Here is a 56,601-nt window from a genome sequence, read left to right on the forward strand (position 1 = left end):
GCTCATGCACCGCCGCGACGAGTTCCGCGCCGCGCCCCACTCCGTCGAGCGGATGCGCGCGCTCGTCGCGGACGGCGAAATGGAATTGCGCTTCGGCCAGGTCGCCGGGCTCGAGGGCGACGGGACGACCCTCTCGGCCGCGACCTGCCGCGACAATGCCGGCGCGACCTTCGCCGTCGCCTGCGACACGCTGCTGCCGTTCTTCGGCCTGACCATGAAGCTCGGCCCGATCGCGAACTGGGGCCTGAACCTCAACGAGAACCTGATCCCGGCCGACACCGAGAAGTTCGAGACCAGCGTGCCGGGCATCTTCGCCATCGGCGACATCAACACCTATCCCGGCAAGCTCAAGCTCATCCTCTCGGGCTTCCACGAGGCCGCCCTCGCCGCCCAGAAGGTCCACCGCTACGTCTATCCCGACAGGCGCCTCACCTTCCAGTACACCACATCATCGACAGCCCTCCAGAAAAAGCTCGGCGTGGCGTGATGCATGTGCGCGTGACCGACCGCGACGGGCAGGAGCGCGAGCTGGAGGCGCTCGAAGGCTGGCGGCTGATGGAGATCATCCGCGACTGGGGTCTGCCGATCAAGGCCGAGTGCGGCGGCGCCTGCGCCTGCGCCACCTGCCATGTCTATGTCCGCCCGGACTGGATCGACAGGCTGCACCCGCCGCGAGAGGACGAGCTGGAGCGCCTCGACGAGGCCTTCGACGTCCGCCCGAATTCCCGCCTCGCCTGCCAGATCCTGTTTTCGCCCGAGCTCGACGGGCTGACCGTCGCGCTCGCGCCGGAACTCGACTGACGCCGCCGACAGCATCGCCATGAACTCGCCGGGGCTCGCATCATGACGCGCTACCACAGACCGACCAGCCTCAACGAGGCGCTGACGCTGAGGGCCGAAAGCGCCGCCGCCGCCCCGCCGACCGTGCTGGCCGGCGGCACCGACGTCTACCCGGTGCGCACCCAGCGCGCCGCCTGGTTCGAGCCTTACCCAAGCGACATGCTCGACATCAGCGCCGTCCCCGAACTCGGCGGCATCGACCATGGCCCGCGGGGCACGCGGATCGGCGCGCTGGCGAGCTGGAGCGCGGTCATGGCGGCGGATCTGCCGCGGGCATTCGACGCTCTGAAGCGGGCCTCCGCCCAGGTCGGCGGCGTCCAGATCCAGAATCGCGGCACGATCGCCGGAAATCTCTGCAACGCCTCGCCGGCCGCCGACGGCGTGCCGCCGCTGCTGGCGCTCGATGCGGAGGTCGAACTGGCGAGCCCGCGCGGCAGGCGGCGGCTGCCGCTCTCGGCCTTCATCTTCGGAAACCGCCGGACCGCGCTCTCGCCCGACGAATTGCTGGTCGCGATCCATGTCCCGCCGCAGCCGGAGGCGATGCGCTCGACCTTCCAGAAACTCGGCGCGCGCAGCTATCTCGTGATCTCGATCGCCTCGGTCGCGGCCAATGTCGCACTCGATCGAACCGGCCGCATCGCGGCGCTGCGGATCGCGGTCGGGGCCTGCTCGGCCGCGCCGCGGCGGCTGACCGGACTGGAACTGAGGCTGCTGGGCCAGGCGGCGTCGCCCGCACTCGCGGGCGCGGTCACGCCGGCCGATCTCGCGACGCTTTCGCCGATCGCGGATGTCCGCGCCAGCGCCGCCTATCGCGCCAGTTCGGCGCTGGTGCTGGTGCGCCGGGCGCTGGCCGGCCTGCTCGCCGCCCCAATGGAGGTCGCCGCGTGAACGTCCATGACCGCTCCACCGTGCCGGCGGCACGCGACGAGACGATCCGCTTCCGTCTCAACGGCGATGCCGTCGCGCTCGCCGAGCCGCCCGATACCCGCCTGAGCGAGGCGCTGCGCGCGAGCCTCGGCGCGACCGGAACGAAAATCGGCTGCGACGCCGGCGATTGCGGCGCCTGCACCATCCTGCTCGACGGCGCGCAGGCCTGCGCCTGCCTGATCCCGCTCGGACAGGTCGAAGGCCGCGGCGTCGCCACCGTCGAGGGCCTGGCCGGCGACCCGCTCGGCCGCGCGCTGCAGGCCTCGTTCCACGCCCATGGCGCGGCCCAGTGCGGCATCTGCACGCCGGGCATGCTGATGGCGGCCTACGACCTGCTCGCGCGCGATCCGCGGCCGACCGAGCCCGCGACGCTGGACGCGCTCGGTGGCGTGCTCTGCCGCTGCACGGGTTACATCAAGATCGTCGAGGCTGTGCGCGCGGCGCACGGGTTCGTGTCCGACGCTTCGCCGGCCGACCCTGCTACAGGTCCCCTTCCCCCCGCTTGCGGTGGGGAAGGGCCAGGGATGGGGGGGCGTGCAGGACGTGGCTCCTCCTCCGATCGCGGCGAACCGGCGTGGACTCTCCCCCCCGCCCCGGCCCTCCCCACCGCAAGCGGGGGGAGGGAGACCAGCGCCTCGATCGGGACGCGCATCGCCCGACTCGACGGCGAGCCGAAGGTCGCCGGCACGGAGATCTACGGCGCGGACCGCGTGCCGGACGGCGCGCTCTGGCTGCGCGCCTTGCGCTCGCCGCACCCGCGCGCCCGCTTCACGCTGGGCGATCTCGACGCTTTCGTCGCGAGCCGGCCGGGGCTGGTGAGGATCTTCACGCCCGCCGACGTGCCGGGCGAAAATTCCTTCGGCATCTATCCGCATCTCAAGGACCAGCCGGTCTTCTCCACCGGCGAGACGCGCTATCGCGGCGAATGCGTGCTCGCCATCGTCGGCGAGAAGGCGGCGGTCGAGGCGGTGCGGATGAGCGAGTTTCCCATCGCATGGGAGCCGCTGCCGGCGATGATCGGCAGCCAGGCCGCGCTGGCCGAGGACGCCTTCTCGCTTCACGATTTCGCGCCCGACAACGTGCTGACGCGCGGCCGCGTCGTCAGCGGCGATGTCGAGGGAGGCTTCGCGGCGGCCGTCCACACGGCGTCCGGTTCGTTCGAGACCGGCTTCGTCGAGCACGCCTATATCGAACCCGAAGCCGGCTATGCACGGCGCATCGGCGACGCGATCGAGGTCTTCGCCTGCACGCAGGCCCCTTACATGGACCGCGACGAGGTCGCCCGCGTGCTCGGCATCGCGCTCGACGCCGTGCGGATCATCCCCTCGGCCTGCGGCGGCGGTTTCGGCGGCAAGCTCGACGTCTCGCTGCAGCCGATGCTGGCGGTCGCGGCCTGGGTGCTGAGGCGGCCGGTCGCCTGCGTCTTCGGTCGGATCGAATCGATGGTCTCCTCGACCAAGCGCCACCCCTCGCAGATCACGGCGAAAGCCGCCTGCGACGCGGACGGCAAGCTCGTCGCCTTCGCCATGGACGGCGATTTCGACACGGGGGCCTATTCCTCCTGGGGGCCGACCGTCGCCGGCCGCGTGCCGGTCCATGCGACCGGACCCTACAAGGTGCCCAACGTCCGCAACCTCTCGCGCGCCATCTTCACCAACGGCCCGCCCTCCGGCGCATTCCGGGGCTTCGGCGTGCCGCAGGCGGCGATCGCGCAGGAGAGCCTGTTCGACGATCTGGCGGCCGCGGCCGGCATCGACCGGCTGGAGTTCCGCCTGATCAACGCGATCCGCGCCGGCGACGCCACCGCCTGCGGACAGGTGCTGGAAGCTAGCGCTGGCCTGGCCGAATGCCTCGAGGCGTTGAAGCCGGATTGGCAGGCGCTGCTCGCGGACGCCGCCGCCTTCAACGCGAAGGAAGGCCGCTCGCGCCGCGGCGTCGGCATTGGCTGCATGTGGTACGGCATCGGCAACACCGGGATGTCGAACCCCTCGACGATGCGGATCACGCTCGATCGGGACGGCGCCCTCACCTTCTGGAACGGCGCAGTCGATATCGGCCAGGGTTCGACGACCGTGCTGACCCAGATCGCGGCCGACGCGCTCGGCCTGCCGGTTTCCGCCTTCAGGCTCGTCATCGGCGACAGCGCGCTCACGCTCGACGCAGGCAAGACCTCGGCCTCGCGCCAGACCTTCGTCTCGGGCCGGGCCTCGCAGGCCGCGGCCAGGGATTTGCGGGCCGCGATCCTGCGGCTGACCAACGCCGGCGAAGGCGCGAGCCTGCATCTCGACGAGGCGAGCCTGAGCGTCACCGAGAACGGCGTCTGCGCCCGGATCGACCTCGCCGCCCTCCCCGCCGATGCCGAAGGCATCGTGCTGGAAGGTCTCGGCTCATTCGACCCGCCGACCATCCCGCTCGACGCCGATGGCCAGGGCATTCCCTATGCGACCTACGGCTTCGCCGCGCAGATCGCCTCGCTCGACGTCGATCTCGATCTCGGCACGGTGAAGCTGAACCGCATCGTCGCGGCCCATGACGTCGGCAAGGCGATCAACCCGATGCTGGTCGAGGGCCAGATCCATGGCGGCATCGCCCAGGGCATCGGGCTCGCGCTGATGGAAGAATATCTGCCCGGCCGCACCGAGAACCTGCACGACTACCTGATCCCGACCGTCGGCGACGTGCCGCCGATCGATATCGTCCTGATCGAGGACCCCGAGCCGCTGGGACCGTCCGGCGCGAAGGGCATCGGCGAGCCGGCGCTTGTCCCGACCGCGCCGGCGATCTTGGGCGCGATCCGCCACGCGACGGGGGTGACTCCGAGGCAGATCCCGGTGCTGCCGCATCGCCTGTGGGAAATGCTGCGGGAGAAGGAATCGAAGGCCGACCACAACCCTCATCCTGGGGAGCCGCGAAGCGGCGTCTCGAAGGATCGTCCAGCGCGCTCCGGAGCATCCTTCGTGACGCAGGCTCCGCCTGCTCCTCAGGATGAAGGCTCGCTTGCAATCACGAACGCGGCCCGCGCCGGACGCTCGCGCAAGTTCGGGGCGGCGGAGGGCGATGACGGCATCATCCGCTGCGACGCCTGCCCGGTGCTGTGCCGGATCAGGCCCGGCCGCTCCGGCGCCTGCTCGCGCTACGCCAATCAGGACGGACTTCTTGTCCGGACCGACCCGGTCGTGCTGCTGGCGGAAGCGGTCGAGACCGGCCAGCCGCTGGTGCCCTTCGCCGAGAACGCCGAGGACTGGGACGGCGCGGCCCTGCCCTCGAGCCGCGTCTTCGTCACCGGCATCGGCTCGGGCACGACCTATCCGGACTACAAGCCCGCGCCCTTCATCGTCTCGTCGCGGCATGACGGCGTCGACACCGTTACGGTCGTGACCGAGGGCATCTTCTCCTATTGCGGGGTCAAGGTGAAGATCGACACCGACCGGCATCTCGGCCCCGAGACGGCGGCGATCCGCGCCGGGGGCGAGCAGATCGGCCATGTCACCACGGCCGAATACGGCTCGCAGATGCTCTCGCTCGGGGGCGTGCGCCATCTCACCGGCGGCTCCAAGAAAGAGGGCAGCGCCACCTGCGAGGCGATGCTCCGGCTCGCGAACGGCGAGGCGGTCGAGCTGACCATCGACGGCGGACACGGCGTGGTCGTGCAGGCAGGCCAGCCGCCGATCGTCGACGGCAAGCCGGAGACGCGCATGCGCGTCGGCTGCGGCTCGGCCACGATCGGCATCTTCGCGCGGCAATGGCGCGACCATGTCGACGAGGTCATCGTCGTCGACGACCACATCACCGGCGTCCTGACCGAGCATCAGGCCGGCCGCGTGCTCGACATGAAGCCGGCGGGCATCCGGGTGCGCGGCCGCAAATCGACGCCCGGCCGCTATTTCCAGGTCGCCGAGCCCGGCCTCGGCTGGGGCGGCACCGACATCACGCAGCCGCTCTCGATCATCCAGAAGATCGACGAGAAGCTGGCCTGGCCGGGCATGCGCCTGCTGATGACCTCGACCACCGGCGAGGATTCGGCCTTCTTCGTGCTGGATGAGAATTTGCGTCCGGTCGAGGCGCGGATGCCCCCGCCCGTGCGGCAGGTGGTCGAGCGCATCGGCCAGAACTGCGAGCCCTCGCTCTGCACCGTCACCTTCATGGCCGGCGCCGGCGGCTCGCTCCGCGCCGGCGTCACCGAGAATCCGGTGCTGCTGACGCGCTCGGTCCAGTCCGGCGCGACCCGCGTGACGATGGGCGGCGCGCCTGTCTTCGTCTGGCCGGGCGGCGGCATCACCGTGATGGTCGACGTGCTGCGGCTGCCGAAGAACGCCTTCGGCCATGTGCCGACGCCGGCGCTGGTCGCGCCGATCGAGTTCACCTTGCCGCGCGAGCTCTACCTGGCGCTCGGCGGCCACGAGGACGAAATCGTGCCGATCGAAGAGGTGATGCGCGCCCATGGCGGCGAGGCGCGCATCGAGCCGGCGATGACGGAGAACCCCTGGCCGCTGCGGGAGGTTTGATGACATTTCGTCCTTGCTTCGCGACGCTCGCAATGACGGTTGGCGAAAGCGATGAAGACCCACCACGCTGTTCGACTGCCCGGCAACCGGCTGCATCTGCAGGAAGGCCCGAGCGATCTCGTCATCGCGGCTTTCGGTGAGGCCGATGCGATCGAGCGGGCCTATGCGGCGGCCGAGGCCGCCTTCGACGGCCTGCTCGCCGAACTCGCCTCCGAACTCCCCGTCCTGCGCCAGCCGCTCAGCCACCGGCCGCCCTCGCTCCAGGGTGCGACGGCCCAGCGCATGGCCCGCGCCTGCTGGCCGCATCGCGGCCGGTTCATCACGCCGATGGCGGCGGTGGCGGGCGCGGTCGCGGATACCGCGATGGCGGCCATGGTCTCGGCCGCGCCGGGCCTCGAACGCGCCTATGTCAACAATGGCGGCGACATCGCCGTCCATATCGCGCCGGGCCATCACCTCGACATCGGCGTCGTGCCCTCGCTGGCGCGGGCCCGGCCCGACGGTTTCCTGCGGCTGGAGGCGGCTACGCCTGTTCGCGGCGTCGCGACCAGCGGCTGGCGCGGACGCTCCTTCTCGCGCGGCATCGCCGACGCCGTGACGGTGCTGGCGCGCTCGGCGGCGGAAGCCGACGCGGCGGCGACGATCGTCGCGAATGCAGTCAACGTCGACGATGCGGCAATCGAAAGAAAGCCGGCTCGCGAGCTCGATCCCGACAGCGATCTCAAGGACTTGGCCGTGACGATGGATGTTGGGCCGCTGGCTCCGAAGGCTGTGGCGGCGGCACTGTCGAATGGCGTCGAGGCCGCGGAGGCGCTTCTCGCGCAAGGGCTGATCGAGGGTGCGCTGCTGGCGCTGGCGGGCGAATGGCGCAGCGTCGGCGGAGCGGCCTTGCCGTCATTGCCTCGCTGCGCTCGCGATGACGGATCTACACCGACAGATACTGCGTCCTGACCGCTTCGTTGGCCTTCAGCTCGTCCATCGTGCCGGTGAACCGGATCATGCCCTTCTCGATGATCGCGGCGCGGTCGGCGACGTTGCCGGCGAAGTGCAGGTTCTGCTCCGAGATCAGCACGGTCAGCCCCTCGCCCTTCAGCGCCAGGATCGTCCTGGCCATCTCCTCGACGATGACGGGCGCAAGTCCCTCGGAAGGCTCGTCGAGCAGGACGAGCTTGGGGTTGCCCATCAGCGTGCGTGCGATCGTCAGCATCTGCTGCTCGCCGCCGGACATCGCCCCGCCCGGCCGGTCGCGCATGCGCCCGAGATTGGGAAAGAGCGAAAACAGCCGCTCCGGCGTCCAGTGCGGCGCGTCGGGACGCGGCGGGCGCTGGGCGACCGAGAGGTTTTCCATCACCGACAGCTCGGAGAAGACGCGCCGGTCCTCCGGCACGTAGCCGATGCCGAGCCGGGCGATCTCGAAGGGCTCGCGCCCTTGCACCGCCTGGCCCTCGAACGAGACCACGCTGCCGCCGGCCGGCGGCACGAGTCCCATCACCGCCTTCATCGTGGTGGATTTGCCGGCGCCGTTGCGCCCCATCAGCGCCAGAACTTCGCCGCGCTTCATCGTGAACGCGACGCCCTGCAGGATGTGGGCGCGGCCGTAATAGGCCTCGAGCCCGGCGATCTCGAGCATGGCGGTCATCTCAATGCCCTCCCGAGGTCGCGCCGGAGCCGAGATAGACCGCCCGCACATTCGGATCGTGGCGGACTTCCTCGGCCGTGCCATGGGCGATCAGCCGGCCGCGATCGAGCACGATGACGCTGTCGGAATGGGTGAAGACGACGTCCATGTCGTGCTCGGTGAACAGCACGGCGATGCCCTTGGCGGCGGCGATGGCGGCGGTGAGCGCCATCAGCTCGATGCGCTCGCGCGGGGCCATGCCGGCGGTCGGCTCGTCCATCAGCAGGAGTTTCGGCTGGTTGGCGAGCGCGACGGCGAGCTCGACGCGCTTGAGGTCGCCATAGGCGAGCACGCCGCAGGCGCGCTCCGCCTGCTCCAGCATGCCGACCTGCGCGAGCAGCGCGTCGGCAGAATCCTTGAATTTGCCGCGGGCGCGGCCGAACGGGCTGAAGATTTCCCCGGCATGCGAGATCAGCGCCATCTGGATGTTCTCGCGCACCGTCATCGAGGTGAAGGTCGCGGTGATCTGGAAGGTCCGGCCGACGCCCATGCGCCAGACCGCGCGCGGCTTCATGCCTGTGATGGCGCGGCCCGCGAGCACGACCTCGCCCCTGTCTGGCCTGAGCTGGCCGTTGAGCATGTTGAAGCAGGTCGTCTTGCCCGCGCCGTTGGGGCCGATCAGCGCCAGCATCGTCCCGGCCTCGACCGAGAACGAGACGCCGTCGACCGCGCGCACGCCGCCGAAGGATTTTTGCAGGTCGCGCACCACCAGAACGGGGCCGGCGGCCCGCGACGTCGCCGGCACGGCGCTCATCGGCCGGCCTCCGTGGCGAGCACGGGCCTGGCCTCGGCTTCGGGCCGGCCGCGCCAGCGCTCCAGCCCGAGCAGGGACGCGCCGACCAGCCCGCGCGGGAACAGGATGACCAGCAGCACGATCGAGAAGCCGAGCACGAAGCGCCAGTACATCGTCGCCTTCATCAACTGCTCGGAGAGGCCGGCGAAGGCGAAGGCGCCGACGATCGGCCCCGAGACCGTCTGGACGCCGCCGAGCAGCACCATCAGCAGCGCGTCGACCGAGCGCGGAATCGCCATGTAGGTCGGGAAGACCGAGCCCTTGAAGAAGGCGAAGAGCGCGCCCGCGACGCCGGCGGCAAAAGCCGCGACGGCGAAGGCGATCCACTGGATGCGCATCACGTCGATGCCGATCGCCTCCGAGCGCAGCGGGTTGTCCCGCGCGGCGCGAAGCGCGTAGCCGAGCGGCGAGAAGATCGTCAGGCGCAGGGCGAGGATCGAGGCCGCGCAGACGATCAGCGCGAGATAATAGAACGCGAATTTGGAAGAGGCCCAGGCCGAGGGCCAGACGCCCAGAATGCCGTTGTCGCCGCCGGTGACCTCGACCCACTGGAAGGCCGTCGCCCAGGCGATCTGCGCGAAGGCGAGCGTCAGCATGGCGAGATAGACGCCTGAGAGTCTGACGCAGAACCAGCCGAAGACGACGCCGGCGATGCCGGCCAGGAACGGCGCCAGGAGCAATGCCGGCTCCATCGGCGCGCCCAGCCATTTCACGGCGAGCGCCGCGCCATAGGCCCCGAGCCCGAAATAGGCGGCGTGGCCGAAGGAGGCCATGCCGCCCGGCCCCATCATGAAATGGAGCGATGCGGCAAACAGCGCGAAGATGACGAGTTCGGTCAGCGTCAGCAGGATGTGGTCGGGCGCGACCAGCGGCGCGAGCGCCAGGACGGCGAGGCCGATCAGCCCGGCGAGCTTGGTGAGATTGTCGGCCGGCAGCAGCAGCGGCTCGGCCGGGCCGTGGCCGCGCGCATGGCCGACCGGGGCCTTGCCCATCAGCCCATAGGGCTTGACCACCAGCACCGCCGCCATGACGAGGAAGACCAGAACCAGCGTGATCTTGGGAACGATCAGGATGCCGAAGGCATGCAGGATGCCGATCAGGACCGCGGCGAGATAGGCCCCCGTCACGCTGCCGAGCCCGCCGACGACCACGACGACGAAGGCCTCCGAGATCATGGCGAGGTCCATGTGCAGGTTCACCGCCTCGCGCGGCAATTGCAGCGCGCCGCCGAGCCCGGCCAGCATTGCCCCGAACGCGAAGACCGAGGTGAACAGCAGGCGCTGGTTGACGCCGAGAGCGCCGACCATCTCGCGATCCTGCGTCGCGGCCCTGACCAGCGTGCCCCAGCGCGTCTTCTGGAACAGCAGCCAGAGCACCAGCAGCACGAGCGGCCCGACCGCGATCAGGAATAGCTCATAGGTCGGGAAGCGGTTTCCGAACAGGATGACGAAGCTCCTGAAGCCCGGCGCGCGCGGCCCGAGCTTGTCCTCGGCCCCCCAGGTCGCCAGCGTCAGATCCTGCAGCATCAGCACGACGCCGAAGGTGGCGAGCAACTGGAACAGCTCGGGCGCCTGGTAGATGCGCCGCAGGATCGCGACCTCGATCAGCACGCCGATCAGCCCGACGAACAGCGCCGCCAGCGCGACGCCGCCCCAGAAGCCTATCGGCTCGGCCGGCCCGAAGCGCGTCACCAGCGTCCAGGCGAGATAGGCGCCGAGCATGTAGAGCGAACCATGCGCGAAGTTCACGATCCGCGTGACGCCGAAGATGATCGACAACCCGGACGCGACCAGAAACAGCGACGAGGCCGAGGCCAGGCCGTTCAGGGTCTGGGTGAGGATGAGGTCGAACATGCGTGGCCTGTCCAGCTCGGTGCGGTTTGGGCGTGGAAAGCCGCCCGTCGTCCCGGACGCGGCGAAGCGGAGCTCCGGGATCCATCATGGGAGCACTGTCGCGCCTTGAGATGGATCCCGGATCCGCGCCGCTGCGCGGCTTGTCCGGGCTGACGGCGGAGGGTCGTCTCTCTGCCTTGGGCTAACCGGGCGGCCTCACCCCGCCGGGCGCAGCGCCTTCACCTCGGCGTCGCTCGGCAGATATTTCGCCCCATCGGCATAGCGCCAGTCGACCATCACGCCCTTGCCGTCCTTGACCGCGGTCTTGCCGACATAGGCCCCGAGCGTCGACTGGTGGTCGACAGCGCGGTATTCGGCCTGGCCGAAGGCGGAGGGGAACTTCAGGCCCTTGAGCGCGTCGACCAGCTTCTCGGTTTCGGTCGAGCCCGCCTTGGTCAGCGCGGCCGCGATCGAATTCATCGTGTCGAAGCCGACGACCGAGCCCAGCCGCGGATAGTCGCTGAACTTCTTCATGTAGGCGTCGCGGAACTTGACGTGTTCCGGCGTCTTGATCTCGGCCTGCGGATAGCCGGTGACGATCCAGCCGACCGGCGCTTCCGCGCCGAGCGGATCGAGATATTCCGGCTCGCCGGTCAGCATCGAGGCGACCACCCTGCCCTCGAACAGGCCGCGCGTATTGCCCTGGCGCACGAAGTTCGAGAGGTCCGCGCCGAAGGTGACGTTGAAGATCGCGTCGGGCTTGGAGGTCTCCAGCGCCTGCACGGTCGCGCCGGCGTCGATGCGGCCGAGCGCCGGGAACTGCTCAGCGACGAACTCGACATCGGGCTTGGCCTTCTTGAGCAGTTCCTTGAACCACTTCACGGCCGACTGGCCATATTCGTAGTTCGGCGCGACCACGGCCCATTTCTTGGCCGGCAGCCTGGCGGCCTCCTCGACCAGCATGGCCGCCTGCATGTAGGTCGAGGGACGCAGGCGGAAGGTGTAGCGGTTGCCCTTGCCCCAGACGAGCGCGTCTGAGAGCGGCTCGGAAGCGACGTAGAGCCTCTTGTTCTGCAGCGCGAAGTCGGCGATGGCGAGGCCGACATTGGAGAGGAATCCGCCCGAGAGCAGGTCGACCTTCTCGGCGTTGATCAGATCGCCGGCATGGCGCACCGCGTCCTCGGGCTTGCCGCCGTCGTCGCGGAACACGGTCTCGATCTTGCGGCCGAGCGCGCCCCCGGCGGCGTTGATCTGCTCCAGCGCCAGTTCCCAGCCCTGGCGATAGGGCTTCAGGAAGGCGGGCTGGGCGGTGTAGCTGTTGATCTCGCCGACCTTGATCGGCCCGGCCCCTTGCGCCCTGACGAGCGAGGGCGCGGCGATGAGGGTGGCGCCGGCAGAAGCGCCGGCTAGAAAACTCCGACGGTCGATCGTCATCGCTGGTCCCCGTTCTGGCCCGGTGGCGAAGCGCCCCGCGCTCATTGATAGGTTTCGCATGCCGGCGACGCTGGGTCAGCCGGGAAATTCATTTGTATACCTATGAATTTGAAGAGGCCCAATCTGCTTGTCAACGCCTAAAAATCAGCATGACGTGAGCAGTGTAAAGGCAGTTGCGCAAGGCGACAGGGAAGGACGGAAGACGCAGGCGCGGCCTCGGCCGAGGTCGCCTGGAGGGTCTCTCACGATGCATCGCGTCATCCCGGACGAGCTGCGAAGCAGCGCAGTTCCGGGATGACGGGGGAGAGGTGAGCAATCTCGAGACAACAGCAAAATAGCGGGGCGGCCTTTCCTGGGACCGCCCCGCTCCTGTTCCGATCGGCGGGGTCTCGCGGTTGCCGATCGAAGGCTAACCCGAAACTCAGTTGCTGAGATAGGGCGTCGGATCGACCGGGGTCGAACCCTTGCGCAGCTCGAAATGCAGCTGCGGCGAGGAGACGTTGCCGGTCTGGCCGGCGGTGGCGACGACCTGGCCGCGCTTGATCGTGTCGCCGCGCTTGACGTTCAGGGCGCCGTTATGGGCGTAGGCCGAGACGTAGCCGTTGGGGTGGCGGATCAGCACGAGGTTGCCGTAGCCTTTCAGCTCGTTGCCTGCATAGGCGACGGTGCCGGCCTCGGCCGCCTTGATCGGCGTGCCTTCCGGCACGGCGATGTTGATGCCCTCATTGCCGCCCTTGCCGCTGAATCCGGCGATGACGCGGCCGCGAGCCGGCCAGCGGAAATCGGCCTTCTCCCCGGCGGGGGCGGCTTCTTCCTGCTTCGGCACGCTGGCCGTGGTCTTCGGATCGGGCTGGGGCTCGGCCTTCGCGGCGGCCTTGGGCTCGGCGACGACGGTCTTCGGCAGGGGAGCGGCCTTCGGCTCGGCCGGGGCGCTCGCGACGACCAGGGGCTTGGCCTTCTCCGCGACAGGAGCCGGCTTCTTTACTTCGGCGACCTTCGCGGCCGACTCGGCTGGGGCGACCGGGGCCGCGCCGGTCTTCTTCGCCTCGGCCCTGGCCTTGGCTTCGGCGGCGAAGCGGGCGCGCGATTCGCGCATCGCCTGGGCGTCGGCGGCCGCTTTCGCCCTTTCGTCCACGGGCGGAACCGGCGCGGTGCGGGCGGCGACCGTCGGCACGCCGCGCGCCGGCTCGTGGCGGGCATCGCTTTGGGTCTGCGTGCCCTGCGCCATCTGGCGCGGCGCGGCGGCGGGAACGCTGGCAGCCGAAGCGCCGGCGGCGTTGTAGACCGGAATCGTCAGGCGCGAGCCCGGCGCGACGTTCGGGCTGCTCAGCCCGTTCGACGAGATCAGCGCCGCCTTCGGCACGCCGTAGCGCGAGGAGATCATGTCGAGCGTCTCGCCCTGGGCGACGACGATCGGCGTGCCGCCATTGGCCGACCAGCCCGAGGCCGTGCCGCCGGTGGCGATGGGAGCGGCGCCGCGCAGGGCCACGGCCGATTGCGGCGGCGGCAGCGGTTGCGAGCGCACCGAGGCGACGGCCGGAGCGGCGGGAAGCGGCGCGCCCGGACCGGCGGCGGAGCGGCCGATCGAACCCGTCGTGGTCGGGTCGGACATCGGCGCGGCCTGGGCCGTCTTGAAGGGGCTGGAGAACGGCGCGTCCGTGAAGCGCATCGTGTCCGAGGAGCAGGCGCTGACGCCGAGGGCGAGAGCGCAGGCAGCCGACAGGCGCAGGGGAGCGCTGGGCTTGGCCGATCTCGACGGGCTACGCAGGGCAAACTGGCTGCGCATGAATACCTGGCTACGCATGACTTGCACTCGCGAACAACGCAACTCGATAGCCAGCATTAAAGCCGCGTTCAGGTTACGAAACCGTTTCGCGCTCGCGACCGCTCTTCATCTTTTTTGAGATCCGCCCGCCTCGCCGCGCCTCAGAGCGCCAGAGCGAGCCCTGCGGCCAGCGGCGCGAGCCGCAAGGCCGGCCCGACCGTCTGCGAGACGCCGCCATCGCCATGCCGGGCCGTCACTACGCGCAGGGGCACGCCGTCGACCCGCAGGCCGCCGACCAGCCGCCCGCCCGGCGACAGCCGCGCCAGCAGCGTCTCGGGAACCTCATTGACGACGCCGTTCATCAGGATGCGGTCGAAGCGGCCGAGCGTGCGGTCGGCCTGCAGGCCGTCGCCATGGCGCAGGTCGACGAGCTTGCCGAAGCCGCTGCCGGCGAGCCGCTCATGCGCTGCGAGCGCCAGCGTGCGGTAGCGCTCCATCGAGACGACCTCCCCGCCCATCGCCGCCAGCAGCGCCGCGACATAGCCCGAGCCAGCGCCGATCTCGAGCACGCGCGCGCCTGGCGTCATTTCGAGCGCCCCCAGCAGATTGGCGACGGTGTGCGGGGCGGTCATGGTCTGGCCGCAGGGCAGCGGCACCGAGACGTCCTGCCGCGCGAGATCGGCGAAGCGCGACGGCGCGAAACGCTCGCGCGCGACCTTCTCCATGGCGCGCAGCACCGCGAGGTCGCGCACGCCCTGGGCGCGAAGCGAGAGCAGGAAGGCGACGGTGCGCTCGCCCTCGCTGGCGGCCGCTTCGGTCATGTGCCCGCCCCCGCGTTCGGTCATGTTCTAGATGGCGACGACAGGCGGCCTACCTTTGCCGTCATGCTCGCCCTTGTGGCGAGCATCCACGTCCTGGTCGTAGCGTTCGACCCAGGAAGACGTGGATGGTCGGGACAAGCCCGACCATGACGGGAAAGGGGCTGGACGCATCGTGGTCAAGCAAACGCCTGCGCGAACTTCGTCAATGTCGGCTCATGCGTCAGGTCGAGCTCGATCGGCGTGATCGATATCCTCTTCTCCGACAGCGCGCGCAGGTCGGTGCCGTTCGCCGGCTCGCTCCTGGAGCGCTGGAAGGCGATCCAGAAATAGGGGTTGCCGCGCCCGTCCTGCCGGGGCTCCAGCCGCATCAGCTCCTGGTCGCGCCGCCCCTGCGCCGTCACCGCCACGCCCGCAACCTCCGCCGGCGGCACGTTCGGAAAATTCAGGTTGAACAGGATGTCCTTCGGAATGCCCTCCTCGAGCAGCCGGCGGATGATGCCTGGGCCGTGATGGCGGGCGCAGTCCCAGTGGATGTGGTCCCTGCCCTGCGGCCCGTAGGCCTGGCTCACCGCGATCGACGGGATGCCGAGCAGCGTGCCCTCCATCGCGGCCGCGATGGTGCCCGAATAGGTCACGTCCTCGGCGACGTTCTGGCCGCGATTGACGCCCGACAGCACGAGATCGGGCCGCGCCTCGATCATGATCGAGCGCGCCGCCATGATGACGCAGTCGGTCGGCGTGCCGGCGACGGCATAGCGCCGCTCGCCGATCCGGCGCAGCCGCAGCGGGTTCGACAGCGACAGCGAATGGGCGACGCCGGACTGGTCGGTCTCGGGCGCGACGACCCAGACCTCGTCGGAAAGCTGCGCCGCGATCTCCTCCAGCACGCCGAGCCCCTCGGCATGGATGCCGTCGTCGTTCGTCACGAGAATGCGCATGGGTAGTCCCTTATGAGGAAGCGACACGGGCGGCGAGCGCCACCCTGTCCCCTTCCCCCCGCTTGCGGTGGGGAAGGGCTGGGGATGGGTAGGGCGTGCAGACAGTGCCTCGACGCCGAAGCCTGGCTGCGGCGGCCTGGACTCGCCCCTCGCCCCGGCCCTCCCCCGCAAGCGGGGGCAGGGAGTGGCGTCGGCGTTTCCACGCGAATCGACATCACGCCTTCGCGACTTTCGTCACGCCGCGCATATACGGCGCCAGCGCGTCCGGCACCGTGATCGAGCCATCGGCGTTCTGGTAGTTCTCCATCACCGAGATCAGCGCCCGGCCGACCGCCGTGCCCGAGCCGTTCAGCGTGTGGACGAAGAACGGGCCCTTGCCGTCCTTGGTCCTGTAGCGCGCGTTCATCCGGCGCGCCTGAAAGTCGCCGCAGACCGAGCAGGACGAGATCTCGCGATAGGTCTTCTGTCCGGGCAGCCAGACCTCGATGTCGTAGGTCTTCCGGCTGGCGAAACCCATGTCGCCGGTGCACAAAGTCATCACGCGGTAATGCAGGTCGAGCTTCTTCAGCGCGGCCTCGGCGCAGGACAGCATGCGCTCGTGCTCCTCGCGCGATTTGTCGGGCGTGGTGATCGAGACCAGCTCGACCTTCTCGAACTGGTGCTGCCGCAGCATGCCGCGCGTGTCGCGCCCGGCCGAACCGGCCTCGGCCCGGAAGCAGGGCGTGAGCGCGGTATAGCGGCGCGGGAGTTCCTCCTCGGAGAGGATCGATTCGCGGACGAGGTTGGTGAGCGGGACTTCGGCCGTGGGGATGAGCCAATGAGCTTGGCGTGCCATCCATTGCCTCGTTCGCAGAGCATCCTCGCCTCGGACATCGCGCGCGCGCGCATCATCCGTCCCATAGTGGACTAGAAAATCCTGCGCTTGCTCCGAAGTAAGACCGTCAATCACAGAAAACTGATCATGCCGAAACTTCGGCAACTGCGCCGTCCCGAACATCGCGTCGTCCCGCACCATCAGCGGCGGGTTGACCTCGGTGTAGCCATGCTCCTCGCTGTGCATGTCGAGCATGAACTGCCCGATCGCGCGCGAAAGCCGCGCCACGCCGGAGTTCAGCACGACGAAGCGCGAGCCCGAGAGCTTCGCCGCGATCTCGAAATCCATCTGGCCGAGCGCTTCGCCGAGCTCGAAATGCTCCTTTGGCGCGGCGTTGCGGCCGAACAGCCGCCCGCCCGCCTCCTCCGGCTTTTCGCCATGGGTCGACTTGACGACGTTGCCGTGCTCGTCCGCGCCGTCGGGAACGTCGTCATGCGGCGTGTTGGGGATCGCGGCGAGTTTTTGCTCCAGCGCCTCCTTGGCGACCTTCTCCTCGGCTTCCAGCGCCGGCTGCAGTTCCTTGAGTGATGCGACCTCGGCCTTCAGGCTCTCGGCGAGGGCCGCATCCTTCGCGCCCATCGCCTTGCCGATCTCCTTGGACAGCGCGTTGCGGCGCTCCTGCGCGGCCTGAGCCTTCGCGATGGCGGCGCGGCGCGCGTCGTCGAGCGCCAGCAGCTCGATCGACGAGGTCTCGGCGAAACCCCTGCGCGCCAGCCCCCTGTCGAACGCCGCGGCGTTCTCGCGAATCCATCTGATGTCGTACATCGTCGTCAGGCCATGCCGTCGCTGCGGAGCGCAGCGAGGATGCTCTAGACCGGGATCGCGCGCGGGGGAACTGCCGATGTCGCACTTGGGAGGGGAGACGCCCTCCCCGTCATGGTCGGGCTTGTCCCGACCATCCATGTCTTAGCTGGTCGAGAGCTGTGTTCAAGACGTGGATGCTCGGGACAAGCCCGAGCATGACGGCAGGAGGACATCGCCGCTCAGAGACCCGCCGCTTTGTCCGCCGCGTCCTCGGCCGCCTTCGCCAGCGCCCGCTTTGTCTCGACATATTTCACCGAGAACACCGAGAGCTCGTAGAGAAGCAGCATCGGCACGGCGAGCATGAGCTGCGAGATCACGTCGGGCGGGGTCAGCACCGCCGCGATCACGAAGACGAAGACGATGGCGTAGCGGCGCTTGTCCTTGAGGAATTGCGAATCGATGATCCCCGCCTGGCCGAGCAGCGTCAGGATCACCGGCAACTGGAAGGCGATGCCGAAAGCGAAGATCAGCGTCATGATCAGCGAGAGATATTCGCTGACCTTGGGCAGGAGCGCGATACCGGCCTGCCCGTCCGTCGCCGCCTGCTGCATGCCGATCGAGAACTTCATCAGGACTGGCATGGCGAAGAAGAACACCATCGCCGCGCCCGCGACGAAGAAGAACGGCGTCGCCACCAGATAGGGCGCGAAAGCCTGCTTCTCGTTCTTGTAGAGACCGGGCGCGACGAATTTGTAGACCTGCGTCGCGATCACCGGAAAGGCGAAGAAGCCGGCGCCGAAAGCCGCGATCTTGATCTGAGTGAAGAGGTATTCCAGCGGCGCGGTGTAGATGAGCTGGACGTTGGCGCCCGGCCCCGCCGCCCAGATATAGGGCTGCACCAGCACGTTGTAGATCTGCGTCGCGAAGGCGAAGCAGATGAAGAACATGATCAGGAAGGCGATCAGCGACTTGATCAGGCGCGAGCGCAACTCGATCAGATGGTCGATTAGCGGGGCGCGCGAGGCCTCGATCTCGTCCTCGCCCTCGCGCGGATTGGCGACGCTCATGCCGCGCTCCCCTCGTCGGGCTCGGAGACCTTGGCCTTGCGCTTGCGCGGGGGCTTCGCCGGCTCTGATGCCTCCTCGATCACAGGCGCGGGCGCTTCCGCGACCGCGGCCTCAACCTTGACAGCGCGCTTGCGCGGCGGCTTCGGCTCGGCGACCGGGGCCGGATCGATCACGATCTCGGGCAGCGGTTCGGGACCGGGCAGCGCTGCGAGCTTGGCCTCGGCTTCCTTCATCGCGGCGTCGTCGAGACCGGCGGAGACGGTCGAGGTCGGCGGGTCGGCGATGCCGACATCGTCTTTCGGCATCTCGATCGGCTTGTAGTCGGTGTTCATCGCGCTGGAGACGGAGCCGCCGACATCCTCGACCTGCTTCTTCAGCTCGTGCAGCTCGGCCTCGCGCATGGCCTCGTTGAACTGGCCCTGGAACTCGCCGGCCATGCGGCGGATCTTGCCCACCGCCTGTCCGACGGTGCGCATGGCTTTGGGCAGATCCTTGGGGCCGATCACGACGAGCGCGACCGCCCCGATCAGCATCAATTCGCTCCAGGCGATGTCGAACATCGATGGCCGTCCTTCTAGCCCCAGCCTCGCGGCGGGGGACGCGCCATCAGGCCTTGGTCTCGGCCTTGGCCTGGGCGGCGCTGGCGGTCGCGGCCGCGTTGCTCGCCTGGACCTGGTCGATCACCTTGGGATCGGCCGGGGTCGTGGCGGGAGGCGGGGTCTCGTCCTCGGCCATGCCCTTCTTGAACGACTTGATGCCCTTGGCCACGTCGCCCATCAGCTCGGAAACCTTGCCGCGCCCGAACAGCAGCATCACGATGACGCCGACGACGATCCAGTGCCATATGCTGACGCCACCCATGGCGATCTCCCTTGAAACGGTGTGCCGGACCGGCTGAACGCCGGCGTCCCCTGCTTGGCGCGGAACCTATGTGTCCGCCGCGGGGAACACAAGAACTTCGTCCGTCGCGACATCGACGCCGACATCCTCGCCCTCGCGCAGGTGTCCCTGCCGCGAAACACGGCCGACCAGCGGCTTGTCGAGACCCGAGACCGCGACCAGGACATGGTCGACCTCGCCGAGGAAGCGCCGCGTGACCAGCCTTCCGGGCAGGCAGAATCCCTTGGGCACGAGCGTGATCGCCTGCGGGCGGACGCAGACGATGGCGTCCGCGCCTTCCGCCAGTCGAGGCGCGGCGAAGCGCCCGAGCGGCGTATCAACCGCGCCGCGCGCGACCTTGCCGGCGATCTCGGTGAAGTCGCAGAAGAAGCGCGCCGCGAACAGGTTGACGGGCCGGCGGTAGAGTTCCTCGCCCGAACCGACCTGGACGACGCGGCCGGCCCGCATCAGCACGATGCGGTCGGCGATGCGCATCGCGTCCTCCGGATCATGCGTCACGATGATCGAGGTCGCGCCGGTTTCCTGCAGCAGGGCGGCGGTCTCGTCGCGGACCACGTCGCGCAGGCGGCGATCGAGATTGGAGAAGGGTTCGTCCATCAGGAGCACGCCCGGACGCGGCGCGACCGCGCGGGCCAGCGCGACGCGCTGCTGCTCGCCGCCCGACAGCATGTGGGGATAGGCTTCAGTGAGATCGGCGAGGCCGACGCGGGCGATGGCGCGCCGCGAAGTGGCCTCGGCCGACGCCTCGTCATAGCCGCGCAGGCCGAACCGGACGTTCTCGCGCACGGTGAGATGCGGGAACAGCGCGTAGTCCTGGAAGACCAGCCCGACGCCGCGCTGCTCCGGCTCGACGAAGCGTTCGGGCGAGGAGACGTCCCGGCCCTCCAGCAGCACCCTGCCCGCGCTCGGCCGCTCGACGCCGGCGGCGAGCCTGAGCAGCGTCGTCTTGCCGCAACCGGACTGGCCGAGCAGCGCGACGATCTCGCCGGGCTCGACCGAGAGCGTCACGTCTTCCAGCGCCGTGACCGCGCCGAAGCGCTGCGTCACGGCGTCGAAACCGAGCGCCATCGGAATCGACGCGCCGGCCGTGCCGCGCCGGCCCCAGCTCAACCACCGCGCCACGCTCTCGCTGCGAGCCAAGGGATGCTCCGTCGTCATTGCGAGCGCGGCGAAGCAATCCAGCGTCTCGCGCCACGCCCTCCTAAACTGCCTTGTCGGCTTCGCCTCCCCGCGATGACGAGGCTACTCCTGCGCCCCATGCGGCGGCCCGTCGCCGTCGTCAAGCGGGGCGAAGAGGTCGCCGAGCGGGTCCTCGTCGCCGCGTAAGCCCGGATCGTCGTCGGGGACCGGCACGGTCAGGTCCCTGGTCAGGCGGCCCTCGATGAAGCCCGAGCCCTTCAGTTCGTCGAGGCCGGGCAGGTCGTCGATGCGGTCGAGCCCGAAATGATCGAGGAAGCCTGGCGTCGTGCCATAGGTCACCGGCCGCCCCGGCGAGCGCCGCCGGCCGCGCAGCCTGACCCAGCCGGCCTCCAGCAGGATGTCGAGCGTGCCCTTGGCGGTGGCGACGCCCCTGATCTCCTCGATCTCGGCGCGCGTCACCGGCTGGTGATAGGCGATGATGGCGAGCACCTCGAGCGCGGCGCGCGAGAGCTTGCGCGGCGGCTCGGCCTCGGCGGCGAGCAGGTAGCCGAGATCGGGCGCGGTCCGAAAGGCAAAGCCGCCGGCCACCGCGCGCAGATTGACCCCGCGCGGCTCGTAGAGCGCGCTGAGGCGGTCGATCACCTGCGCGATGTCGATGCCGGCCGGGATCGACTGCGCCAGGACCTCGCGCGACAACGGCCCGGCCGAGGCGAACAGCACGGCCTCGACGATGCGCAGCGCCCGCGCGAATGCCTCCGCGCCGGCATCGTCCTCGAAATCCTCGCTCATGGCGACGCTCATAGGGGAAGCACCGGCGGGCGGGCCGAGCGGCGCCGGACCTGCAGGGGCGCGAACGCGTCGTCCTGGCGCAGGTCGATGACCCCCTCGCGCACCATCTCCAGCATGGCCGACAGCGCCGACGCCCTGACCGTCGCCCCCATCTCGCTCGCGGGCAACCCGTGCGAGGCCATGTAGCGCGTGAGATAGGGGTCGATCGCGGTCCAGTCGCCGGCCTCGCCGACGAGTCGCTGCAGCGCCTCGCGCGCCTCGACCAGCGACCAGACCAGCCGGTGCCCGACCGAGATGTGGCCCTGCGCCTGCTTCTGGCGCTGCTGGGCATAGGCCGCGAGCAGGTCGTAGAGTTCGGCTTCCCAGACCGGGCGATGGCCGGCGACGATCTCTTCCGGCGCGCCGCGCGCGAACACGTCCTGCCCGAGCCGCTCGCGCGAGGCGAGTTTTCGCGCCGCGGCGCGGATCGCCTCGAGTCGGCGCAGGCGCAGCGCCAGCGCGGTCGCGAGATCGGCGGCGCTCGGCTCCTCGCCCTTGGGCGGCTCCGGCAGCAGCAGCCGCGATTTGAGATAGGCGAGCCAGGCCGCCATGACGAGGTAGTCGGCGGCGAGTTCGAGCCTGAGCGAGCGCGCCTGCTCGACGAAGACGAGATACTGCTCGGCCAGCGCCAGGATCGAGATGCGGTGCAGGTCGACCTTCTGCCGCCGCGCGAGGTCGAGCAGCAGGTCGAGCGGGCCCTCGTAGCCGTCGACATCGATGACGAGCCCAGGCTCGCCGTCGCGCAGGCCTGAATCCTCCTCGAATGGCAATTCAGTGGCCATGCTCGGCCAGCCCCCAATTTCCCAAATGCAGGTTCCGCCGTTCAGGCGGTCAACGCAAGCGCGCGCGCAACCAGTGCGCGGACGCTGTCCACATCGAGCGGCTCCGGCTCGTGCCGGATGCGGCCGAGCGCGGCGGCGGCGCGGCGGCCGCGCGCACCCGTCATCTCCGGCACCGCGCCGGCGATCGCGACCATCTCGTCCATGATGCCGTGGCAATGCAGCACGACGTCGACGCCGGCGCGGATGGCGGCGCCGGCCTTCTCGGCGAAACCGCCCGAGAGCGCCTTCATCGAGATGTCGTCGGTCATGATCAGCCCGTCATAGCCGAGTTCCCCGCGCATGATCTCGCGCACGATCCTCCGCGAGACGGTGGCGGGATGTCTTTTGTCGAGCGCGGTGAAGACGACATGGGCCGTCATCGCCAGCGGCATGTCGGCGAGATGCCGGAACGGCCGGAAATCCTGCGCCCGCAGTGTCTCCAGCGCGGCATCGACGACCGGCAGGGCAAAATGGCTGTCGGCCGTCGCGCGGCCATGGCCGGGCATGTGCTTGATCACCGGCAGCACGCCGCCGGCGAGCAGTCCCTCGGCGGCGGCGCGGCCGAGTCTGGCGACCAGATCGGGATCATGGGCATAGGCCCGGTCGCCGATCACGTCATGGCTGCCGGCGACCGGCACGTCGAGCACCGGCAGGCAGTCGACATCGATCCCGACCGCCTTCAGGTCATGCGCCATGAGCCTGGCCGAAAGCCGAACGATCTCACGCTGTTGCACGGGATCGTTGATTCGCGTGAAGCCGCGCGCCGGCGCGTATTTCGGCCAGTGCGGCGGGCCCATGCGCTGGACCCGCCCGCCCTCCTGGTCGATCAGGACCGGCGCATGCCAGCCGACGGCCTCGCGCATCTCGGCGGTCAGCGACGCGATCTGCTCAGGCGATTGCGTGTTGCGCCTGAACAGGATGAAGCCCCAGGGCCGCGCCTCCCTGAAGAAGGCGCGCTCGTCCGGGTTAAGGCTCGTGCCGAGGCAGCCGGCGATGAAGGCGCGCGAGGTCATCGCTCAGGCGTAGGAAGCGGCGGCACGCCGGTCAAGCGCCGCCGTCATTGCGAGGAGGCGCGGCCGACGAAGCGATCAGACGCCGCAGGCAGGGCGGTGGCCGCCGGCGGAGCGGCCATGAAAAAACCGGCGGCGCGGGGCGCCGCCGGTTCGCATCGAAGAAAAAGGCCGCTCAGTTCTTGGCGATGAAGCACTGCCCGCCAGACGCGGTGAGCTGGTTGCACATCGTCGTGGCGTCGTCGCGCGAATAGGGCCCGACGCGCAGGCGATAGACGGTCTTGCCGCCCGCGAGTTCGGTCTTGCGCACGATCGGGGCCTGACCGCCGAGCTGATCGGGGAACTTGCGCTGGAGCGCGGCGAAGGTGGCGCGCGCCTCCGATTCGCTGCCGGGAGCGGCGAGCTGGACGGCGAAATCGCCGACGCCGCTGCGGATCGGGGCGGTGGCGGGAGCCGGCGCCGCGGCGGGCGCGGGCGTCGGCGCGGCGTTGGCGACGCGAACAGGGGTCGAAGGCGTCGTCGCCGGAGCCGGAGCGGGAGCCGCCGCCGGGGCCGGCGTCGCCGCGCGCTCCTGCGTCTTGGCCGGTTCGGGCGGGCGCGGCTTCGGCGGGCTCGCCGTGGCCGTCGCCGGTCCGTTGATCTGCGGCCGGACGGGCGCGGCGCCGTTGGCGGCCGGAGCCGTGCCGTTGGAATAGGCCGCGTTGGCGCTCGGCGCGGGGGCGGGCGTGCCGTCAGGGCGGATCGAGACGGTGCGGACGCGGCGCGGCTCGCCGAGCCCCGGCACCGGCGGCATCGCGGTCAGCATCGGCTCGGACGGGGTCAGGCCGCGTTCGGGCGCGGCCGGCGCCTGCGCCAGCGGGTTGCCGGCATCGCTGGCCGCTCCGGTTCCGGGGCCGGCCATCACGACGCGCGGCGACAGCGAGCGGGCCGCCTGCTGGACATCGACCGGCTGTTCCTCGCGGTTGACCACCTTGGCCTGCCTGGCGGGGGTCTCGCCGGCGCGCTCGTAGATCTGCTTGTTCTGGTTCGGGATCTCGGCGCCGCCCGGATTGGCGGGCGCGACCTTGGTCGGGCCGGCATCGGCCGCGATCACCGGCGGCTGGCCGTTCGGGCCAGTGGGACCGCCGCGCAGCAGCATCGCCGCGCCGACGCCGGTGACGCCGACCGCCAGAAGCGCGACCGCCGTCCAGAGCCCCTTGCGCGAGCGTTGCGGCTCGAGTTCCGGCATGTCGTTGTCGGCCGGCGGAGCGCCGGTCTGGTAGGCGACGGCCTCCGCCTGCCGCTGGTCGTAGGCATCGTCGTAGCGGGCGTCCGGCGCGTAGCCGGCCGCCTGGTCGAGGTCGCGCGGCTGCTCGGCCTGCGGAGCGGGCGGGCGGGCATAGGCCTCGGCGACCAGATTGTCGAAATCGGGCATCTGCCGCGCGACCGGCGCAGCCTCCGCCGGAGGCGGCGGCGCCGGGGACGGGGCGGCGCGGGCCGGCTCGTTCCGGCGCAGCAGCGCCTCGAACTCGTCCAGCGCGCCGCGCAGTTCGGCCGGCGGGGCGCTCCGCGGCGCGGGCCCGGCGTCGAAACCCGGCTCCTGCCGCACCGCGACCGGGCCGCGGCCGCGCTCGGCGAAGAGATCCTTCAGCGGGTCGTCCTGCCCGACGATGCGGGTCAGCTCGACCAGCGGATCGACCGCGCTGGCCGGACGCTGCGGCTGCGCCGCGCCGCGGAGCTGGCGCTCGAGATCTTCGAGATCGAGGGCGAAACGGTTTCTAGCTGGCTCACTCATGGCATGATCCATTCCAGCACAGGGCCGACGCCACGATGGAACGCCGAACGCATTGCGCGGTCAATTTTTTGACCTCGTGCGCGCTGCCGGAAAGCTCTCCGTCAGCGCATCTCTTCCGGCGCCGCGACCCCCGCGACCGCCAGACCGGAGGCGAGCACGCTGCGAACGCAATGAACGAACGCCAATCTCGCCAGGGTCAAGTTTCGATCAGTTTGATTAACGAACCGTAATTGCGGCGAGTCTTTGCCCTTGTTCCAGAGCGAATGGAAAGCGCTCGCCAATTCGTGCACGAAGAACGCCACGCGATGCGGCTCGCAGGCCATGGCCGCCGCCTCGATCATCCTCGGATAGGCCGCGATCATCTTGACGATGCCGATCTCGGCCTCGTCGTCGAGGCGTTCCAGCTCCGCCCGCGCCAGGCTTTCCGGCGTCAGGTCGAGGTCGGGAAAGGCCTCGCGCGCCTGCCGGAAGATCGAGGCGCAGCGGGCATGGGCGTACTGGACGTAGAAGACCGGATTGTCCTTCGACTGCTCGACCACCTTGGCGAGGTCGAAATCCAGCGTCGCGTCGTTCTTGCGGAAGATCATCATGAAGCGCACCGCGTCGCGGCCGACCTCGTCGATGACCTCGCGCAAGGTGACGAAATCGCCCGAGCGCTTCGACATCTTCACCGGCTCGCCGTTGCGCAAGAGCTTGACGAGCTGACAGAGCTTGACGTCGAGCGCCCCCGCCCCGCCGGTCACGGCCTTCACCGCCGCGCTCATGCGCTTGACGTAGCCGCCATGGTCGGCGCCCCAGACATCGATCATCATGGGGAAGCCGCGCGTGAACTTGGAGCGGTGATAGGCGATGTCGTTGGCGAAATAGGTGTAGCTGCCGTCCGACTTCAGCAGCGGCCGGTCGACGTCGTCGCCAAACTGCGTGGCGCGGAACAGCGTCTGCTCGCGATCCTCCCAGTCCTCGTCCTTCTGACCCTTGGGCGGCGGCAGCCTGCCCTCGTAGACGAGATCGCGGGCGCGCAGATCCCCGATCGTGTCGCGCACCGCGTCGCGGTCGCCCTCGATGGTCTGCAGCGAGCGCTCGGAGAAGAACACGTCGTGAACGACGCCGAGCGCGGCGAGATCGTCGCGGATCATCGCCATCATGCCGTCGATCGCGGCGGCGCGGACCAGCGGCAGCCATTCCGCCTCGGGCTTCGTCAGCAAGGCATCGCCATGGGCCCTGGCGAGGCTTTCGCCGACCGAGACGAGATAGTCGCCCGGATAGAGCCCCTCGGGGATCGTGATCGTCTCGCCCAGCGCCTCGCGGTAGCGCAGATAGGCCGAGCGGGCGAGCACGTCGACCTGCGCGCCGGCGTCGTTGATGTAGTATTCGCGCGTCACCGCATGGCCGGCGAAAGCGAGCAGGTTGGCGAGCGCGTCGCCGAAGACGGCGCCGCGGCCATGGCCGACATGCATCGGCCCGGTCGGGTTGGCCGAGACGTATTCGACGTTCACCGCCGGCCGCGGCTTTGGCGCGCCCTTACCGTAGTCCGCGCCGTGCTCGACCGCGTCCCTGAGGATCGCGGTGAAGACCGAGGGCTTCAGCGTCAGGTTGATGAAGCCCGGTCCGGCGACCTCGACCTTGACGACATCGGCATCCTTTTCGAGCTCGGTGCGCAACAGTTCGGCCAGCACGCGCGGGTTGGCGCCGGCCTCCTTGGCCAGCACCATGGCGGCGTTGCAGGCGAGATCGCCATGGGTCGGATCGCGCGTCGGCTCGACCACGACGCGGGAGAGGTTCAGACCCGCCGGCAGCGCGCCTGCCTCGGCCAGCCCCGCCAGAATGGCGGCGACGCGGGCGGAAAAGCTCTCGAACAGGTTCATTGCGGCCTGACTTGCGTATCTCTGTCGCGCAGCAGAAGGAGTGTTGGAAAGTGCGGCCCCTATCGCAGCGAGGGGGTGGCGTCAAACAGGCGGCGGTGTTCGTCGAGCGCGTACCAGTCGGTCATGCCGGCGATGTAGTCGGCGATGCGGCGCGCGCGGCGATGCGCGTCGAGGCTCGCGCAGCCTGCGGCCCATTCGGCCGGCATCGCGGACGGGTCGGCGCTGAAGCGCTCGAACAGGTCGCGCACGACGCCGGCCGCCCTGGTCCGGATCGCCCCGACGCGGGGGTGGCGGTACATGTTCGGATAGAGGAAGGCCTTGATCGCGCGGTCGGCGGCCGCGATCGGCGTCGAGAAGGCGACGACCGGCGCCGAGGCATGGCGGATCGCGTCCGCGTCGGCGGGGACCAGCGCCGCGATGCGGCCCCGCGACTCGGCGATGACGTCCTCGACGAAGCGGGTGATCACGCGCCGGACCAATTCGTTGGTGGCGCGTTGCGGCTCCAGCCCCGGATGAAGCCTGTCGATCTCGTCGAGCAGCGCGGCGAGGAAGGGCTGGCCGCGCAGTTCGTCGAGGCCGAACAGCCCCGCCCTCAGGCCGTCGTCGATATCGTGAGCGTCGTAGGCGATGTCGTCGGCGAGCGCGGCGGCCTGCGCCTCGGCGGAAGCGTAGGTGCCGAGCCAGAGGTCCTGCCGCGCCTGGTACTCGACGATCGCGGCCGGGATGCCGCTCTCGGCATAGCGATCGGTCGGCTTCCCCCGCGCATCGAGCAGCGGACCGTTATGCTTGACCAGCCCCTCCAGCGTCTCCCAGCTCAGATTGAGCCCGTCGAAGCCGGCATAGCGCCGCTCCAGCCTCGTCACGATCCTGAGCGTCTGGGCGTTGTGGTCGAAGCCGCCGAACCCGGCCATGCATTCGGCCAGCGCATCCTCGCCGGTATGGCCGAAGGGCGTGTGGCCGAGATCGTGCGCCAGCGCCAGCGCCTCGGCCAGATCCTCGTCGAGGCCGAGCGCGCGCGCCAGCGCCCGGGCGATCTGCGCCACCTCGATCGTATGGGTCAGGCGCGTGCGGAAATGGTCGCCCTCATGCGAGACGAAGACCTGCGTCTTGTGCTTCAGCCGGCGGAAGGCGGTCGAATGGATGATGCGGTCGCGGTCGCGCTGGAACTGGTTGCGCGTCGCCGAGCCGGGCTCCGCGACGAGCCGGCCCCGGCTCCGGCTGGAGCGGCAGGCGTAAGCGGCGCGCCAGCGCTCGCCGGGCTCGCGATCCTGCAAGACGTCGGGCCTGGCGTCGGGCGTGTGCTGGGAAGTCATGGCCGACCTGTGCTGGCGTGCGTCTTGCCGCAGGCCTGCGGCGCAATTACCTTCGCGGATAACCGGGGTGCAAGCCGCTTCTTCCCAAGGCGCCGCTTCTTCCCAAAGAGCCGCATCTGTCATGGAGCGCGCCATGTCGACCGATCTTCTGAGTCATCCGCGCGGCATTTCCGTGACGGACAAGGCCGCGAGCCGCATCGTCACCGTGATGGCGCATGAGCCCCCGGGCTCGATGCTGCGCGTCAGCGTCACCGGCGGCGGCTGCTCGGGCTTCCAGTACGTCTTCGACGTCGACCGCGAGACCACGCCGGGCGACCTCGTGATCGAGCGCGACGGCGCGACCGTCCTGATCGACGAGACCTCGCTCGACCTGCTCGAGGGCTGCACCATCGACTTCGTCGACGACCTCGTCGGCCAGTCCTTCAGGATCACCAACCCGAACGCGACGGCCTCCTGCGGCTGCGGGACGTCCTTCGCGCTCTGAAGTCCGTCACCGTCGTGCTCCGGCTTGTCCCGGGCATCCAAGTCCTGGGCATAGCGGTCGACGATCGAAGACGCCACGCCGCCCGAAAGGCGGACAAGGCCTTCCGGGCAAAACGACGCTCTCCTGACAACGGCCGGCCTCAGGCGCTGACGGCGCGCGCGCCGGCGACCGGATCGGTCAGCGCCACGGCCCCGAAGGCGCGCACCAGATCGGCGTCGAGCTTGCCTTCCATGCCGAGCAGCGTCGCATAGGCCGCTTCATGCGGCATCGGCGCCCTGTAGGAGCGTCGCTCGATCAGCGCGGCGTAGATGTCGCAGATCGTGATCATCCGCACGACATCCGAGATTTCCGCGCCTCGCAAGCCCCGCGGATAGCCCGAGCCGTCGAGATATTCGTGGTGCTGATGCGTCGCCTCGACGACCTCCCGGGCGAAGCCGCCCTGGCTCAGCAGCAGTGCCCGCCCGATTTCCGGATGGGTCTGCATCGTCTCCGTTTCGGCCGATGTCAGCTTGCCGGGCTTGTGCAGGATCTCGAGAGGGATCCGGGCCTTGCCGATATCGTGCATCACGGCGGCCGTGGTCAGGAGCTTGCGGGCTTCGTTCGGGAAACCGAGCCGCCGGCCGAACGCGGCAGCCAGACCCGCCACCAGCAGGCAGTGCTGATAGGTCAGATCGTCATGGTTCCAGACCATGTCGAGCCAGCCGCCGATGTCGACATCGTCGGCGGCGCGGTTGATCGAGGCGACGCTCTCGCCGATCGCGGCGACCGGCAGCGCCCCGCCCTGTCCGGCGGCGGTCAGCAGTTCCGCGAGCGCGGCGGACGCGGCGACGAAATGATGCTGCGCCTGCGCCGCCTGCGGGCCGTCGCCATCCTCCGGCGAGACCAGCAGGATCTGGCTGATCCTGTCGAGCAGCGTCTTGGCCGGGGCGTCGGCGGCCAGCACGGCCGAGGCGCCGAGCGCGTTGGCCTGGATCACGGCCCGAGCCGATTCGGTCCGCAGCAGGCAGAGATATGGCGCATCGGGAAGGCGGCATCGCGCCAGCATCGTCCGCAGCGCCTCGATCGAGGCGCGCTGGGACAGGTCGACATCGGAGACGACGAGCCGCTTCTGACGGTGCCCGCCGGGCGGCCCTTCGTTCAGGCCGACGACGATGCATGGACCCCAGAGCGACAGCGTCCGCTCCAGCGTCCGATCCTGTTTAACGCGATCGCTTATCAGAAGCATGATGCCGCGTCCCGAGGAAAGACGCCATCATAGCCAAGCAGATTGAAGAGTTATGAACGCGACCGCGTCAAGCGAGACCGTCGCGAGACTTCAATGAGCGTGAAAAGCAACCTTTGCGCGCATAATTTTCTGGTCGATATCCGGAGTTGCGTCGACATCTCGGAGTCTGCCGCGACACTCGCTCCGGCGAGTCGGCCAGCCCGGCATTCGGGAACCATAGCGGAGCGGACTTCTCGTCCGCGAGCGCCGGAAGCGCAGAGGCCCGCCAGACGGGCGCCGGAGCAGGGTTTCGGGGCGGGCTCTCAGTGCGAGCTCGGCACGCCGCCCTGCTCCAGCCTGATCTCGGCCGCCATCAGGCCCTTGGGCCCGGGTCCGTAGCGCACCAGCACGCTCTGGCCCGGAATCAGCTCGACAATGCCGTAGCGGCGCAGCGTTTCCATATGGACGAAGACGTCCGGCGCGCCCTCGCCGGCCGAGACGAAGCCGAAGCCGCGCAGCCGGTTGAACCACTTCACCACCATCCGCTCCAGCCCGCTCGTCGGCGTCACCGAGACGTTGGTGCGCGCCATCGGCAGCTCGGCCGGGTGGCGGGCGGCGCTGGTGTCGATCGACAGCACGCGAACGGCCTGCCGGCCGCGCGATTTCTCGATCGCCTCGAGCACGATGCGCGCGCCTTCGGCGATGGCGTTGAAGCCGTCGCGCTTCAGGATGGTGACATGGACGAGCACGTCGGCGCCGCCATCCTCGGGCACGACGAAGCCGTAGCCCTTGCTGACGTCGAACCATTTGACGTGGCCGGTGAGCTCGACCACGCTCTCGGAGCCGGGGCCGCCCTCGCCATCGAGCCGCATGACGCGGTTGAGCGACTGGATCGGCCCCAATGGCGGACGCCCGCTGTCACCGAACTCGTCGGACATGTGCCACTCACCCCCACGCGATTGGCTTGATTCGCTGCGTCACGATATCATCGCGGCGGAGTCACGATACAGGGCGATCTCGCTCATCCACATCATCCGCGACGGATTTCGCAGGAAATTCGGGCCTGGACGCGCCACGCGGAGCCGTATCGACGCGCCATGACGCGCGCGACGATTCGGGCGACGACGCTTGTGCCTGACCTTGCGACACTCGCGCTCTTCGCCGCCGCCCGCGCCGTGCCGACCACGGCGCCCGGCCCCGACATGCTGCTGATCGCCTCGCGCAGCCTCGGACAGGGCCGCATGGGCGGGCTGACGACCTATGCCGGCATCGCGGCCGGCAGCTACCTCCAGCCTTTGCGGCAGCCTTCGGCCTGCCGCAGCTCTTCGTGATGGCGCCGGCAGCCCATGAGGCTGCCGATGGGGCGGTGGTCGTGGCGCTGGCGCTGAGGCTTGCTGTGTCGGCGCGGGAGTGAACTCGCTCAAGCCGGCAGCACGACCACCTTGGTCTTGACCGGCGTGCGCGCGTACAGATGGATCATGTCCTGGCTGAGCAGGCCGACGCAGCCGCTCGTGACGCCCGAGCCGATCGTGTCGGGATCGCTCGACGCATAGATCGTGTAGAGCGTATAGGCGCCGTTCTGGTAGAGATGGAGCGTGCGGGCGCCGAGCGGGTTCTCGAGGCCGCCCGGCATGCCGCGGGCCCACACCGCCACCTCGGGCTGGCGCTTGATCATTTCCTTGGGCGGCGTCCAGGTCGCCCATTCGGACTTGCGGCCGACATAGGCGTCGCCGCTCCAGCGAAATCCGTCGCGGCCGACATTGGCGCCGTAGCGGGTGGCTTGCCCGCCCTCCTCGACGCGGTAGACATAGTAATTGCCCGGATCGACGATGATCGTGCCGGGCGCTTCCTTCGTGTCGAAGGCGACCGTCCGGCGGAAATATTTCGGGTCGACCTTGCTGATATCGGCGGCCGGGATCGGAAACTTCTCGTCCGGCATCGGCCCGTAGAGCTTCTGCGCCTCGGCGAGGCTCATGTAATCGGAGGTCGCGCAGCCGCCCAGCGCCAGCGCGCTGACGCCGGCGGCGGAGCCGGCCAGGAAGGACCGGCGGCTGACAAGCCCGGCTTGGCGCCCGGGCAGAGCGATCCCGCCGGCCGTGCCGGCGTCCCTGTCTTCGATGATCATGATGTCGGACTTCCCATGTCTTGCCACGCAACGAGGGAGCATTCTGGCCTGCGCTCGCTGAACGTCTTCTTAAGCCGAGATTGCCGGCAGATGGCAAGGCTGGCAAGCTCGGTTCAGCGTCGCTCAGATCAGCGTGCGCGCCGCGCCGATCTGCCCGACCGCGGCGTCGGCCTCCACCGCGGCATCGTTGAAGGTCCAGCGCGGAATCGTGCGCATGCGGCCAAGGCCGGCGAAGACGCCCGCGAATCCGCCGTCCGGAGCGATCTCGCGCAGCGCGGCGTCGAACGCCTCGCCGAACCCTTTGAAGCCTTCCGCTTCCACCTCGCACAGATGGATCTGGTTCCAGTCGATATCGAACGAACGGTCGCGATAGAGCACGGCCGCCGTCTCCATCGTCCTGAAGGTCCCGATTTGGTCCGCCGCGACGAGCTTCGCGGCGGCCGGGCCGATGTAGTTTCGCATGATCTCCCGGTACTCGCCGAGAAAAGGCGGTTTCACGTCGATATATTCCAGCGATGCTCGCCGTCGGGGCTGGCCGGCCAACCCGCGCCAGTCTTGCGGCATGACGAAGGCTCCGGGCGTCGTCAGGAGGATTTCCGCGCGCAGCAACTGGATGCCCGCCGGTTGCCGCTCGAACACGAGGTCGTGGATGGCGTCGGCAGGAACGATGTCGCGGAAATAGCTCAGTTCGAGATGGCTCCAGACGGGCGCGTCCGAGGCGCTCCGGAAGACGGAGCGGTGCCGGTAGAGCGCGCGTCCGAGGCATGTCTCGCCGTGGCGAGCCGTGTCGGCGGCGCCGGCCTCCAACGCGTCTTTCGATCCGGGACCGCGCGCCTGTATCGTTCGGGCAAGCACAACGAGACGGTCCTCGGGATCGATCCGGATCAGTTTCGGCATGTCGGGCATGGATGCTCTCGAGTGTTGAAGACGCCCTACCCCGCCAGCCTTCCCAGCGCCGCCCCGATCTCGGCCCGCACCACCAGATCGGCGATCGGGTCGAGCTCCGTCGGCTCGCGATTGACGATGACGAGCTTTGCGCCGTTGCGCTTGGCGACGACCGGAAAGGTCGCGGCCGGAAAGACGACCAGCGAGGAGCCGAGCACGAGGAAGAGATCGGCCGCGAGCGTCAGCTCATGCGCCCGCATCATCTCGCGCTGCGGCATCTGCTGGCCGAACGAGATCGTCGCGGACTTCACCGGCCCGGCGCAGATGATGCAGTCCGGCGGCTCGCCCGTCGCCTCGTAGGCCGGGCGGATCGCGTCGAGTTCGTGCCGCCAGCCGCAAGTCAGGCAGGTCGCGTAGGTGCCGTTGCCGTGGAGTTCGACGATCTGCCCGTCGGGAATCCCCGAGGCCTGATGCAGCCCGTCGATGTTCTGGGTGATCAGGCCGGGCGAGCGGCCTTGCGCGACCAGCCGCGCCAGCGCGGCATGGCCGCGATTGGGGCCGGCGCCGCGATAATGGTCGTCCATCGCGAATTTGCGCCGCCACGCCTCGATCCGCGCCTCGCGGCTCGCGACGAAGGCGTCGAACGGGATCGGCTTGTTGACCATCCAGGGCGAGCCCGGCGAGCGGAAATCCGGCACGCCCGATTCCGTCGAGATGCCCGCGCCGGTGAAGCCGACGATGGCGGAGGCCGAGTCCAGCACGGCGTGGAGTTCGTCGATGGCCTCATTGGCGTCGTCCTGCATTCCGCCTGCCCGGTTCTTGTCTGCGCCTTATATGGGGCGCGATCCCGGCGGCGTCCAAGCGTCCATGCGCCGACGGCGATTGACGGCGGCGGGCCGGCATCCCAAAGCTCGCAGGCCATGCCGAACGCGCTCCCCGCCCCGCTGAATCCCGACCTCCTCGACACCGGGACGCCGCCCATCCCCGAAGCGCAGGGCTGGGCGCGGGCCTATGACGGCGCGGCCGGGCCGCTGATCGACCTGTCTCAGGCGGTGCCGGGCTCGGCGCCGCCCGACGCCCTGCTGGAAAAGCTGGCGGAGGCGGCCGCGAAGCCCGAAAGCGCCCGCTATGGCGGCATCACCGGCGACGCGGCCTTGCGCGAGGCCTATGCGGCCGAGGTCTCGCGCATCTATGGCGCGACCATCGCCCCGGCCGGGACGATCGTCACCTCGGGCTGCAACCAAGCCTATGTCGTGACGATGATGGCGCTAGCGCGCGCCGGCGACAATGTGCTGCTGCCGACGCCCTGGTACTTCAACCACGAGATGACGCTGGCCATGCTCGGCGTCGAGCCTCGGCCGCTTCCCTGCGACCCCATGGCCGGCTTCGTCCCGGATGTCGCCGATGCGGAGCGGCTGATCGACGCCCGCACCCGCGCGATCGTGCTGGTGAGCCCGAACAACCCGACCGGCGCGGTCTATCCGGCCGCCGCCATCGCCGCCTTCGCCGAACTCTGCGCGAGGCGCGGGATCTGGCTCGTGCTCGACGAGACCTATCGCGATTTCCTGCCCGAGAACCTGACGCGGCCGCATGAGGTCTTCGCCGCAAGCGGCTGGCGGGATTCGGTGATCGGGCTCTACAGCTTCTCGAAGGCCTATGCCGTGCCGGGCTGGCGGCTGGGCGCGATCGTGGCGGGTGAACGCGTCGTCGCCGAGATCGGCAAGGTGCTCGACTGCATCCAGATCAGTCCGGTGCGCGCCGGCCAGAGCGCGGTCGCCTGGGGCATCGACGGCATCCGCGACTGGCGCGGGGCCAACCGCGTCGAGATCAATTCGCGCGCCGCGCTGTTCCGCGAGGCGCTGGCGCCGCTGGACGGCTGGAGCGTGCTCGCCGCCGGCGCCTATTTCGCCTATGTCGCGCACCCGTTCCCCGACGTGTCGGCGGCCGAGGTGGCGCGGCGGCTGGTCGGGCAGTGCGGCGTGCTGGCCCTGCCAGGCCCCTATTTCGGCCCGGGCCAGGAGAGGCATCTGCGCGTCGCGATCGCCAATGTCGGCGCGACGCGCATCGCGGAGGTGGGCGCGCGGCTGCGCGGTTTCGAGATTTAGCGCTGGAGCCCTTCTCCCCTCGCGGGAAGGTGGTTCGGCGAAGCCGAGACGGATGAGGGGTCGCGCCGCCCCTCGTCATGGTCGGGCTTGTCCCGCCCATTCACGTCTTCCGTCGTCGTGCTCCATGCCCAAGACGTGGATGCTCGCCACAGGGGCGAGCATGACGGACGGCGCACGGCCACCTATCCGGCGCTGCACGCCACCTTTTCCCGCAAGGAGGAAAAGGAACACCCCTACATCGTCGCGCCGATCTGCCAGGGCACGAATTCGACGTCGCCATAGCCCATCTGCTCGGACTTCGACTTCTCGCCGGACGCCACGCGCAGCAGGCAGTCGAAGATCTCGCGACCCTTGTCCTCCAGGCTCACGCCGTCGAGGACATCGCCGCAATTGATGTCCATGTCGTCGGTCTGCTTGAGATACATCGGCGTGTTGGTGGCGAGCTTGACGGACGGCGTCGGCTTGCAGCCATAGGCCGAGCCGCGCCCGGTGGTGAAGGCGAGGATGTTGGCGCCGCCCGCGACCTGCCCCGTCGCCGAAACCGGGTCGTAGCCCGGCGTGTCCATGAAGACGAAGCCCTTGGCCTTCACCTGCTCGGCGTAATGGTAGACCGCCGCCAGCGTCTTGGTGCCGCCCTTGGCGGCCGCGCCGAGCGACTTCTCGAGGATGGTGGTCAGCCCGCCGGCCTTGTTGCCGGGCGACGGGTTGTTGTTCATGTCCATCCGGGCGCGGGCCGTGTAGTCCTCCCACCATCTGATGATGCCGACGAGCTTTTCGCCGGTCTCGCGCGTCGCGGCGCGCCGCGTCAGCAGATGCTCGGCACCGTAGATCTCCGGCGTCTCGGACAGGATCGCGGCGCCGCCCTGCTCGACCAGGATGTCGACGGCCGCGCCCAGCGCCGGGTTGGCGGTGATGCCGGAATATCCGTCCGAGCCGCCGCATTGCAGCGCCAGCATCAGTTCCGACGCCGGCACGGTCTCGCGCGTCGCGGCGTTGGCGATCGGCAGCATCACCTTCAGCGCCTCGATGCCGGCGGCGACGGCCTTCCTGGTGCCGCCGGTCTCCTGGATCGTCAGCGTGCGGAAGACGTCGCTCTCCTCGACGCCGTAGGCGTCCTTCATCCGCTTGATCTGGAAGCCCTCGCAGCCGAGCCCGACGACGAGAACGGCGGCCATGTTCGGGTTGCAGGCATAGCCCCAGGTCGTGCGCTTCAGGACCTCGAAGCTCTCGCCGTTGTAGTCGATGCCGCAGCCGGTGCCGTGCGTCAGCGCGATGACGCCGTCGACGTTCGGATAGTCGGCGAGCAGGCCCGAGCGCTTGACCTCCTCGGCCATGAAGCGCGCGGCCGAGGCCGAGCAGTTCACCGAGGTCAGGATGCCGACATAGTTGCGCGTGCCGGCCTTGCCGTCCTTCCGGCGAAAGCCCTGGAAGGTCGCCTGTTGCTCGACCGGAAGCACGAATTCGGGCTTGGCCTCGGCGCAGAAGGCGTAGTCGCGCTCGAAGGCGTGGAAGCCGGTGTTGTGCTCGTGCACCCAGTCGCCCGGCGGGATGTCGGCGGTGGCGAAACCGATGATCTGGCCGAACTTGCGGATGGGCTCGTCCCTGGCGATCCCGCTCAGCGCCATCTTGTGCCCGCGCGGAATGCGTTTCAGCGCCGTCACGCCCGCGGCCGTCATCCCGGCGTCGACCTGGTCGACCGCGATCGCGACATTGTCGGCGGCGTTCAGCCGCAGCGTGCGGGGGGGCGTGACTGTGTCGAGCATGGAACTGACCGTTTGCTGTCGGGCTCGCGCGAGGGGCGCATCGCCGGCACAGACATGCGCCTCCGCAAGCGCTTTTTCAATCGGTTCAAAGAAGCCGCCACCCAAGGCAGCCCTTCGCTCAGGGCGGGATCGGGACCGCCGACGCGGATCAGTCTAGCTTCAGGCTGCCGCGCAGGCCGGAGGCGTTCGGCATCAGGGCCGCGAGGCGAACATCGCGTTTCGGCGGCATGACATCGGCGCTCGCCGTCTTCTTGCGGAGATCGAGATCGAACGGCCGGCTCGGCGGCAGCGGCGCGTTGTCGACCAGGCTCGAAGCGGGCGCGGCCGTGACGGGAGCCGGCGCGAAGGCCAGCGGCGCGGCCGCGAACGATGTCGACACCGTCGCGGGCGAAGCAGCGAGAGGCGCGGGCTCGGAGACCGCGGCGAGCTGATAGCCCGGCTCCTCGATGCGCCGCCGCTCCGGCCGTTCGTCCCTCACGTAGAAGGCGTTTCCGCCGGCGACCGCCACGTAGCGCATGTTGGCGTAGGAAAAGCGCAGTCCGGCCATGTGGAAGTACTTGGCCGCGCCGACCTCCTTGCTGCGCCGGCCGTTGAGGATGTCGTCGGCGACGGCTTCGGCTTTGGGCAGGTCGCGCGCCGCCATCCGCCGTGTCAGCACCCCGGCCGCGAACTGGCGCGGCGCGCCGACGACGCCGCAGATCGTCTCGGGATAGCGCGGCGATTCGACCCGGTTCATCACCACCGTGCCGACGCCGAGCAGACCGGACTCGCTCGAGCGGTTCGATTCGAAATACATCGCCCGGACGAGGCAGTCCCTCTCGCGCGGATCGGCCTTCGCCAGGGCCACCGCCTGATTCCTGCGCGCCTCGCCGGAGGCTTTCGCCGCGGGCGCGGGCATCGACGCCGTCTGGACCGGCGCCGTGCTGCAGGCGCCCAGCGCGGGCCCGGCCACCGCAATCAGAAGCGGGATCGCCTTGCGTCGGCTTTTGCTCCCGGACATGGAGCGGACGGCGGTCACGGCGATCGAAATCCGCTTCATGCAGGTGGCCTCCAGATGACGCGATGCGGGACCGCTCGCAGCGGCTCATCGCACCGACAGGCAATCGCCAATCTCTTACCAGAAAGTCAATTTTGGAAGGAAGAGGCAAAATGTCCGTCGCTCCCGCCGTCACGGAGCGGCCCTGTTCCGCGAGACGCCCCGATCTCGACGCGTTCGCCGTTTTGCCATGGCTGAGCCCGGCGAAAGCCGTCATAGCGACGAAAGAGCCCGGCCTTGCGGCCGGGCTCGATCGTATCGGTCGCTGGAAGGAGCCCGAGCCGCCAGAAGGCGGCGCGGCATCGCCTCACTTGGCGGCCGGAACCGCCTTGGCGACGATGCCCTCGAACGGCTTGTAGGCGTCCTTGGCCAGCGCGGCGTAGAGCTCGCCGAACTTGGTCGCCTGGGCGACGGCGCCCTCGAAAGCGGTCTTGACGTACTCGGTCTGGATCTCGAGCGCTTTGTCGAGGGTCTTCACGCCGGCGAGCTTCTCGATGGTCGCGGTGCCGGCCTCGAAGGACTTCTTGGCGTAATCGGTCGCCTCGACGGCGATGGTCTGCACGCCCTTGGAGGTGACGCCGAAAGCCTTGAGGGCGGCGTCGACGTTGTCCTTGCCGGCCTTCTGGATGGTCTCGAACTGCTGGATCATGTTTCTTCCCTCGGCACCGTCGTGCCGCCTCTGGTGACGAGCCCCACGGGGCCCAGGTTTCTCGTCCCAAGGTCGATGGAAGCGTCATCACCGGGACTGGCCCTGATATTGTGCACCGCAACATAAATGTCAAGGATGCGCTGCAATGCATCAAACGCAGATCGTTCAGGCATCGACCAAGCGGAGGATTTGAATCGAATGCCGCCGGCTTAACGGCTCCGTAACCGCATCGGCCTAACCTCCATCACTGTGTCCTTCGCGCCACGCCGTCAGGCGCCGCGGGGGTGGGGCGCGAGTTGAATGTTGAGGCGGGTTGCATGGCTTTTGGTTGCGTTGGTTCCCGGCGCGCGCGCGTTCGTGCGCTCGTCGGCCTGATCGGCATCGTCGCGATCGCGCTCAGCGTCATCGCCTCTCCCGCCGAGGCGGCGCGCAAGAAGCGCCAGGCCGGCGGCGGCTATGCCCCGCCCTATGCGGCCATGGTCGTGGACGTGAAGTCCGGCCGCACGCTGTACGCGGTCAACGAGGATGCGCCGCGCATCCCGGCATCGATCACCAAGGTGATGACGCTCTACCTGCTGTTCGAGCAACTCGAGCGCGGCCGTTTCACCATGGGCTCGGAGTTCACCGTCTCCTCCTATGCCGCCCGGCAGCCCCCGTCCAAGATCGGCTTCGAGCCCGGCGAGACCATCGCGGTCCGCGACGCCATCATGGCGCTGATCACCAAATCGGCCAACGACGTCGCCGTCGCCGTGGCTGAGAACGTCGCCGGCTCGGAGGACGAGTTCGCCCGGATGATGACGGCCCGCGCCCGCTCGCTCGGCATGCGCAACACCGCATTCTACAATCCCCACGGCCTGCCCAACAGCCCGCCGAACATCACGACGGCGCGCGATCTCACGATACTCGCGCGCGCGATCCAGGAGCGCTTCCCACGCTACTACCCGATGTTCTCGGCGCGCAGCGCCAGCATCGCCGGCGGCACCTATCCCAACCACAACAAGCTGCTCGGCCGCGTCGAGGGCGTCGACGGCATCAAGACCGGCTATACGCGCCTGTCGGGCTTTAATCTGATGACCTCGGCCAAGGCCGATGGCCGCCACATCGTCTCGATCGTGCTCGGCGGCCGCTCCGGCGCCGCGCGCGACCGGATCATGGCCGATCTCGTCGTCGCCACCCTGCCCAAGGCGGCCACCGGCGGCCGCGCCGCCGTCCAGATCGCCGAGGCCGGGAACGAGCCCGAGGTCGTCCGGCCGCGCCAAGTCGCCGCTCCTCTCGCCGCGCCGGCTCCGGTCGTCGCGCCGCCGGTCCAGCAGGCCGCCGTCGCCGAGCCCGCGCCGATGCCGGTGCCGCGCCCGCGCTTCGAGACGCAGCAGCCGCTGCCGCCCGCCGTCCGCGCCTACGCGCCGACGACCACGACGACGACGCCGATCCCCGTCGCCCGCCCGATGAACGCGCCGCCGCTGCAGATCTCCGGCATGCGCCCGGTCGCCGCCACCACGACGCCCTCGGCCATGCGCTGGTCGATCGGCGCGCCCGCCGCCGACGGCAAGGTTCTGCGTCCGCCGGCGAATGTCGAGTTCACCTCCTCGATCGCCAAGGTCGCCGAGCCCGAGGAGAATCCGGCGGTCAAGGACGCCGACATCCGCAAGGCCGAGTCCGCGCCGGTCGCCGAGAAGAAACACGACGCCGGCAGCACGGCCGTCGCCAAGGCTGCGCCGGCCAAGGCCGAAACGCCGAAGCCCGCGCCCGCCATCGCCGTCGCCAGCGCCAGCGCCGGCAAATGGATCATCCAGCTCGGCGCGACCGACGACGAGGCCAAGGCCAAGGACATACTGAGCCGCGCCCGCGCCAAGGCCTCCGGCCCGCTCGCCGACGCGTCGGGCTTCACCGAGAAGGTCGAGAAGGGCGGCGCCACCCTCTTCCGCGCCCGCTTCGCCGGTTTCGAGGATCCCAGGGACGCCGAACGCGCCTGCGCCAAGCTCAAGCGCGACGGTTTCGCCTGCTTCGCCACCCGCGGCTGACGGACAAGGGAAGGACCGCCATCATGACGTTCCACATCCAGTTTCAGCCCGGCCAGCCGCTATCATTTCAGCAGGGCGTCCTTGGCCTGGTTGACGCGGGCGGCCAGCCCGCTCGAGCCCCCGGCGTCCGGATGGATGCGCTTCATCAGGCTCCGATGGGCCTCGCGGATCGCCTCCTCGCCCGCCCCCGGCTGAAGCCCCAGGATCTCGTAGGCCTCCTGCTGCGTCATCGCGCCCGGGCCCGCCGCGCGGCCCTGCCCCGCGTCGAAATCAGCCTGAGCGTGTTCACGCCATCCGGGCGTCCGGCGGTCGAGATAAGCCTCTAGCAGCCGCGCGCCCTCCGGATCGCGGGCGAGGCACTCGCGCATCAGCGCGGCGAGCTCGGCTGGACCGAGCGTATCGAGATCGCGGCCCGCATAGGCGCCGGCGACGACCGCCCCTCGCATGCCGCCGCTGTCATGGTCGAGCTCCATCGCCAGCAGCGCCGACTTGACCTGCGAGCGCGCGCCGGGCGTCTCGGCCGTGCCTAGCCCGCTCCACGGAAAGCGCAGGCCGCCGGGCCCATAGGCGCTCCAGCCCAGCAGCCACGCCCCGATGCCGCCGACGAAGACCGCCATGTCGAGCCGGCCGCGCATCATCAGGAGCGCAGCGACGCCGAGCGAGACCGCGCCGCCGCCGGTCTTCAGCGCCTTGGCCATCAGCTTCGGGTTGACCCCGGTGAAGAGCCTTGACACCCACCAGAGCAGGATCAGGACGGCGAGCCCGTAGAGCAGCGTCACCGTTTGCCTCCGTCCATCGCGCTCAGCAGGCCCTTGACCGCCGGGCTCGCGCCGGCGAGCTGTTGCAGCGCCGCGCGCCCGCCGCTGGCATAGGCCGCCGCGCCGCGCAGCAGATCGAGCAGCGAGCCCGGCGCGTTCACGTCGAAGCGGGCATGCGCCCCGCCGGTCAGCCGCGCCAACGTGGCGAAGGCGGCGGTCGCGACCGGATCATGCCCCTCCTGGAACAGGAAGCCGCGAATGCCGCGTAGGCCCAGCTCTCCGGCGAGCGCCGCGAGCGCGTCGACATCCTCCTCCATCGCATCGCCGACGAAGACGAAGGCGCGCACCGGCACCGCCCTCGCCTCGTCGCGGACATGCTTCAGCACGCGATGGATCTGCGTCTGCCCGCCCTCGCAGGCGATCCGGCGCATCAGCCCGCTCAGGCGCCGCGGCTCGCCGATCCAGCCCGATGCCCGGCACTCCATCAGCCCGCGAAAATAGACCAGCTGCACCGCGAGCCCGCCCGTGCCCGCCGCGACCTCGAACATCCTGGCCTGCAGCGAGCAGGCGAGGTCCCAGCTCGGCTGCCGGCTCATCGTGGCGTCGAGCGCGAAGATCAGCCGCCCCGCCTGCCCCGTCGCCAGCGGCGCCAACTGCCTGGCCGCGCCGAGGAAACGGTCGATCTCGCCGGGCGCGGACGTTCCGGTGACGCCCGTCCCGGCCGCGCGCCGCAAGGTTCTGTCGGTCTTGTCGTTCATGCGCCTGATATTGGCGGTTCCCCGCGCATTTGCTACCCGTCCCTCGCCAGGCTTCGTCTACCCCGAGCCCTCATCCCAAGGAGAAGCCGCAGGCTTCGTCTCGAAGGATGCTCCAGATTGCGCTGGACGATCCTTCGAGACGCCGCTTCGCGGCTCCTCGGGATGAGGGCGAAGGGCGCGACGGCGGGGAAAAGAGACGAGCAAATGTCCAATATCGCGATCTTCGAGACGGTCGCCGCCATGCGCGCGGCCGTGGCAGGCTGGCATGCGGCAGGCGAGCAGGTCGCGCTCGTGCCGACCATGGGCGCACTGCACGAGGGCCACATCGCGCTGGTCCGCGAGGCGCGGCGCCATGCAGGCCGGGTCATCGTCTCGATCTTCGTCAACCCGACGCAGTTCGCGCCGCACGAGGACTTCAAGAAATATCCGCGCACGTTCGACGGCGACCGCGCCCGGCTCGTCGCGGCGAAAGCCGACGCGATCTATTTCCCGGCGATCGAGGAGATGTACCCGCCGGGCTTCGCCAGCCGCATCGTGCTGCTCGGGCCGGCCGCCGTCGGTCTCGACGACCGCTTTCGTCCGATGCATTTCGAAGGCGTGGCAACGGTTTGCTGCAAGCTCTTCACGCAAAGCCGCGCCGATCTCGCCGTCTTCGGCGAGAAGGACTACCAGCAGCTCAAGGTCGTGACCCGGATGGCGGCCGATCTCGACCTCGGCATCCGCATCGTCCCGCTGGAAACCTTCCGCGAGCCCGACGGCCTCGCCATGTCCTCGCGCAACCGCTACCTCTCGGGCGAGGAGCGCGCGCTCGCGCCGCTGCTGCACCAGGTCATGCAGGCCTTGGCCGTGCGCATCCGCAACCGCGAGGATCTGTTCCGCGCGGTCGGCGAGGCGCAAGGCGAGATCATCTCGGCCGGCTTCGAGCTCGACTATCTGGAGGCACGCAATGCAGAGACGCTGGCGCCCGTGACCTCGCTGGCGGACGGCCCGATCCGGCTGCTGGTCGCGGCGCGGCTCGGCGGGACGCGGCTGATCGACAATATCGGGGTGTGAGGGCCGCTGCGCGACGCGCGCCTAGAGCTAAAGCAGCCCCAGTTCCGCCAGTTCCCGCCGCATGGTTTCCGGCATGATGCCGAGATCGCCGCTGCGGCCGTCGATGTCGCGCGGGATGTCCTTGTCCAGCAGATAGCGCCAGCCCTGGAACGGTCTGAACGGCCGCGGCTCGACCGCGACGACGATGGGCTCCATCACCAGATGGCAGCGGCCGATGCCGTCGGCATCCTTGAATGGGCGGATGGCGGTGAGGCGCTGGCGGGCCGAGACCTGCCCCTTGATCACCCAGTAGAGCGAGCCCCCGCCGACGATCTCGTCGATGCGCTTCGGGACCATCCGCGTCGTGTGCAGATGCTCCCGCGCCTGCCGCAGAGCGCGACGTTGCGCCATGCGCTCCTCGATCCACTCCTCCAGATCGCGGATCGACTCGGCCCCGACGCATAGTTTCAAGAGGTGAAGCGGCATGGCCGGCAAGCTAATGCGCCGGACGCAACCGTGCCAGCACCCGCGACGTTTCTCCACAGATTGCCGGGATCCGTCATGGTCGGGCTCGTCCCGACCATCCGCGTCTCGCTTCATGACCTGCGTTCAAGACGTGGATGCCCGGCACAAGGCCTAGCATGACGGAATGGATCGCGCCGGCTATTGAAGCCGCGATCGAAAGGGAGACATCCATGCGCGGACTTGCAGGCAAGGCCATCCTCGTCACCGGCTCCAGCGCCGGCATCGGCTACGCCATGGCGGAGCGGCTGGTCGCGGAGGGCGCCAAGGTGGCCGTGCATGGCCGCGACGAGGCCGAGGTCGCCGCCGCCTGCCGCCATCTCGGCGGCGGAACGCAAGGCACGACCGGCGATCTCGCCGAGCCCGCGACCGCCCAGGCGATCATCGACGCCACCGTCCGGGCCTTCGGCCGCATCGACGGGCTGGTCAACAATGCCGGCATCTACCCGCGCGGCGTCGTCGGCGAGACCACCGCGCCCTTCTTCGACCATGTCTTCGCGATCAACACCCGCGCGCCGCTGCTCTGCGCCGAGGCCGCGATCCGCGCCTTCCGCCTGCAGAAGTCGGGCGGTTCGATCGTCACCGTCGGCTCGCTCAACGCCTGGTGCGGCCAGTCGAACCTCACCGTCTATTCGATGTCGAAGGGCGCGCTGATGACGATGACGCGCAACCTCGCCAACACGCTGGGGCCGGAGCGAATCTTCGTGAACCAGCTCAATGTCGGCTGGACCTTCACCGCCAACGAGGACGCGACGCAGCAGCGCGAGGGCAAGCAGCCCGGCTGGGAGAAGCAGGTGCCGGTCGAGTTCGCGCCAACGGGACGGATCATGCAGCCGGAGGAGGTCGCGGCCCACACCGCCTTCTGGCTTTCCGAGGACAGCCAGCCCGTCAACGGGCAGGTCTATGAGGTCGAGCAGTTCCCGGTGATCGGCAGGGGCCGGACGACGGATTGAGGGTCTGTCGTTCCGGGGCGCGCCAGGGGCGCGAACCCGGAACCGACGACTGGGCGAGCGCGATCGAGGCGGTTTGGCGGAGGTTGCACCCGGTCATGGGTTCCGGGTTCTCGGCTCGCGCCGAGCCCCGGAATGACAAGGGGGAGCGCTACTCCCCCAGCACGACCACCTTCGCGCCCTCGGCCACCTGCCCGCCCGGCTCGCCGGCGACCTCGGTTACCGTGCCGTCGCGGGGCGCGGTCAGCACATGCTCCATCTTCATCGCCTCGACGATGGCGAGCCGCTGGCCCTTCACCACGGCCTCGCCGGCCGTGACGAACAGCGCGATCAGCTTGCCGTGCATCGGCGCCTTGACGACGCCGCCCGAGCCCGAGGCCGCGTCGGGATCGACGGCGAAGGGATCGAACAGCGCAACGGAGGTCTGTCGGCCGCCATGCAGCGCGAGATAGGTTCCGCGTTCCGCTTGAGCCAACGTGATCTCGTGCTCTCCCTCGCCGATCTCGTGGCCGGGCAGGCTTACGCGGGCGCTGTCGGCGTCCCACTCGATCCGGGCCTCGACCCGCTCGCCATCGACCAGCAGCGGCAGACCCTGCGAAGGCCGCGGCATCAGCGCGAAATTATCCGCGGCGAGCCAGGGCGAGCGCGCCTCGCCATCGACGCGTTCGGCCGCCTGCATCACGCCCGCCAGCTGGCGCTCCTCCTCGAGCTGGAGCGCGGCGGCCGCGACCGCCGCCGCATCGAGCGGCTGCGGCTCCGCGCCGAGCGCGACGATGTTGCGATCGATGAATCCGGTGTCGAACGGACCTGTCCGGAAGCCCTCGGCCTCGGCGAGCTTCTTGAGAAAAGCGAGATTGGTGCGCGGGCCGGCGACGATGGTTTCGCCCAGCGCCCTGGCCAGCCGGTCGAGCGCCTCGGCGCGGGTCGGCGCATGGGCGATCACCTTGGCGATCATCGGATCGTAGAACGGCGTCACCGTATCGCCGGCCTCGACGCCGGTGTCGATGCGGATGCCGTCGCCCGCCGGGAACCGCAGCGCCCAGAGCTTGCCGGTCGAGGGCAGGAAGCCGCGCTCGGGATCCTCGGCGTAGAGCCTGGCCTCGACGGCGTGGCCCGTCGCGGTGACGTCGGCTTGCGAGAAGCCGAGCGGCTCGCCGGCCGCGACGCGGAGCTGGAGCTCGACCAGGTCGAGCCCCGTGATCGCCTCCGTCACCGGATGCTCGACCTGGAGCCGCGTGTTCATCTCCATGAACCAGAAGCGGTCGGCGCGCAGCCCATCACGGCCGTCGGCGATGAACTCGACCGTGCCGGCGCCGACATAGCCGACCGCCTTCGCGGCCTCGGTCGCGGCCTTGCCCATGGCGGCGCGGACTTCCGGACTCATGCCGGGCGCGGGCGCCTCCTCGATGACCTTCTGGTGCCGGCGCTGCAGCGAGCAGTCGCGCTCGTGGAGATGGACGACATTGCCGTGGCTGTCGCCGAAGACCTGGATTTCGACATGGCGCGGCGAGAGCACGTATTTCTCGACCAGCACGCGTGCGTCGCCGAAGGCGTTCCTGCCCTCGCGCTGGGCGCTGGCGAGCGCGTCGGCGAAGTCCTCTGGCCGGTCGACCTTCTTCATGCCCTTGCCGCCGCCGCCCGCGACCGCCTTGATCAGCACCGGATAGCCGATGCGCCCGGCTTCCAGCGTGAGGAAATCGACGCCCTGCTCGGCTCCGTGATAGCCCGGCACCACCGGCACCGACGCCGTCTCGACCAACGCCTTGGCGGCGTCCTTCAGCCCCATCGCGCGAATGGCGGAGGCCGGCGGGCCGACGAAGACGATGCCGGCGGCCGCGCAGGCCTCGGCAAAATCGGCGTTCTCGGAGAGGAAGCCGTAGCCCGGATGGATGCAGGCCGCGCCGCTTTCCCGCGCCACCTTCAGGATGGCGTCGGCGTCGAGATAGCTCTCCCGCGCCGGCGCCGGGCCGATGCGCCAGGCCTCGTCCGCCATCTGCGCGAACATCGCCTCGGCATCGGCATCCGAATGCACCGCGATCGTGCGCAGGCCGAGACGCCGGGCCGTCCGGATGACGCGGCAGGCGATCTCGCCGCGATTGGCGATCAGGATGGAAGGCAGCTTCGCGGCGATCGACATGATCTGGATATCCCGGAACATAGGGCGGCGTCGTGTTTTACGATGGATCCCGGAACTCCGCCTCGCTGCGTCCGGGATGACGGTGCGATTTTTTCGCCGGATGTGAACGCCCCTCACCCGCGCCCGACGAACGGCATCTTGCTCGCCATCACCGTCAGGAACAGCACGTTGGCCTCGATCGGCAGGCTCGCCATGTGCAGCACCGAGGTCGCGACGTGGTCGACGTCCATCACCTGCTCGATCGCGATCGAGCCGTCGGCCTGCGGCACGCCCTGCGTCATCTTGCGCGCCATCTCGGTCAGCGCGTTGCCGATGTCGACCTGGCCGACCGCGATGTCGTATTTGCGCCCGTCGAGCGAGGCCGTCTTGGTGAGCCCCGAGATCGCATGCTTCGTCGCGGTGTAGGCGACCGAGTTCGGGCGCGGCGCATAGGCCGAGATCGAGCCGTTGTTGATGATGCGGCCGCCCATCGGGGTCTGATCCTTCATCAGCTTGAAGGCCTCCTGCGTGCACAGGAACGGGCCGGTCAGGTTGGTGTCGACCACGGCCTGCCACTGCGCCAGGGTCAGGTCCTCCAGCAGGATGCCGCCCGGCGCATTCACGCCGGCATTGTTGAACAGCACGTCGAGGCGGCTGAACTTCTCCCTCGTCCTGGCGAACAGGTTTTGCACCGAGGCCTGGTCGGTCACGTCGGTCGGCACGGTGAGCGCCTGGCTCGCCGACACGCCGGAGAGCTGGATCGTCTCCGCCAGCGCCTCCTCGCGGCGTCCGGCCAGAACGGTGCGGTAGCCGTCCTTGAGGAAGGCGAGCGCGACCGCCCGCCCGACGCCCGATCCCGCCCCGGTGATGATGGCGACCTTGTTGTGCCCAGACATGCGTCTTCCCTGTCGTTTTGCCGATTGAACCGTTTCAGATGGCGGCGCGACCATAGCAGCGCGTGCGGCATGCGGAACAGCCGTCGACGCAATCCCGCCCATCGCTCGCCATGACGGAAGCCAGCCATGAGCCGTCGCGAGTCCGAAAACCGTCCGGCAGCAGGCTGGAAGCACGACGAGGCGACCGGAGCGGGCGATACGCGATCCGCATAAGCCAGCAATGCCGGAGCTGTTTTCGTTGGGTGGAGGCAGGGCCGGCCGATGTCGAGAGCGGGGAAGCAAGGCGTGCGCTGGGCGAGGCGTTGATCGCCATCCAGCCGCGAGGCGCGTAGTCAAGGCCAGGCCATGGCGGACAGGCCCGGCGTCCGGAGACGCCGGGTCCCGAACATCAGCCGGACTTCTTCGTCACCAACGTCAGCGCGCCCTCCTGGTCGATCTGCGCCACGATCACGTCGCGCGACGACAGGCCCTTGGCCTCCAACGCCGACTTGATCGCGGGCGCGGCTTCCACGGCGTTGCGCAGTTTCTGCAGATCGTCGGCGGTGCGCGAGGCGAGCGCCTGGTTGACCTGCGTCTTGGTCGCCTCCGGCAACTCGTCGAGATCGACGACGTTGACCGAAGTGATGGCGGGCGGCGATGCCGGCCTCGGCGCGTCCTGACTCGGCGCGGGCGCCGGGGCTTGGGCCAGGCTCGGCGAGTGTGCGCCGACGACGGCGATCCCGGCCAGGGCCGCGCCGAAAGCGAGAGCGGAAATCCTGCTCATGAACATCTCCTTCATGGGTGTGGGAAGCGGGCAGATGACAGCGTCAATGCGGTGCGAGGCTGAAGACCCCATGGTCATTCCGTGACGATGTCGCGGCGGGAATGCGAGGCGCGGAGTCGGAAACCCAGCAAAAGATCGTGTCTTCCGGCAACGAAGCGGCAATTTCCGTGGGTAGTGGCGCAGCCGATCGAGCCGGGCGGCGACGGGCGCTTGCGGACTTGGCGCAAATCCCGTCAAACGGTCAGTCTGAAACCCGATCTCCATGGCGGCTGCGGACGTGAGCGACATCGACACCCTCCTTCCTCACGGCGGAGAGACAGGCGCGCTGATCCGGACCTTCGACTGGTCGGTCACCGGGCTGGGGCCGATCGAGACCTGGCCGCAAAGCCTGCGCACCAGCGTCGCGCTGGCGCTGAGCATGCCGCTCCCGGTCGTGATGCTCTGGGGGCCGGACGGCATCCTGATCTACAACGACGCCTATGCCGGGTTCGCCGGCGGCCGCCATCCCGGGCTGCTCGGGGCCAAGGTGCTGGAAGGCTGGCCGGAAGCCGCCGACCTGAACCGCAACGTTCTCGCCACCTGTCTGGCGGGCCGCACGCTCTCGTTGCGCGAACAGCGCCTGACGCTGAACCGCCGCGGCGTCTTCGAGGATTGCTGGCTCGATCTCGACTACATGCCGATCCGCGACGAGAGCGGCCGGCCGGCCGGCGTCTTCGCCATCGTCATCGAGATCACCGAGCGCGTGCTCGCCGAGCAGCGCCTGAGCATCGCCCAGCAGGCCGGCGGCATCGGCACCTTCGAATGGTTTCCCGATTCGGGCCGGCTCGAGGTGTCCGAGACGTTCCGGCGGATCTGGGGCATCGCGCCGGGCGCGCCCGTCACCGACGGGCTGATGGCCGGCCTGATCGATCCGCAGGATCACGCCCAGCTCGGCGCGCGCCGGCTCAACGACGAAAATCCCCTCGCCTATGCCGAGTTCCGCCGGCGCGACCCGCGCATCGGCGATCCGCGCTGGATCGCGCGGCAGGGCGAGCCGGTCGAGAGCGCGGACGGCGCGCAACGCCGGTTCGTCGGCATCTGCTTCGACATCACCGCGCGCCGGAGCGCCGAGGAGGCGCTGCGCGCCAGCGAGGCGCGCTGGCGCAACCTGTTCGAGCAGATGCAGGAGGGCTTCTTCATCGGCGAGGCCGTGCGCGACGCATCGGGCGCGATGATGGATTTCACCTTCGTCGACATGAACCCGGCCTTCGAGGCGCGCACCGACGTCGACATGGAGAACGCGATCGGCCGCCGCGTCAGCGAGGTCATCCCGCATCTGCCGCCGGAGCTGATCGCGACCTATGCCCGCGTCGTCGAGACCGGCGAACCGGCGCGCTACGAGATCAACGTGCCCTCGCTCAAGGACAAGTGGTTCGAGGCGCGCGCCCGCCGGCTCGGGCCGGAGCGCTTCTCGGTGCTGTTCCTCGACATCACCGGCCGCAAGAAGGCGGAAGCCGCCCTGCGCGAGAGCGAGGCGCGCTTCCGCAGCCTGTCGCAGTCCATGCCCAACCATGCCTGGACCGCCGCGCCCGACGGGCTGCTCGACTGGTTCAACGAACAGGTCTACGCCTATAGCGGCATGGCGGCGGGCTCGCTCGACGGCGACGGCTGGGCCGCGATGGTCCATCCCGACGATATCGCGGGCGCGGCCGCCGCCTGGGAAGACGCCCGGCGCAGCGGTTCTCCCTACGACGTCGAGTTCCGCCTGCGTCGCCATGACGGACAGTTCCGCTGGCACATCGCACGCGCCGTCCCTGTTCGGGACGAGGCTGGCGCAGTCACCCGCTGGATCGGCACGAACACCGACATCGACGACCAGAAGACCGCCGAAGCCGCGCTTGCCGATCTTGCCACGACCCTGGAGGAGCGCGTCGAGCAGCGCACGCTCGAACTCGCCAAGGTGCAGGATGCGCTGCGCCACAGCCAGAAGATGGAGGCGATCGGCAACCTCACCGGAGGCGTGGCGCACGACTTCAACAACCTGCTGCAGGTGATCAGCGGCAATCTCCAGCTGCTGCAGCGCGAGATCGCCGGCAACGACAAGGCCGAGAAACGCGTCGCCAACGCCATGGCCGGCGTGGCGCGCGGCTCCAAGCTCGCCGCGCAGTTGCTCGCCTTCGGCCGGCGCCAGCCGCTCGAACCCAAGGTCGTCAATATCGGCCGGCTGATCCGGGGCATGGACGACCTGCTGCGGCGGACGCTCGGCGAGGCGGTCGAGATCGAGACCATGATCGCCGGCGGCCTCTGGAACACGCTGGCCGACCCGACCAATCTCGAGAACGCGCTGCTGAACCTCGCGATCAATGCGCGCGACGCGATGGATGCGCAGGGTCGGCTGACCATCGAGGCCGGCAACGCCTTCCTCGACGACGCCTACACGCTCGGCCATTCCGATCTCGACTCCGGGCAATACGTCATGGTCGCGGTGACCGATACCGGCTGCGGCATGAGCGCCGAGATCATGGAGCAGGTCTTCGAGCCGTTCTTCTCGACCAAGCCCGAGGGCAAGGGCAGCGGGCTCGGCCTGTCGATGGTCTACGGCTTCGTCAAGCAGTCCGGCGGCCATGTGAAGATCTACAGCGAGCCCGGACAGGGCACGACGGTGAAGCTCTATCTGCCGCGCTCGACCCAGGCCGAGGATGTTCTCGTCGAGAGCGAGTCAGGCCCGGTCAACGGCGGCAGCGAGACGATCCTCGTGGTCGAGGACGACGAGGGCGTGCGCGAGACCGTGATCGCGCTGCTCGGCGAGCTCGGCTATCGCGTGCTCAAGGCCAACGACGCCCAAAGCGCGCTCGCCGTGATCGAGAGCGGCGTCGCGATCGACCTGCTCTTCACCGACGTGGTGATGCCCGGCCCGCTGAAGAGCCCGGAGCTGGCGCGCAAGGCCAAGGAGCGCCTGCCCGATCTCGGCGTGCTCTTCACCTCGGGCTACACCGAGAACTCGATCGTCCATGGCGGACGGCTCGACGAGGGCGTCAACCTGATCTCGAAACCCTACAGCCACGAGGCGCTGGCGCGGAAGGTCCGGCAGGTGCTGGGACGCGACGGCAGGCAGCCGGCTTACGAGACGCCGCCTGTCGCAGAAGCCATGCCGGCGCCAGGCGCTTCCGAGCCCGGCCGCCGCCTCACCGTGCTGGTCTGCGAGGACGAGGCGATCATCCGGATGGACACCGTCGATCTGGTCGGGGAGCTCGGCTACGACGTGGTCGAGGCCGACAGCGGCGAACAGGCGCTGGAGGTCGCGGCGAACCGGCACATCGACATCCTGCTGACCGATATCGGCCTGCCCGACATCTCCGGCCTCGACCTGGCGCGCCGCCTGCGCGATCTCAAGCCCGGCATCGGCGTCATCTTCGCGACCGGGCGCGACCGGATCGAGGGTTTCGCCAACGAGCCCCGCACGGAGCTGCTCAGGAAACCCTACCGTCTCGACCTGCTGGGGAAGGTGCTGGCGCGGATTCTGGATTGAGGGCGCCGGCAGCCGCGCTTTCACCGTCATTGCGAGCGCGGCGAAGCAATCCAGCGTCTTGCCGGCGATCCCGATCACATCCGGAAGACGCCGAACCGTGTCTCCGGCACCTCGGCGTTGAGGCAGGCCGAGAAGGCCAGCGCCAGCACGCGCCGCGTCTCCGACGGCAGGATGATGCCGTCGTCCCACAGCCTTGCGGTGGCGTGGTAGGGCGAGCCCTCCTCCTCGTATTTCGAGCGGATCGGCGCCTTGAACGCCTCCTCGTCCCGCGCCGACCAGCTCTTGCCCTCGGCCTCGATATTGTCGCGCCGGACTGTCGCGAGCACGCTCGCCGCCTGCTCGCCGCCCATCACCGAGATGCGCGAATTCGGCCAGGTGAACAGGAAGCGCGGCGAATAGGCCCGGCCGCACATGCCGTAATTGCCCGCGCCGAAGGAGCCGCCGACCAGCACTGTGATCTTCGGCACCCGCGCCGAGGCGACGGCGGTGACGAGCTTCGCGCCGTCCTTGGCGATGCCGCGTGTTTCAAAGTCGCGGCCGACCATGAAGCCGGTGATATTCTGCAGAAAGAGCAGCGGAATGCGGCGCTGGCAGCAGAGCTCGACGAAGTGCGCGCCCTTCAGCGCGCTTTCGGAGAACAGGATGCCGTTATTGGCGACGATGCCGACGGGGACGCCGTGGATGCGGGCGAAGCCCGTGATCAGCGTCTGGCCGTAGAGCCGCTTGAACTCGTCGAACTCCGAGCCGTCGACCAGCCGGGCGATGACCTCGCGGATGTCGTATTGCTTCCTCAGGTCGGTCGGGACGACCGCTTCGAGCTCCTCTTGCCGGTAGAGCGGCTCGACCGAGTCCGCGATGTCGATGTCGGGGCGCTTGACGCTGTTGAGGTTGCCGGCGATGCGCCGCGCGATCGCCAGCGCATGCGTGTCGTCGCCGGCATAGTGGTCGGCGACGCCCGACAGCCTGGCATGGACATCCGCCCCGCCGAGGTCCTCCGCCGAGACCACCTCGCCCGTCGCGGCCTTCACCAGCGGAGGTCCGCCGAGGAAGATGGTGCCCTGGTTCTTGACGATGACCGTCTCGTCCGACATCGCCGGCACATAGGCCCCGCCGGCGGTGCAGGAGCCCATCACCACCGCGACCTGCGGGATGCCGGCGGCCGAGAGATTGGCCTGGTTGTAGAAGATGCGGCCGAAATGCTCGCGGTCGGGGAAAACCTCGGTCTGGTGCGGCAGGTTCGCGCCGCCCGAATCGACGAGGTAGATGCAGGGCAGCCGGTTCTCGGCCGCGATCTCCTGTGCGCGCAGATGCTTCTTCACCGTCATCGGATAGTAGGTGCCGCCCTTGATGGTGGCGTCGTTGCAGACGACCATGCACTCGCGCCCCGCCACGCGGCCGATGCCGGCGATCAGTCCCGCGCCATGGACGTCGCCCTCATACATGCCGAAGGCGGCGAGCGTCCCGATCTCGAGGAAGGCCGAGCCCGGATCGAGCAGGCGCAGCACCCGCTCACGCGGCAGCAGCTTGCCGCGCGCGGTGTGGCGCTCGCGGGATTTGGCGTTGCCGCCGAGCGCGGCCGTCGCGCGGCGCGCCTCCAGCTCGGATCGCAACGACGTCCAGGCCTGCGCGTTGGCCCGCGTCTCGGCCGATTTCAGGTCGACCTTGCTCTCGATGACCGGCACGTCGCGCTCCCTGGGCAGTCTTGTCTTCTGCGCTGCTTATGGACGGCTGCGCCGTCGATGCCAACACGAGGTCACGCCAACACGGTCAGCCCAAAGATGCGCTCGAACTCGGCCCGAAGCACCGCGTCGACCTCCGGCATCGTCACCGGCAATCCCAGATCGACCAGCGAGGTGACGCCCTGGTCGCTGACGCCGCAGGGCACGATGCCGTCGAAATGCGAGAGATCGGGCTCGACATTGAGCGACACGCCGTGGAACGAGACCCAGCGCCGCACCCGGATGCCGATCGCTGCGATCTTGTCCTCGGCCAATTCTACACCGAAGATCGCCGCCTTCGCCGGCCGCCGGACCCAGACGCCGACGCGGTCCTCGCGCCGTTCGCCGCGCACGTTCATCGCGTCAAGCGTGCCGATCAGCCATGCCTCAAGCGCCGCAACGAACCGGCGCAGATCGGGCTCGCGGCGCTTCAGGTCGAGCATGACATAGGCCACGCGCTGGCCGGGTCCGTGATAGGTGTATTGCCCGCCCCTGCCCGCCCGATGCACCGGAAACAGGCCGGGCGCGACGAGATCGGCGTCCTTCGCGGAGGTTCCGGCCGTATAGAGCGGCGGATGCTCGACCAGCCAGACGCGCTCGGCCGCCTGCCCGTCCGCGATCAGCGCGGCGCGCGCCTCCATCTCGGCGACCGCGTCCTCGTAGCCCGTCAGGCCTGCCGCCACGGCCCATTCGACCGGAGCCGAGCCCGGCTCGGGCAGAAACAAAACCGGCAACTCCTCGCGGCTCTTCACCTTGGCTTAACCATGTTCGGTCGATGCTCTTTTCACCCGATGCGGCGCGGCTTTCTTGCGCCAGGATCCGGTCGGCGGACAAGTTTCGTTGGTCGAATTGCAAAGTTAAGGTTCCGGAGGCAGGACTTGAAGGCCGATCTCGATCTCGTTCCTGTCGAACTGACCGTGGTTCTGGGCCAGACGCGGATGCCGATCTACAAGCTGCTGCGCATGGGTCGCGGCGCCATCATCGAACTCAACGCCACCGAGAGCGACGAGGTCGAGATCCTCGCCAACAACCATCCCTTCGCCAAGGGCAACGTCGTCGTCAGCGGCGCCAAGATCTCGATCGAGATCACCCGGATGCTGAAGCGGCCCACGGTCTACTGCCTGCAGGCCGTCGCCGAAGCCGCCTGAGCCGGGACAGCCTCACCCCATACTTTGTCGGCGAACGCTCTTGTGGCGGCGGATTCGATTTGCTAGACCCGCGCCGCTCCCGGGTTCGCCGCTTAGCGCGGCCCCGACGAGCCGCCGCGGTCATGGCGGAATTGGTAGACGCACTACCTTGAGGTGGTAGCGGGGAGACCCGTGGAGGTTCGAGTCCTCTTGACCGCACCAGATCCGGACGACACGTCCCTTGAACGGCGATCCGCGAGGATCGCCGTTTTCGTTTTCGCTGCTTCGGTCGCGAACGCGTCATGCCGCGTTGCAAGAGCAGGCGGCGGCTGACAAGAACGTCGCCGAACTTTCCCCGAATCGCGATCTGTCCTCGAACCCGGAGCACGCGCATGGCGGAGAGCGGGCACGCCGCGGCCGAGGCGCGGGAACGGCCGATCCGCGACGACGACGGCGCGATCGACCCGGCCCTCGTCGAGCAGGTTTCGCAGGCGCTGCCGCGCTCGGACCTGACGACGCTGCGCGGCGTGGTCGAGGACATGCACGAGGCCGATCTCGGCGCGCTGCTGGAAGCGCTCGACGCCGATGAGCGGCCGCGCCTGATCTCGCTGCTCGGCGCGGATTTCGATTTCACCGCCCTGACCGAGGTCGACGACGCCGTCCGCGAGGAGATCCTCGGCGAGCTCTCGGCCGACGCCGTGGCCGAGGGCGTGCGCGACCTCGATACCGACGACGCCGTCTACATCCTCGAGGACATGAACGAGGCCGACAAGCAGGAGGTGCTCGGCAGGCTCTCTCCCGCGGAGCGGGTCGTTCTGCAGCAGGGCCTCGACTATCCGGAGGACAGCGCCGGACGGCGCATGCAGAGCGAAATCCTCGCCGTGCCGGCGTTCTGGACGGTCGGCCAGACCATCGACCATCTGCGCCGGACCGACAATCTGCCGGAGCGCTTCTTCGCGGTGCTGGTGGCCGATCCGGCGCATCGTTTCGTCGGTTCGGTGCCGCTCGACCGGCTGCTGCGGACGCGGTGCCCGGTCGCCATCGCCACGCTGGTCGACGAGGACAGCCGCGCCGTCCATGCGACCGACGACATCGAGGACGTGGCCCGGCTGTTCCAGCGCTACAACCTGATCGCGACGCCGGTCATCGACGGGGCCGGGCGACTCGTCGGTGTTCTGACGATCGACGACATCGTCGACGTGATCGAGGAAGCGGCCGATGACGACGTCAAGCAGCTCGGCGGCGTCGACGCCGACGAAGAGCTGTCCGATTCGGTGCCGCGGATCGCCAGGAGCCGTTTCCGCTGGCTTTTCATCAATCTGGTCACCGCCTTCCTCGCCGCATCGGTGATGAGCCTGTTCCAGGCGCAACTGTCGCAGTTGGTGGCGCTGGCGATCCTGGCTCCGATCGTGGCGAGCCAGGGCGGCAACGCCGCGACGCAGACCATGACGGTGGCGGTGCGCGCGCTCGCCACGCAGGAGTTGGGCGGCTGGAACATCCGCCGCTTCTTCACGCGCGAGCTGATCGTCGCCTTCGTCAACGGGCTGGCCTTCGCGCTGATCACCGGCACGATCGCGGCGTTCTGGTTCGGCAACAACGGGCTCGGCCTCGTCATCGCCATCGCCATGGTGATCAACCTGATCGCGGCCGCGCTCGCCGGCGTCTCCATCCCGTTCCTGCTCGACCGGGCCGGCATCGACCCCGCCGTCTCGTCGGGAGCCTTCGTCACGACCGTAACCGACGTGGTCGGCTTTTTCGCCTTCCTCGGCACTGCGACGATTTTGCTGAGCCTGCGCTAGAAACAGGCGGGCGAAAACGGATAGCGTAAACCGGCCGTCAAGTTTTCTCCTCAATGCTTCGCGAGATGAAGACCAGCCGCATGACATTTTTCAAGCCCGTATCGCTCCTGCTTCTCGCCGCCGCGGCGCTCGGGGGCTGCGTCGCGATGGAGAACAACTACCCCGCCAAGGGCGACAACCGCCCTCACCCGGGCGTCGCCGCGGCGCTCAACTATCCGATCCAGGGCATCGACATCTCGCGCTGGCAGGGCGAGATCGACTGGGCCGCCGTCAAGGGCGCCGGCACCCGCTTCGTCTTCATGAAGGCGACCGAGGGCGGCGACTACGTCGACCCGGCCTTCCAGCGCAACTGGGAGGGCGCGCGCCGCGCCGGCATCGCGCGCGGGGCCTACCACTTCGTCTACTGGTGCCGCCCGGCCTATGAGCAGGCGGCCTGGTTCAAGCAGCAGATCCCAAACGATCCAGACGCGCTGCCCCCGGTTCTCGACGTCGAATGGAACGGCCAGTCGAAAA

48 protein-coding genes, 1 tRNA gene and 2 pseudogenes (1 of these 51 only partly in view) are annotated in these 56,601 nt (G+C 69.3%); 17 read left to right on the plus strand and 34 right to left on the minus strand.

Annotated features, from left to right (window positions below):
* From AC1RRW_RS10210 to AC1RRW_RS10235, 6 genes and pseudogenes are all read left to right on the plus strand, one after another.
* A partial coding sequence (locus AC1RRW_RS10210; protein WP_492900638.1) for an NAD(P)/FAD-dependent oxidoreductase occupies positions 1 to 487 on the plus strand: 487 nt, incomplete at its 5' end.
* Positions 487 to 801 carry a 2Fe-2S iron-sulfur cluster-binding protein gene (locus tag AC1RRW_RS10215; RefSeq protein WP_492900639.1) on the plus strand — a complete coding sequence of 105 codons (315 nt, stop codon included), beginning with the start codon at positions 487 to 489 and terminating at the stop codon, positions 799 to 801. The genes AC1RRW_RS10210 and AC1RRW_RS10215, both read left to right, overlap by 1 nt.
* Before the next feature lie 42 nt (positions 802 to 843).
* Positions 844 to 1,728, plus strand: a complete 885-nt coding sequence (locus AC1RRW_RS10220; RefSeq protein WP_492900640.1) for an FAD binding domain-containing protein — start codon at positions 844 to 846, stop codon at positions 1,726 to 1,728.
* A 20-nt stretch (positions 1,729 to 1,748) separates the two neighbouring features.
* Positions 1,749 to 4,439, plus strand: a pseudogene (locus AC1RRW_RS10225) (molybdopterin-dependent oxidoreductase); the annotation flags it as partial.
* Positions 4,440 to 4,832: 393 nt separating this feature from the next.
* Positions 4,833 to 6,272 carry a 6-hydroxynicotinate reductase gene (locus tag AC1RRW_RS10230; RefSeq protein WP_492900896.1) on the plus strand — a complete coding sequence of 480 codons (1,440 nt, stop codon included), beginning with the start codon at positions 4,833 to 4,835 and terminating at the stop codon, positions 6,270 to 6,272.
* A 51-nt stretch (positions 6,273 to 6,323) separates the two neighbouring features.
* Positions 6,324 to 7,223, plus strand: coding sequence for a UPF0280 family protein (locus AC1RRW_RS10235; protein WP_492900641.1), 900 nt, complete (start codon positions 6,324 to 6,326; stop codon positions 7,221 to 7,223).
* Here the strand turns inward: AC1RRW_RS10235 and AC1RRW_RS10240 are convergent.
* The 18 genes from AC1RRW_RS10240 to AC1RRW_RS10325 all read right to left on the minus strand — a co-directional run bounded on the left by AC1RRW_RS10240 (position 7,198) and on the right by AC1RRW_RS10325 (position 27,869).
* Positions 7,198 to 7,911, minus strand: coding sequence for an ABC transporter ATP-binding protein (locus AC1RRW_RS10240; RefSeq protein WP_492900642.1), 714 nt, complete (start codon positions 7,909 to 7,911; stop codon positions 7,198 to 7,200). The genes AC1RRW_RS10235 and AC1RRW_RS10240 overlap by 26 nt on opposite strands.
* A 1-nt stretch (position 7,912) precedes the next feature.
* Positions 7,913 to 8,704 carry an ABC transporter ATP-binding protein gene (locus tag AC1RRW_RS10245; RefSeq protein ID WP_492900643.1) on the minus strand — a complete coding sequence of 264 codons (792 nt, stop codon included), beginning with the start codon at positions 8,702 to 8,704 and terminating at the stop codon, positions 7,913 to 7,915.
* On the minus strand, positions 8,701 to 10,596 hold the full coding sequence (locus AC1RRW_RS10250) for an ABC transporter permease (RefSeq protein WP_492900644.1): 1,896 nt from the start codon (positions 10,594 to 10,596) through the stop codon (positions 8,701 to 8,703). The genes AC1RRW_RS10245 and AC1RRW_RS10250 overlap by 4 nt, the downstream gene beginning before the upstream one ends.
* Before the next feature lie 195 nt (positions 10,597 to 10,791).
* Positions 10,792 to 12,009 carry an ABC transporter substrate-binding protein gene (locus AC1RRW_RS10255; RefSeq protein ID WP_492900645.1) on the minus strand — a complete coding sequence of 406 codons (1,218 nt, stop codon included), beginning with the start codon at positions 12,007 to 12,009 and terminating at the stop codon, positions 10,792 to 10,794.
* A 421-nt stretch (positions 12,010 to 12,430) separates the two neighbouring features.
* Positions 12,431 to 13,813, minus strand: a complete 1,383-nt coding sequence (locus AC1RRW_RS10260; RefSeq protein WP_492900646.1) for a peptidoglycan DD-metalloendopeptidase family protein — start codon at positions 13,811 to 13,813, stop codon at positions 12,431 to 12,433.
* A gap of 122 nt (positions 13,814 to 13,935) precedes the next feature.
* Positions 13,936 to 14,595: a protein-L-isoaspartate O-methyltransferase family protein gene (locus AC1RRW_RS10265; RefSeq protein WP_492900647.1), complete on the minus strand. Its 660-nt coding sequence runs from the start codon at positions 14,593 to 14,595 to the stop codon at positions 13,936 to 13,938.
* Between the two features lie 176 nt (positions 14,596 to 14,771).
* Positions 14,772 to 15,533: a 5'/3'-nucleotidase SurE gene (surE, locus tag AC1RRW_RS10270; protein WP_492900648.1), complete on the minus strand. Its 762-nt coding sequence runs from the start codon at positions 15,531 to 15,533 to the stop codon at positions 14,772 to 14,774.
* 214 nt (positions 15,534 to 15,747) lie between these two features.
* Entirely contained in the window at positions 15,748 to 17,172 is a 1,425-nt protein-coding gene (gene serS / locus AC1RRW_RS10275) for a serine--tRNA ligase (protein ID WP_492900649.1), read from the minus strand.
* Positions 17,173 to 17,390: 218 nt separating this feature from the next.
* Positions 17,391 to 18,218 (minus strand): twin-arginine translocase subunit TatC, encoded by an 828-nt coding sequence (tatC, locus tag AC1RRW_RS10280; RefSeq protein ID WP_492900650.1) that lies wholly within the window; start codon positions 18,216 to 18,218, stop codon positions 17,391 to 17,393.
* Complete coding sequence (tatB, locus tag AC1RRW_RS10285) at positions 18,215 to 18,778, minus strand: Sec-independent protein translocase protein TatB (RefSeq protein WP_492900651.1); 564 nt, start codon at positions 18,776 to 18,778, stop codon at positions 18,215 to 18,217. The genes tatC and tatB overlap by 4 nt, the downstream gene beginning before the upstream one ends.
* 46 nt (positions 18,779 to 18,824) lie before the next feature.
* Positions 18,825 to 19,079 (minus strand): twin-arginine translocase TatA/TatE family subunit, encoded by a 255-nt coding sequence (locus AC1RRW_RS10290; RefSeq protein WP_492900652.1) that lies wholly within the window; start codon positions 19,077 to 19,079, stop codon positions 18,825 to 18,827.
* 66 nt (positions 19,080 to 19,145) lie between these two features.
* A complete protein-coding gene (locus tag AC1RRW_RS10295) occupies positions 19,146 to 20,258 on the minus strand; it encodes an ABC transporter ATP-binding protein (protein WP_492900653.1) in 1,113 nt (370 codons plus the stop codon).
* Between the two features lie 102 nt (positions 20,259 to 20,360).
* Complete coding sequence (scpB, locus tag AC1RRW_RS10300) at positions 20,361 to 21,047, minus strand: SMC-Scp complex subunit ScpB (RefSeq protein WP_492900654.1); 687 nt, start codon at positions 21,045 to 21,047, stop codon at positions 20,361 to 20,363.
* 8 nt (positions 21,048 to 21,055) lie between these two features.
* The gene (locus tag AC1RRW_RS10305; protein WP_492900655.1) at positions 21,056 to 21,868 is read right to left on the minus strand and encodes a segregation and condensation protein A; all 813 of its coding nucleotides are present in this window, start codon (positions 21,866 to 21,868) and stop codon (positions 21,056 to 21,058) included.
* Positions 21,869 to 21,909: 41 nt separating this feature from the next.
* Positions 21,910 to 22,920: a beta-N-acetylhexosaminidase gene (gene nagZ / locus AC1RRW_RS10310; protein ID WP_492900656.1), complete on the minus strand. Its 1,011-nt coding sequence runs from the start codon at positions 22,918 to 22,920 to the stop codon at positions 21,910 to 21,912.
* Between the two features lie 172 nt (positions 22,921 to 23,092).
* Positions 23,093 to 24,691: an SPOR domain-containing protein gene (locus AC1RRW_RS10315; protein ID WP_492900657.1), complete on the minus strand. Its 1,599-nt coding sequence runs from the start codon at positions 24,689 to 24,691 to the stop codon at positions 23,093 to 23,095.
* 101 nt (positions 24,692 to 24,792) lie between these two features.
* Positions 24,793 to 26,556, minus strand: coding sequence for an arginine--tRNA ligase (gene argS / locus AC1RRW_RS10320; RefSeq protein WP_492900658.1), 1,764 nt, complete (start codon positions 26,554 to 26,556; stop codon positions 24,793 to 24,795).
* Positions 26,557 to 26,615: 59 nt separating this feature from the next.
* A complete protein-coding gene (locus AC1RRW_RS10325) occupies positions 26,616 to 27,869 on the minus strand; it encodes a deoxyguanosinetriphosphate triphosphohydrolase (protein ID WP_492900659.1) in 1,254 nt (417 codons plus the stop codon).
* A 133-nt stretch (positions 27,870 to 28,002) separates the two neighbouring features.
* Here AC1RRW_RS10325 and AC1RRW_RS10330 point away from each other — a divergent pair, with 133 nt between their 5' ends.
* Entirely contained in the window at positions 28,003 to 28,353 is a 351-nt protein-coding gene (locus AC1RRW_RS10330; RefSeq protein WP_492900660.1) for a HesB/IscA family protein, read from the plus strand.
* Between the two features lie 139 nt (positions 28,354 to 28,492).
* Here AC1RRW_RS10330 and AC1RRW_RS10335 read toward each other — a convergent pair whose 3' ends face one another.
* Positions 28,493 to 29,578, minus strand: a complete 1,086-nt coding sequence (locus tag AC1RRW_RS10335; protein WP_492900661.1) for an HD-GYP domain-containing protein — start codon at positions 29,576 to 29,578, stop codon at positions 28,493 to 28,495.
* Positions 29,579 to 29,880: 302 nt separating this feature from the next.
* A complete protein-coding gene (locus tag AC1RRW_RS10340; RefSeq protein ID WP_492900662.1) occupies positions 29,881 to 30,495 on the minus strand; it encodes a cold-shock protein in 615 nt (204 codons plus the stop codon).
* A 192-nt stretch (positions 30,496 to 30,687) separates the two neighbouring features.
* Here AC1RRW_RS10340 and AC1RRW_RS10345 point away from each other — a divergent pair.
* Positions 30,688 to 30,908 (plus strand): annotated as a pseudogene (locus tag AC1RRW_RS10345) (LysE family transporter); the annotation flags it as partial.
* Between the two features lie 69 nt (positions 30,909 to 30,977).
* Here the strand turns inward: AC1RRW_RS10345 and AC1RRW_RS10350 are convergent.
* The 3 genes from AC1RRW_RS10350 to AC1RRW_RS10360 form a co-directional block, all read right to left on the minus strand.
* Positions 30,978 to 31,682: a L,D-transpeptidase family protein gene (locus AC1RRW_RS10350; protein WP_492900663.1), complete on the minus strand. Its 705-nt coding sequence runs from the start codon at positions 31,680 to 31,682 to the stop codon at positions 30,978 to 30,980.
* Positions 31,683 to 31,805: 123 nt separating this feature from the next.
* Positions 31,806 to 32,588 carry a hypothetical protein gene (locus AC1RRW_RS10355; RefSeq protein WP_492900664.1) on the minus strand — a complete coding sequence of 261 codons (783 nt, stop codon included), beginning with the start codon at positions 32,586 to 32,588 and terminating at the stop codon, positions 31,806 to 31,808.
* Between the two features lie 26 nt (positions 32,589 to 32,614).
* A complete protein-coding gene (locus tag AC1RRW_RS10360; RefSeq protein ID WP_492900665.1) occupies positions 32,615 to 33,370 on the minus strand; it encodes an SIR2 family NAD-dependent protein deacylase in 756 nt (251 codons plus the stop codon).
* A 117-nt stretch (positions 33,371 to 33,487) separates the two neighbouring features.
* On the opposite strand from AC1RRW_RS10360, the gene AC1RRW_RS10365 reads away from it, so the two are divergent.
* Positions 33,488 to 34,672: an aminotransferase gene (locus AC1RRW_RS10365; protein WP_492900666.1), complete on the plus strand. Its 1,185-nt coding sequence runs from the start codon at positions 33,488 to 33,490 to the stop codon at positions 34,670 to 34,672.
* Between the two features lie 233 nt (positions 34,673 to 34,905).
* On the opposite strand, the gene AC1RRW_RS10370 is transcribed toward AC1RRW_RS10365, so the two are convergent.
* The 3 genes from AC1RRW_RS10370 to AC1RRW_RS10380 all read right to left on the minus strand — a co-directional run bounded on the left by AC1RRW_RS10370 (position 34,906) and on the right by AC1RRW_RS10380 (position 38,120).
* Positions 34,906 to 36,435 carry a UxaA family hydrolase gene (locus tag AC1RRW_RS10370; protein WP_492900667.1) on the minus strand — a complete coding sequence of 510 codons (1,530 nt, stop codon included), beginning with the start codon at positions 36,433 to 36,435 and terminating at the stop codon, positions 34,906 to 34,908.
* Positions 36,436 to 36,583: 148 nt separating this feature from the next.
* The gene (locus AC1RRW_RS10375; protein WP_492900668.1) at positions 36,584 to 37,333 is read right to left on the minus strand and encodes a cell wall hydrolase; all 750 of its coding nucleotides are present in this window, start codon (positions 37,331 to 37,333) and stop codon (positions 36,584 to 36,586) included.
* A 445-nt stretch (positions 37,334 to 37,778) separates the two neighbouring features.
* Positions 37,779 to 38,120, minus strand: a complete 342-nt coding sequence (locus tag AC1RRW_RS10380; RefSeq protein WP_492900669.1) for a phasin family protein — start codon at positions 38,118 to 38,120, stop codon at positions 37,779 to 37,781.
* A gap of 317 nt (positions 38,121 to 38,437) precedes the next feature.
* On the opposite strand from AC1RRW_RS10380, the gene AC1RRW_RS10385 reads away from it, so the two are divergent.
* Complete coding sequence (locus AC1RRW_RS10385) at positions 38,438 to 40,141, plus strand: SPOR domain-containing protein (protein WP_492900670.1); 1,704 nt, start codon at positions 38,438 to 38,440, stop codon at positions 40,139 to 40,141.
* Positions 40,142 to 40,203: 62 nt separating this feature from the next.
* On the opposite strand, the gene AC1RRW_RS10390 is transcribed toward AC1RRW_RS10385, so the two are convergent.
* Positions 40,204 to 40,920, minus strand: coding sequence for a DnaJ domain-containing protein (locus AC1RRW_RS10390; protein WP_492900671.1), 717 nt, complete (start codon positions 40,918 to 40,920; stop codon positions 40,204 to 40,206).
* Positions 40,917 to 41,657 (minus strand): VWA domain-containing protein, encoded by a 741-nt coding sequence (locus tag AC1RRW_RS10395; protein ID WP_492900672.1) that lies wholly within the window; start codon positions 41,655 to 41,657, stop codon positions 40,917 to 40,919. Before AC1RRW_RS10395 ends, AC1RRW_RS10390 begins: the two co-directional genes overlap by 4 nt.
* Before the next feature lie 204 nt (positions 41,658 to 41,861).
* Here AC1RRW_RS10395 and panC point away from each other — a divergent pair, with 204 nt between their 5' ends.
* Positions 41,862 to 42,710 (plus strand): pantoate--beta-alanine ligase, encoded by an 849-nt coding sequence (gene panC, locus AC1RRW_RS10400; protein ID WP_492900673.1) that lies wholly within the window; start codon positions 41,862 to 41,864, stop codon positions 42,708 to 42,710.
* A gap of 27 nt (positions 42,711 to 42,737) precedes the next feature.
* On the opposite strand, the gene AC1RRW_RS10405 is transcribed toward panC, so the two are convergent.
* Complete coding sequence (locus AC1RRW_RS10405; protein ID WP_492900674.1) at positions 42,738 to 43,175, minus strand: DUF1489 family protein; 438 nt, start codon at positions 43,173 to 43,175, stop codon at positions 42,738 to 42,740.
* 209 nt (positions 43,176 to 43,384) lie between these two features.
* Between AC1RRW_RS10405 and AC1RRW_RS10410 the strand changes: the two genes are divergently transcribed.
* A complete protein-coding gene (locus tag AC1RRW_RS10410; protein WP_492900675.1) occupies positions 43,385 to 44,164 on the plus strand; it encodes an SDR family NAD(P)-dependent oxidoreductase in 780 nt (259 codons plus the stop codon).
* Positions 44,165 to 44,312: 148 nt separating this feature from the next.
* On the opposite strand, the gene AC1RRW_RS10415 is transcribed toward AC1RRW_RS10410, so the two are convergent.
* The 3 genes from AC1RRW_RS10415 to AC1RRW_RS10425 form a co-directional block, all read right to left on the minus strand.
* Positions 44,313 to 46,298: an acetyl/propionyl/methylcrotonyl-CoA carboxylase subunit alpha gene (locus AC1RRW_RS10415; protein ID WP_492900676.1), complete on the minus strand. Its 1,986-nt coding sequence runs from the start codon at positions 46,296 to 46,298 to the stop codon at positions 44,313 to 44,315.
* A gap of 113 nt (positions 46,299 to 46,411) precedes the next feature.
* Entirely contained in the window at positions 46,412 to 47,173 is a 762-nt protein-coding gene (locus tag AC1RRW_RS10420; protein WP_492900677.1) for an SDR family oxidoreductase, read from the minus strand.
* Between the two features lie 388 nt (positions 47,174 to 47,561).
* On the minus strand, positions 47,562 to 48,224 hold the full coding sequence (locus tag AC1RRW_RS10425) for a hypothetical protein (protein ID WP_492900678.1): 663 nt from the start codon (positions 48,222 to 48,224) through the stop codon (positions 47,562 to 47,564).
* Here AC1RRW_RS10425 and AC1RRW_RS10430 point away from each other — a divergent pair.
* Positions 48,214 to 51,444, plus strand: a complete 3,231-nt coding sequence (locus AC1RRW_RS10430) for a hybrid sensor histidine kinase/response regulator (RefSeq protein ID WP_492900679.1) — start codon at positions 48,214 to 48,216, stop codon at positions 51,442 to 51,444. The two genes, AC1RRW_RS10425 and AC1RRW_RS10430, sit on opposite strands and share 11 nt — an antisense overlap.
* A 74-nt stretch (positions 51,445 to 51,518) precedes the next feature.
* On the opposite strand, the gene AC1RRW_RS10435 is transcribed toward AC1RRW_RS10430, so the two are convergent.
* Both AC1RRW_RS10435 and lipB read right to left on the minus strand, forming a co-directional pair.
* Positions 51,519 to 53,126 carry a carboxyl transferase domain-containing protein gene (locus tag AC1RRW_RS10435; protein WP_492900680.1) on the minus strand — a complete coding sequence of 536 codons (1,608 nt, stop codon included), beginning with the start codon at positions 53,124 to 53,126 and terminating at the stop codon, positions 51,519 to 51,521.
* A 71-nt stretch (positions 53,127 to 53,197) separates the two neighbouring features.
* On the minus strand, positions 53,198 to 53,914 hold the full coding sequence (gene lipB / locus AC1RRW_RS10440) for a lipoyl(octanoyl) transferase LipB (RefSeq protein ID WP_492900681.1): 717 nt from the start codon (positions 53,912 to 53,914) through the stop codon (positions 53,198 to 53,200).
* Positions 53,915 to 54,040: 126 nt separating this feature from the next.
* On the opposite strand from lipB, the gene AC1RRW_RS10445 reads away from it, so the two are divergent.
* From AC1RRW_RS10445 to AC1RRW_RS10460, 4 genes are all read left to right on the plus strand, one after another.
* The gene (locus tag AC1RRW_RS10445; protein WP_492900682.1) at positions 54,041 to 54,310 is read left to right on the plus strand and encodes a FliM/FliN family flagellar motor switch protein; all 270 of its coding nucleotides are present in this window, start codon (positions 54,041 to 54,043) and stop codon (positions 54,308 to 54,310) included.
* A gap of 116 nt (positions 54,311 to 54,426) precedes the next feature.
* A tRNA-Leu gene (locus AC1RRW_RS10450) sits at positions 54,427 to 54,511 on the plus strand.
* A 170-nt stretch (positions 54,512 to 54,681) separates the two neighbouring features.
* The gene (gene mgtE / locus AC1RRW_RS10455) at positions 54,682 to 56,088 is read left to right on the plus strand and encodes a magnesium transporter (protein WP_492900683.1); all 1,407 of its coding nucleotides are present in this window, start codon (positions 54,682 to 54,684) and stop codon (positions 56,086 to 56,088) included.
* Between the two features lie 80 nt (positions 56,089 to 56,168).
* Positions 56,169 to 56,601, plus strand: partial view of a glycoside hydrolase family 25 protein gene (locus tag AC1RRW_RS10460; RefSeq protein WP_492900684.1) — the beginning only. 485 nt of this gene lie beyond the right edge of the window; 433 of the gene's 918 nt are visible here — the first part of the coding sequence; the start codon lies at positions 56,169 to 56,171; its stop codon lies beyond the right edge, outside the window.

Source organism: Allobosea sp. GW821-FHT12C12, assembly GCF_058807355.1.

Bases quoted from the DNA above. Each gene is read 5' to 3' on its own strand.
- AC1RRW_RS10215 (WP_492900639.1), top strand. From the start codon at position 487: ATGCATGTGCGCGTGACCGACCGCGACGGGCAGGAGCGCGAGCTGGAG.
- AC1RRW_RS10220 (WP_492900640.1), top strand. From the start codon at position 844: ATGACGCGCTACCACAGACCGACCAGCCTCAACGAGGCGCTGACGCTG.
- AC1RRW_RS10235 (WP_492900641.1), top strand. From the start codon at position 6,324: ATGAAGACCCACCACGCTGTTCGACTGCCCGGCAACCGGCTGCATCTG.
- AC1RRW_RS10240 (WP_492900642.1), bottom strand. From the start codon at position 7,911: ATGACCGCCATGCTCGAGATCGCCGGGCTCGAGGCCTATTACGGCCGC.
- AC1RRW_RS10245 (WP_492900643.1), bottom strand. From the start codon at position 8,704: ATGAGCGCCGTGCCGGCGACGTCGCGGGCCGCCGGCCCCGTTCTGGTG.
- AC1RRW_RS10250 (WP_492900644.1), bottom strand. From the start codon at position 10,596: ATGTTCGACCTCATCCTCACCCAGACCCTGAACGGCCTGGCCTCGGCC.
- AC1RRW_RS10255 (WP_492900645.1), bottom strand. From the start codon at position 12,009: ATGACGATCGACCGTCGGAGTTTTCTAGCCGGCGCTTCTGCCGGCGCC.
- AC1RRW_RS10260 (WP_492900646.1), bottom strand. From the start codon at position 13,813: ATGCGTAGCCAGGTATTCATGCGCAGCCAGTTTGCCCTGCGTAGCCCG.
- AC1RRW_RS10265 (WP_492900647.1), bottom strand. From the start codon at position 14,595: ATGACCGAAGCGGCCGCCAGCGAGGGCGAGCGCACCGTCGCCTTCCTG.
- surE (WP_492900648.1), bottom strand. From the start codon at position 15,533: ATGCGCATTCTCGTGACGAACGACGACGGCATCCATGCCGAGGGGCTC.
- serS (WP_492900649.1), bottom strand. From the start codon at position 17,172: ATGTACGACATCAGATGGATTCGCGAGAACGCCGCGGCGTTCGACAGG.
- tatC (WP_492900650.1), bottom strand. From the start codon at position 18,218: ATGAGCGTCGCCAATCCGCGCGAGGGCGAGGACGAGATCGAGGCCTCG.
- tatB (WP_492900651.1), bottom strand. From the start codon at position 18,778: ATGTTCGACATCGCCTGGAGCGAATTGATGCTGATCGGGGCGGTCGCG.
- AC1RRW_RS10290 (WP_492900652.1), bottom strand. From the start codon at position 19,079: ATGGGTGGCGTCAGCATATGGCACTGGATCGTCGTCGGCGTCATCGTG.
- scpB (WP_492900654.1), bottom strand. From the start codon at position 21,047: ATGAGCGAGGATTTCGAGGACGATGCCGGCGCGGAGGCATTCGCGCGG.
- AC1RRW_RS10305 (WP_492900655.1), bottom strand. From the start codon at position 21,868: ATGGCCACTGAATTGCCATTCGAGGAGGATTCAGGCCTGCGCGACGGC.
- nagZ (WP_492900656.1), bottom strand. From the start codon at position 22,920: ATGACCTCGCGCGCCTTCATCGCCGGCTGCCTCGGCACGAGCCTTAAC.
- AC1RRW_RS10315 (WP_492900657.1), bottom strand. From the start codon at position 24,691: ATGAGTGAGCCAGCTAGAAACCGTTTCGCCCTCGATCTCGAAGATCTC.
- argS (WP_492900658.1), bottom strand. From the start codon at position 26,556: ATGAACCTGTTCGAGAGCTTTTCCGCCCGCGTCGCCGCCATTCTGGCG.
- AC1RRW_RS10325 (WP_492900659.1), bottom strand. From the start codon at position 27,869: ATGACTTCCCAGCACACGCCCGACGCCAGGCCCGACGTCTTGCAGGAT.
- AC1RRW_RS10330 (WP_492900660.1), top strand. From the start codon at position 28,003: ATGTCGACCGATCTTCTGAGTCATCCGCGCGGCATTTCCGTGACGGAC.
- AC1RRW_RS10335 (WP_492900661.1), bottom strand. From the start codon at position 29,578: ATGCTTCTGATAAGCGATCGCGTTAAACAGGATCGGACGCTGGAGCGG.
- AC1RRW_RS10340 (WP_492900662.1), bottom strand. From the start codon at position 30,495: ATGTCCGACGAGTTCGGTGACAGCGGGCGTCCGCCATTGGGGCCGATC.
- AC1RRW_RS10350 (WP_492900663.1), bottom strand. From the start codon at position 31,682: ATGATCATCGAAGACAGGGACGCCGGCACGGCCGGCGGGATCGCTCTG.
- AC1RRW_RS10355 (WP_492900664.1), bottom strand. From the start codon at position 32,588: ATGCCCGACATGCCGAAACTGATCCGGATCGATCCCGAGGACCGTCTC.
- AC1RRW_RS10360 (WP_492900665.1), bottom strand. From the start codon at position 33,370: ATGCAGGACGACGCCAATGAGGCCATCGACGAACTCCACGCCGTGCTG.
- AC1RRW_RS10365 (WP_492900666.1), top strand. From the start codon at position 33,488: ATGCCGAACGCGCTCCCCGCCCCGCTGAATCCCGACCTCCTCGACACC.
- AC1RRW_RS10370 (WP_492900667.1), bottom strand. From the start codon at position 36,435: ATGCTCGACACAGTCACGCCCCCCCGCACGCTGCGGCTGAACGCCGCC.
- AC1RRW_RS10375 (WP_492900668.1), bottom strand. From the start codon at position 37,333: ATGCCCGCGCCCGCGGCGAAAGCCTCCGGCGAGGCGCGCAGGAATCAG.
- AC1RRW_RS10380 (WP_492900669.1), bottom strand. From the start codon at position 38,120: ATGATCCAGCAGTTCGAGACCATCCAGAAGGCCGGCAAGGACAACGTC.
- AC1RRW_RS10385 (WP_492900670.1), top strand. From the start codon at position 38,438: ATGGCTTTTGGTTGCGTTGGTTCCCGGCGCGCGCGCGTTCGTGCGCTC.
- AC1RRW_RS10395 (WP_492900672.1), bottom strand. From the start codon at position 41,657: ATGAACGACAAGACCGACAGAACCTTGCGGCGCGCGGCCGGGACGGGC.
- panC (WP_492900673.1), top strand. From the start codon at position 41,862: ATGTCCAATATCGCGATCTTCGAGACGGTCGCCGCCATGCGCGCGGCC.
- AC1RRW_RS10405 (WP_492900674.1), bottom strand. From the start codon at position 43,175: ATGCCGCTTCACCTCTTGAAACTATGCGTCGGGGCCGAGTCGATCCGC.
- AC1RRW_RS10410 (WP_492900675.1), top strand. From the start codon at position 43,385: ATGCGCGGACTTGCAGGCAAGGCCATCCTCGTCACCGGCTCCAGCGCC.
- AC1RRW_RS10415 (WP_492900676.1), bottom strand. From the start codon at position 46,298: ATGTCGATCGCCGCGAAGCTGCCTTCCATCCTGATCGCCAATCGCGGC.
- AC1RRW_RS10420 (WP_492900677.1), bottom strand. From the start codon at position 47,173: ATGTCTGGGCACAACAAGGTCGCCATCATCACCGGGGCGGGATCGGGC.
- AC1RRW_RS10425 (WP_492900678.1), bottom strand. From the start codon at position 48,224: ATGTCGCTCACGTCCGCAGCCGCCATGGAGATCGGGTTTCAGACTGAC.
- mgtE (WP_492900683.1), top strand. From the start codon at position 54,682: ATGGCGGAGAGCGGGCACGCCGCGGCCGAGGCGCGGGAACGGCCGATC.